Annotated in this window: 57 protein-coding genes and 2 pseudogenes (1 of these 59 cut by a window edge); 32 read left to right on the top strand and 27 right to left on the bottom strand. The window is 73.2% G+C overall.

All coding sequences use genetic code 11. The features are described 5' to 3' along the window. The 7 genes from ACWEJ6_RS08840 to ACWEJ6_RS08810 form a co-directional block, all read right to left on the bottom strand. A protein-coding gene (locus tag ACWEJ6_RS08840; protein ID WP_452422506.1) for a TrpB-like pyridoxal phosphate-dependent enzyme crosses the window boundary here: on the bottom strand, window positions 1-521 show its 5' end (the start). The gene continues 844 nt to the left of window position 1, outside the view; 521 of the gene's 1,365 nt are visible here — the first part of the coding sequence; it begins with the start codon at window positions 519-521; its stop codon lies off the left edge, out of view. Between the two features lie 34 nt (window positions 522-555). Further along, window positions 556-1,224, bottom strand: a complete 669-nt coding sequence (locus ACWEJ6_RS08835) for a transglutaminase-like domain-containing protein (RefSeq protein WP_452422504.1) — start codon at window positions 1,222-1,224, stop codon at window positions 556-558. Further along, complete coding sequence (locus ACWEJ6_RS08830) at window positions 1,221-2,387, bottom strand: acyl-CoA dehydrogenase family protein (protein ID WP_358284364.1); 1,167 nt, start codon at window positions 2,385-2,387, stop codon at window positions 1,221-1,223. The genes ACWEJ6_RS08835 and ACWEJ6_RS08830 overlap by 4 nt, the downstream gene beginning before the upstream one ends. Window positions 2,388-2,402: 15 nt before the next feature. Continuing rightward, window positions 2,403-2,777, bottom strand: coding sequence for an ectoine synthase (locus tag ACWEJ6_RS08825; RefSeq protein ID WP_352323183.1), 375 nt, complete (start codon window positions 2,775-2,777; stop codon window positions 2,403-2,405). Beyond that, window positions 2,774-3,070, bottom strand: coding sequence for an acyl carrier protein (locus ACWEJ6_RS08820; protein WP_452422501.1), 297 nt, complete (start codon window positions 3,068-3,070; stop codon window positions 2,774-2,776). Before ACWEJ6_RS08820 ends, ACWEJ6_RS08825 begins: the two co-directional genes overlap by 4 nt. Window positions 3,071-3,118: 48 nt before the next feature. Further along, window positions 3,119-4,588, bottom strand: coding sequence for an AMP-binding protein (locus ACWEJ6_RS08815; RefSeq protein WP_452422499.1), 1,470 nt, complete (start codon window positions 4,586-4,588; stop codon window positions 3,119-3,121). A gap of 139 nt (window positions 4,589-4,727) precedes the next feature. Further along, window positions 4,728-5,642, bottom strand: coding sequence for a DMT family transporter (locus ACWEJ6_RS08810; RefSeq protein WP_387663719.1), 915 nt, complete (start codon window positions 5,640-5,642; stop codon window positions 4,728-4,730). 433 nt (window positions 5,643-6,075) lie between these two features. Here ACWEJ6_RS08810 and ACWEJ6_RS08805 point away from each other — a divergent pair, with 433 nt between their 5' ends. Further along, window positions 6,076-6,486 carry a hypothetical protein gene (locus tag ACWEJ6_RS08805; protein WP_358284371.1) on the top strand — a complete coding sequence of 137 codons (411 nt, stop codon included), beginning with the start codon at window positions 6,076-6,078 and terminating at the stop codon, window positions 6,484-6,486. A 138-nt stretch (window positions 6,487-6,624) separates the two neighbouring features. After that, complete coding sequence (locus ACWEJ6_RS08800; RefSeq protein ID WP_452422497.1) at window positions 6,625-7,884, top strand: serine hydrolase domain-containing protein; 1,260 nt, start codon at window positions 6,625-6,627, stop codon at window positions 7,882-7,884. 56 nt (window positions 7,885-7,940) lie between these two features. Here ACWEJ6_RS08800 and ACWEJ6_RS08795 read toward each other — a convergent pair whose 3' ends face one another. The 3 genes from ACWEJ6_RS08795 to ACWEJ6_RS08785 all read right to left on the bottom strand — a co-directional run bounded on the left by ACWEJ6_RS08795 (window position 7,941) and on the right by ACWEJ6_RS08785 (window position 10,238). Continuing rightward, entirely contained in the window at window positions 7,941-8,498 is a 558-nt protein-coding gene (locus ACWEJ6_RS08795) for a DUF6624 domain-containing protein (RefSeq protein ID WP_452422495.1), read from the bottom strand. An 86-nt stretch (window positions 8,499-8,584) separates the two neighbouring features. Next, the gene (locus ACWEJ6_RS08790) at window positions 8,585-9,343 is read right to left on the bottom strand and encodes a MerR family transcriptional regulator (RefSeq protein ID WP_452422493.1); all 759 of its coding nucleotides are present in this window, start codon (window positions 9,341-9,343) and stop codon (window positions 8,585-8,587) included. A 10-nt stretch (window positions 9,344-9,353) separates the two neighbouring features. Beyond that, window positions 9,354-10,238: a DUF2268 domain-containing protein gene (locus ACWEJ6_RS08785; RefSeq protein WP_452422491.1), complete on the bottom strand. Its 885-nt coding sequence runs from the start codon at window positions 10,236-10,238 to the stop codon at window positions 9,354-9,356. A gap of 333 nt (window positions 10,239-10,571) precedes the next feature. Between ACWEJ6_RS08785 and ACWEJ6_RS08780 the strand changes: the two genes are divergently transcribed. The 3 genes from ACWEJ6_RS08780 (at window position 10,572) to ACWEJ6_RS08770 (ending at window position 13,243) form a co-directional block, all read left to right on the top strand. Next, window positions 10,572-11,171 carry a hypothetical protein gene (locus ACWEJ6_RS08780; RefSeq protein ID WP_452422489.1) on the top strand — a complete coding sequence of 200 codons (600 nt, stop codon included), beginning with the start codon at window positions 10,572-10,574 and terminating at the stop codon, window positions 11,169-11,171. Window positions 11,172-11,618: 447 nt separating this feature from the next. Continuing rightward, window positions 11,619-12,026, top strand: a complete 408-nt coding sequence (locus ACWEJ6_RS08775) for a YciI family protein (protein ID WP_387663729.1) — start codon at window positions 11,619-11,621, stop codon at window positions 12,024-12,026. 80 nt (window positions 12,027-12,106) lie between these two features. Further along, a complete protein-coding gene (locus ACWEJ6_RS08770; protein WP_452422487.1) occupies window positions 12,107-13,243 on the top strand; it encodes an RNA polymerase sigma factor in 1,137 nt (378 codons plus the stop codon). An 81-nt stretch (window positions 13,244-13,324) separates the two neighbouring features. Here the strand turns inward: ACWEJ6_RS08770 and ACWEJ6_RS08765 are convergent, their stop codons facing one another. Genes ACWEJ6_RS08765 through ACWEJ6_RS08755 form a run of 3 tightly spaced genes read right to left on the bottom strand, consistent with a single transcriptional unit; the run spans window position 13,325 to window position 15,163 of the window. Next, entirely contained in the window at window positions 13,325-14,053 is a 729-nt protein-coding gene (locus ACWEJ6_RS08765) for a TSUP family transporter (RefSeq protein WP_452422485.1), read from the bottom strand. 31 nt (window positions 14,054-14,084) lie between these two features. After that, window positions 14,085-14,786: a cation transporter gene (locus ACWEJ6_RS08760; RefSeq protein ID WP_452422483.1), complete on the bottom strand. Its 702-nt coding sequence runs from the start codon at window positions 14,784-14,786 to the stop codon at window positions 14,085-14,087. Further along, window positions 14,783-15,163, bottom strand: a complete 381-nt coding sequence (locus tag ACWEJ6_RS08755) for an ArsR/SmtB family transcription factor (protein WP_387663735.1) — start codon at window positions 15,161-15,163, stop codon at window positions 14,783-14,785. Before ACWEJ6_RS08755 ends, ACWEJ6_RS08760 begins: the two co-directional genes overlap by 4 nt. A 153-nt stretch (window positions 15,164-15,316) precedes the next feature. Here ACWEJ6_RS08755 and ACWEJ6_RS08750 point away from each other — a divergent pair, with 153 nt between their 5' ends. Then, entirely contained in the window at window positions 15,317-15,547 is a 231-nt protein-coding gene (locus tag ACWEJ6_RS08750) for a hypothetical protein (protein ID WP_387663737.1), read from the top strand. 81 nt (window positions 15,548-15,628) lie between these two features. Here ACWEJ6_RS08750 and ACWEJ6_RS08745 read toward each other — a convergent pair whose 3' ends face one another. Next, window positions 15,629-16,312 carry a thermonuclease family protein gene (locus ACWEJ6_RS08745; protein WP_452422480.1) on the bottom strand — a complete coding sequence of 228 codons (684 nt, stop codon included), beginning with the start codon at window positions 16,310-16,312 and terminating at the stop codon, window positions 15,629-15,631. A gap of 313 nt (window positions 16,313-16,625) precedes the next feature. On the opposite strand from ACWEJ6_RS08745, the gene ACWEJ6_RS08740 reads away from it, so the two are divergent. Then, a complete protein-coding gene (locus tag ACWEJ6_RS08740; protein ID WP_452422478.1) occupies window positions 16,626-17,582 on the top strand; it encodes an ankyrin repeat domain-containing protein in 957 nt (318 codons plus the stop codon). A gap of 31 nt (window positions 17,583-17,613) precedes the next feature. Here ACWEJ6_RS08740 and ACWEJ6_RS08735 read toward each other — a convergent pair whose 3' ends face one another. Continuing rightward, window positions 17,614-18,750, bottom strand: coding sequence for an ROK family protein (locus tag ACWEJ6_RS08735; protein WP_452422476.1), 1,137 nt, complete (start codon window positions 18,748-18,750; stop codon window positions 17,614-17,616). 371 nt (window positions 18,751-19,121) lie between these two features. Then, window positions 19,122-20,042: a hypothetical protein gene (locus ACWEJ6_RS08730; protein WP_452422474.1), complete on the bottom strand. Its 921-nt coding sequence runs from the start codon at window positions 20,040-20,042 to the stop codon at window positions 19,122-19,124. A gap of 124 nt (window positions 20,043-20,166) precedes the next feature. On the opposite strand from ACWEJ6_RS08730, the gene ACWEJ6_RS08725 reads away from it, so the two are divergent. Further along, entirely contained in the window at window positions 20,167-20,862 is a 696-nt protein-coding gene (locus ACWEJ6_RS08725) for a GntR family transcriptional regulator (protein WP_358284400.1), read from the top strand. A 268-nt stretch (window positions 20,863-21,130) separates the two neighbouring features. Then, the gene (locus ACWEJ6_RS08720) at window positions 21,131-21,349 is read left to right on the top strand and encodes a PLDc N-terminal domain-containing protein (RefSeq protein ID WP_357965447.1); all 219 of its coding nucleotides are present in this window, start codon (window positions 21,131-21,133) and stop codon (window positions 21,347-21,349) included. Window positions 21,350-21,563: 214 nt separating this feature from the next. On the opposite strand, the gene ACWEJ6_RS08715 is transcribed toward ACWEJ6_RS08720, so the two are convergent. The 3 genes from ACWEJ6_RS08715 to ACWEJ6_RS08705 all read right to left on the bottom strand — a co-directional run bounded on the left by ACWEJ6_RS08715 (window position 21,564) and on the right by ACWEJ6_RS08705 (window position 24,984). Next, on the bottom strand, window positions 21,564-21,869 hold the full coding sequence (locus ACWEJ6_RS08715; protein ID WP_452422471.1) for a hypothetical protein: 306 nt from the start codon (window positions 21,867-21,869) through the stop codon (window positions 21,564-21,566). A gap of 89 nt (window positions 21,870-21,958) precedes the next feature. Beyond that, entirely contained in the window at window positions 21,959-22,936 is a 978-nt protein-coding gene (locus ACWEJ6_RS08710; protein WP_452422469.1) for an aldo/keto reductase, read from the bottom strand. A 125-nt stretch (window positions 22,937-23,061) separates the two neighbouring features. Then, window positions 23,062-24,984: a hypothetical protein gene (locus ACWEJ6_RS08705; protein ID WP_452422467.1), complete on the bottom strand. Its 1,923-nt coding sequence runs from the start codon at window positions 24,982-24,984 to the stop codon at window positions 23,062-23,064. A gap of 123 nt (window positions 24,985-25,107) precedes the next feature. Between ACWEJ6_RS08705 and ACWEJ6_RS08700 the strand changes: the two genes are divergently transcribed. Beyond that, window positions 25,108-25,575 (top strand): N-acetyltransferase family protein, encoded by a 468-nt coding sequence (locus ACWEJ6_RS08700; RefSeq protein ID WP_452422465.1) that lies wholly within the window; start codon window positions 25,108-25,110, stop codon window positions 25,573-25,575. A 100-nt stretch (window positions 25,576-25,675) separates the two neighbouring features. Here ACWEJ6_RS08700 and ACWEJ6_RS08695 read toward each other — a convergent pair whose 3' ends face one another. Beyond that, entirely contained in the window at window positions 25,676-25,966 is a 291-nt protein-coding gene (locus tag ACWEJ6_RS08695; RefSeq protein WP_352358938.1) for a hypothetical protein, read from the bottom strand. 213 nt (window positions 25,967-26,179) lie between these two features. Between ACWEJ6_RS08695 and ACWEJ6_RS08690 the strand changes: the two genes are divergently transcribed. The 8 genes from ACWEJ6_RS08690 to ACWEJ6_RS08655 are packed head-to-tail and all read left to right on the top strand — an operon-like array spanning window position 26,180 to window position 36,492. Then, on the top strand, window positions 26,180-27,490 hold the full coding sequence (locus ACWEJ6_RS08690) for an MFS transporter (protein WP_452422463.1): 1,311 nt from the start codon (window positions 26,180-26,182) through the stop codon (window positions 27,488-27,490). A 1-nt stretch (window position 27,491) separates the two neighbouring features. Continuing rightward, window positions 27,492-29,504, top strand: coding sequence for a molybdopterin oxidoreductase family protein (locus tag ACWEJ6_RS08685; RefSeq protein ID WP_452422461.1), 2,013 nt, complete (start codon window positions 27,492-27,494; stop codon window positions 29,502-29,504). After that, entirely contained in the window at window positions 29,501-30,895 is a 1,395-nt protein-coding gene (locus ACWEJ6_RS08680; RefSeq protein ID WP_387663758.1) for an FAD-dependent oxidoreductase, read from the top strand. The genes ACWEJ6_RS08685 and ACWEJ6_RS08680 overlap by 4 nt, the downstream gene beginning before the upstream one ends. After that, window positions 30,892-33,321 (top strand): nitrite reductase large subunit NirB, encoded by a 2,430-nt coding sequence (gene nirB / locus ACWEJ6_RS08675; protein ID WP_452422459.1) that lies wholly within the window; start codon window positions 30,892-30,894, stop codon window positions 33,319-33,321. The genes ACWEJ6_RS08680 and nirB overlap by 4 nt, the downstream gene beginning before the upstream one ends. Beyond that, window positions 33,318-33,638, top strand: a complete 321-nt coding sequence (gene nirD, locus ACWEJ6_RS08670) for a nitrite reductase small subunit NirD (protein ID WP_358284421.1) — start codon at window positions 33,318-33,320, stop codon at window positions 33,636-33,638. Before nirB ends, nirD begins: the two co-directional genes overlap by 4 nt. A gap of 54 nt (window positions 33,639-33,692) precedes the next feature. Continuing rightward, window positions 33,693-34,424 carry a class I SAM-dependent DNA methyltransferase gene (locus tag ACWEJ6_RS08665; RefSeq protein WP_452422456.1) on the top strand — a complete coding sequence of 244 codons (732 nt, stop codon included), beginning with the start codon at window positions 33,693-33,695 and terminating at the stop codon, window positions 34,422-34,424. Continuing rightward, window positions 34,424-35,407 carry an iron-containing redox enzyme family protein gene (locus tag ACWEJ6_RS08660; protein ID WP_452422454.1) on the top strand — a complete coding sequence of 328 codons (984 nt, stop codon included), beginning with the start codon at window positions 34,424-34,426 and terminating at the stop codon, window positions 35,405-35,407. The genes ACWEJ6_RS08665 and ACWEJ6_RS08660 overlap by 1 nt, the downstream gene beginning before the upstream one ends. Then, window positions 35,404-36,492: a glycosyltransferase gene (locus tag ACWEJ6_RS08655; RefSeq protein WP_452422452.1), complete on the top strand. Its 1,089-nt coding sequence runs from the start codon at window positions 35,404-35,406 to the stop codon at window positions 36,490-36,492. The genes ACWEJ6_RS08660 and ACWEJ6_RS08655 overlap by 4 nt, the downstream gene beginning before the upstream one ends. Here the strand turns inward: ACWEJ6_RS08655 and ACWEJ6_RS08650 are convergent. After that, window positions 36,456-36,569: pseudogene (locus ACWEJ6_RS08650) on the bottom strand (hypothetical protein); the annotation flags it as partial. The gene ACWEJ6_RS08655 and the pseudogene ACWEJ6_RS08650 overlap by 37 nt on opposite strands. A gap of 375 nt (window positions 36,570-36,944) precedes the next feature. On the opposite strand from ACWEJ6_RS08650, the gene ACWEJ6_RS08645 reads away from it, so the two are divergent. The 3 genes from ACWEJ6_RS08645 (at window position 36,945) to ACWEJ6_RS08635 (ending at window position 38,558) form a co-directional block, all read left to right on the top strand. Further along, window positions 36,945-37,520, top strand: a complete 576-nt coding sequence (locus ACWEJ6_RS08645; protein WP_452422450.1) for a YybH family protein — start codon at window positions 36,945-36,947, stop codon at window positions 37,518-37,520. A 71-nt stretch (window positions 37,521-37,591) separates the two neighbouring features. After that, entirely contained in the window at window positions 37,592-37,873 is a 282-nt protein-coding gene (locus ACWEJ6_RS08640; RefSeq protein ID WP_364328945.1) for a metal-sensitive transcriptional regulator, read from the top strand. A 43-nt stretch (window positions 37,874-37,916) separates the two neighbouring features. After that, window positions 37,917-38,558 carry a class I SAM-dependent methyltransferase gene (locus ACWEJ6_RS08635; protein WP_452422448.1) on the top strand — a complete coding sequence of 214 codons (642 nt, stop codon included), beginning with the start codon at window positions 37,917-37,919 and terminating at the stop codon, window positions 38,556-38,558. Between the two features lie 74 nt (window positions 38,559-38,632). On the opposite strand, the gene ACWEJ6_RS08630 is transcribed toward ACWEJ6_RS08635, so the two are convergent. After that, window positions 38,633-38,875 (bottom strand): VOC family protein, encoded by a 243-nt coding sequence (locus ACWEJ6_RS08630; RefSeq protein ID WP_358284431.1) that lies wholly within the window; start codon window positions 38,873-38,875, stop codon window positions 38,633-38,635. Window positions 38,876-39,045: 170 nt separating this feature from the next. Between ACWEJ6_RS08630 and ACWEJ6_RS08625 the strand changes: the two genes are divergently transcribed. Further along, window positions 39,046-39,927: a hypothetical protein gene (locus ACWEJ6_RS08625; protein WP_452422446.1), complete on the top strand. Its 882-nt coding sequence runs from the start codon at window positions 39,046-39,048 to the stop codon at window positions 39,925-39,927. Between the two features lie 15 nt (window positions 39,928-39,942). Here ACWEJ6_RS08625 and ACWEJ6_RS08620 read toward each other — a convergent pair whose 3' ends face one another. Together ACWEJ6_RS08620 and ACWEJ6_RS08615 are read right to left on the bottom strand one after the other, a co-directional pair. Further along, entirely contained in the window at window positions 39,943-40,836 is an 894-nt protein-coding gene (locus ACWEJ6_RS08620; protein WP_452422444.1) for an NAD(P)-dependent oxidoreductase, read from the bottom strand. A gap of 71 nt (window positions 40,837-40,907) precedes the next feature. Then, window positions 40,908-41,240 (bottom strand): nuclear transport factor 2 family protein, encoded by a 333-nt coding sequence (locus tag ACWEJ6_RS08615; protein WP_452422442.1) that lies wholly within the window; start codon window positions 41,238-41,240, stop codon window positions 40,908-40,910. 73 nt (window positions 41,241-41,313) lie between these two features. On the opposite strand from ACWEJ6_RS08615, the gene ACWEJ6_RS08610 reads away from it, so the two are divergent. From ACWEJ6_RS08610 to ACWEJ6_RS08570, 9 genes are all read left to right on the top strand, one after another. Next, the gene (locus tag ACWEJ6_RS08610) at window positions 41,314-42,024 is read left to right on the top strand and encodes a TetR/AcrR family transcriptional regulator (protein WP_452422440.1); all 711 of its coding nucleotides are present in this window, start codon (window positions 41,314-41,316) and stop codon (window positions 42,022-42,024) included. A 129-nt stretch (window positions 42,025-42,153) separates the two neighbouring features. Then, a complete protein-coding gene (locus ACWEJ6_RS08605; RefSeq protein ID WP_452422438.1) occupies window positions 42,154-42,492 on the top strand; it encodes an NADH-quinone oxidoreductase subunit A in 339 nt (112 codons plus the stop codon). Further along, window positions 42,483-43,604, top strand: coding sequence for a hypothetical protein (locus ACWEJ6_RS08600; protein WP_452422436.1), 1,122 nt, complete (start codon window positions 42,483-42,485; stop codon window positions 43,602-43,604). The genes ACWEJ6_RS08605 and ACWEJ6_RS08600 overlap by 10 nt, the downstream gene beginning before the upstream one ends. A 4-nt stretch (window positions 43,605-43,608) precedes the next feature. Next, the gene (locus tag ACWEJ6_RS08595; RefSeq protein ID WP_452422434.1) at window positions 43,609-44,526 is read left to right on the top strand and encodes an NADH-quinone oxidoreductase subunit H; all 918 of its coding nucleotides are present in this window, start codon (window positions 43,609-43,611) and stop codon (window positions 44,524-44,526) included. Then, complete coding sequence (locus tag ACWEJ6_RS08590) at window positions 44,523-45,020, top strand: NADH-quinone oxidoreductase subunit J (RefSeq protein WP_387663785.1); 498 nt, start codon at window positions 44,523-44,525, stop codon at window positions 45,018-45,020. The genes ACWEJ6_RS08595 and ACWEJ6_RS08590 overlap by 4 nt, the downstream gene beginning before the upstream one ends. Continuing rightward, window positions 45,017-45,322 carry an NADH-quinone oxidoreductase subunit NuoK gene (nuoK, locus tag ACWEJ6_RS08585; protein WP_352358980.1) on the top strand — a complete coding sequence of 102 codons (306 nt, stop codon included), beginning with the start codon at window positions 45,017-45,019 and terminating at the stop codon, window positions 45,320-45,322. The genes ACWEJ6_RS08590 and nuoK overlap by 4 nt, the downstream gene beginning before the upstream one ends. Next, window positions 45,319-47,223 (top strand): proton-conducting transporter transmembrane domain-containing protein, encoded by a 1,905-nt coding sequence (locus ACWEJ6_RS08580; RefSeq protein ID WP_452422431.1) that lies wholly within the window; start codon window positions 45,319-45,321, stop codon window positions 47,221-47,223. Before nuoK ends, ACWEJ6_RS08580 begins: the two co-directional genes overlap by 4 nt. A gap of 3 nt (window positions 47,224-47,226) precedes the next feature. Then, window positions 47,227-48,690 (top strand): complex I subunit 4 family protein, encoded by a 1,464-nt coding sequence (locus ACWEJ6_RS08575; protein ID WP_452422429.1) that lies wholly within the window; start codon window positions 47,227-47,229, stop codon window positions 48,688-48,690. Further along, complete coding sequence (locus tag ACWEJ6_RS08570; RefSeq protein WP_452422427.1) at window positions 48,687-50,036, top strand: NADH-quinone oxidoreductase subunit N; 1,350 nt, start codon at window positions 48,687-48,689, stop codon at window positions 50,034-50,036. The genes ACWEJ6_RS08575 and ACWEJ6_RS08570 overlap by 4 nt, the downstream gene beginning before the upstream one ends. A gap of 13 nt (window positions 50,037-50,049) precedes the next feature. Here ACWEJ6_RS08570 and ACWEJ6_RS08565 read toward each other — a convergent pair whose 3' ends face one another. Both ACWEJ6_RS08565 and ACWEJ6_RS08560 read right to left on the bottom strand, forming a co-directional pair. Further along, window positions 50,050-50,709, bottom strand: a complete 660-nt coding sequence (locus ACWEJ6_RS08565) for a FadR/GntR family transcriptional regulator (RefSeq protein WP_452422425.1) — start codon at window positions 50,707-50,709, stop codon at window positions 50,050-50,052. Between the two features lie 31 nt (window positions 50,710-50,740). Then, window positions 50,741-51,730 (bottom strand): ADP-ribosylglycohydrolase family protein, encoded by a 990-nt coding sequence (locus tag ACWEJ6_RS08560; RefSeq protein ID WP_452422423.1) that lies wholly within the window; start codon window positions 51,728-51,730, stop codon window positions 50,741-50,743. 76 nt (window positions 51,731-51,806) lie between these two features. On the opposite strand from ACWEJ6_RS08560, the gene ACWEJ6_RS08555 reads away from it, so the two are divergent. Further along, on the top strand, window positions 51,807-53,729 hold the full coding sequence (locus tag ACWEJ6_RS08555) for a Xaa-Pro dipeptidyl-peptidase (RefSeq protein WP_452422421.1): 1,923 nt from the start codon (window positions 51,807-51,809) through the stop codon (window positions 53,727-53,729). Window positions 53,730-53,760: 31 nt separating this feature from the next. On the opposite strand, the pseudogene ACWEJ6_RS08550 reads toward ACWEJ6_RS08555, so the two are convergent. Beyond that, a pseudogene (locus ACWEJ6_RS08550) lies at window positions 53,761-54,817 on the bottom strand (hypothetical protein); the annotation flags it as partial.

Genomic DNA, 54,817 nt, shown 5'->3' with positions numbered 1-54,817 from the left:
ATGAGGGCCCGGCGGTACGGCTTCTGCCGGTAGCTGACGCCCACCATGAACACCTGGGCGCTCAGCCCGAACATGGCCGCGGCCGAGGCGATCGAGCTGCCCCACTGGCCCGCGCCGGTCTCGGTGACCAGCCCCGTCTTGCCGATCTGCTTGTTGTAGTACGCCTGCGGCACCGCCGAGTTGGGCTTGAGGCTGCCGACCGGCGAGACGCCCTCGTACTTGTAGTAGATGCGGGCGGGGGTGTCCAGGGCGCGTTCGAGGCGGCGCGCCCGGTAGAGCGGGGTGGGCCGCCACTGGCGGTAGATGTCGCGGACCGGGCCGGGGATCTCGAACTCCGGCTCGGTGCTGAGCTCCTGGTCCACCAGGGGCTCGGCGATCGTCCTGCACAGCTCGGCCCGGGTGATCGCCGCGCCGGTGGCCGGGTCGAGGATGGGGGCCGGCTCGCCGAAGTCCGCGGCGATGTTCAGCCACGTGTACGGGATGTCGTCCTCGTTCAGGGTGTATTTGACGGTCTCGTTCAACGGATACCTCTCATAAGGACTTCGTCGAGGGATGTCAGACGGCCGCTTCCGCGGTCAGCGAGCCCTTCACGGTCTGGTCCCCGCCGCCCAGCAGCGCGGGGTGGGACGTCCTGAACCCCTCCAGGACCAGCTCGTAGGGGAAGTCGTCGAACTCGCCGTGCCAGTGCAGGAACTCCATGTGCCGCCGGCCTGCCTCGTCGTGCGGGTGGTAGACGCTGTCGGCGGTGCCGTCGAACTCCAGGGGCTTCAGGCGGTACAGCCGGCACAACATCTTGTTGAACACGGGGGTGGCCTTCACCCAGCGGCCTTCGAGCTGGACGGAGACCAGGCCGTGGAAGCGGAACACGTCGCCGCCGACGAGCTCCTTGAGCCGTCCGGAGGCCAGGTGGTTGCGCACGTCGGCGAACACCAGCCGGGACGGGATGCCGAGCGCACGGGCGGCGGCGGCGTACACCACCGACTTGTGCAGGCAGAAGCCGCTGCCCCGGGCGATGATCGTGCTGGCCCGCAGGCCGTCGCGGGACATGTCGATGTCGTAGACGTCGTACAGGATGGTGTCGCGCACCTGGTAGTAGAGGCGTACGGCCTGCTCGGTGGGGGTGGCGGCGCCCTCGACGGCCCGTTCGGCGAACTCGCGCACCACGGGGTGGCCGGCGTCCAGGAACTTCGTGGCGGCCAGGTCGGCGGCCAGGTCAGCGGTCATGTGTGTGACTCCTTGAGGCCGAGCATCCGGGCGATGCGGATCCGTTGCATCTCCGAGGTGCCGGAGTAGATGGTGCCGCCGACCGCGTCCCGGAGCTCCTTCTCCAGCCCGGTCCCGGTCAGGTAGCCGCTGCCGCCGAAGATCTGGATCGCGGCCAGCGCCGACCTGACGTTCGCCTCGCTGGTGACCACCTTGGCGATCGCGATGTCGGTGGCGACGTCCCGGCCGGCGGCGAAGCCGCGCGCGGCGTCGTACAACCAGCGCCGGGCGGTCTCCACGCCGATCTTCATGTCCACGATCTGGCCGGCGACCATCTGGAACGAGCCGATCGGCCGGCCGAACTGGCGGCGCCGGGAGGCGTGCTCGACGCAGCGGTCCAGCCGGTGCCGCATCGCGCCGGCCTGGACGATGAAGGAGCACAGGATCTCCCACCGCATCACGTGCTCCAGCACGGTGAAGCCCATGCCGGGCCGGCCCACCACGTTGGCGGCCGGGACCCGGCAGTCGCGCAGCGTCAGCTCGCCGAGCGGGGACGTGCGCAACCCCATCTTGGGCACGTCCGGGCCGGTCAGCAGGCCCGGGGTGTCCCGTTCGACCAGGAAGGCGGTCAGGCCGAACGGGCCCAGGTCGCGGTCGGTCACCGCGTAGACCACGATCAGGTCGGCGACCGGGCCGTTGGTCACGAACACCTTGTCGCCGTCGAGGATCCAGTCGTCGCCGTCCGGTTTGGCGGTCATGCCCATGCCCAGCACGTCGGAGCCGCCCCCGGGGTCGGTGATCGCGTGCGCGGTGATCGTCGTGCCGTCGCAGATGCCCGGCAGGTGGCGGGCCTTCAGCTCGGGGCTGCCGAAGCGTTGCAGAGGGATCCCGGCGCTCACGATCTGCGTGCAGAGCGAGAAGCACAGCCCGCCGTCCCGGCAGCCCTCGCCGAGGCCCTCCAGGACGTACATGGTGCTGAGCAGGTCCAGGCCGCGGCCGCCCCATTCCGGCGAGAACGGCAGGCGCAGCAGCCCGGAGGCGCGCACCTGCTCCCACTTGTGCGCCGGCAGGCCGGCGGTCCGGTCGGCGTCGCGGTCGGCGTCCAGGTGGCCTTCGCCCAGCACCTCGTACCAGTCCGCGAACTCGGCCCTGAGCTCGCGGTGTGTGTCGCTCCACTCGTCCATGGGTGACCAGATCCGTCAGTAGTGGGAGAACTCAGCCTCAGCGAGCTGGTGGCGCTCGTCGCCCTGCAGCGCGGGGGAGAAGACGCAGATCAGCCGCAGGTCCTCGCCGGGGTCGGCGATCAGGTGGTGCGGGTCGTTCTGGTCGAGCGCGTACATGGTGCCCGGCTCCAGGACGTGCTGGCGGCCGTCGGCGTCGATCACGGCGCCCCGGCCGCTGATGCAGTAGCACGCCTCCAGGTGCTTGCGGTACTGGAGGGGGGAGCTGGTGCCGGCCCAGACGATCGTGTCGGTGAGCGAGTAGCCCATGCCGTCGCGCTCGACCAGGAAGCGGTGGCTCAGGCCGTTCCCCCACTCGACCGGCGTCACGTCAGAGATCTTGCGGATGATCATTGCAGTGTCCGTTCTGCTGGTGCTGATAATGCTTTTCCGACGAACTCGTCAATGGCGGCCACGGTCCGGAAGTTCTCCGGGGCGATGTCCAGCTCGTCGACCGGGACGCCGAACTCGTCCTTGATCCAGCCGATGAGCTTCAACAGGCCCAGGCTGCTGATGACCCCGTTGCGGAAAAGGTCGTAGTCGGCCTCGAGTTCGTCGGGCGGAGTATCGGGGAGATACTCGGTCACCACGAATTCTTTAATCCGGTGTGCGATGTCCACGAAAGGCAGCATCACACGCGCGCGCACGCGGTCGCATCTCCGAGAATGCGCGTGCCCGCAATAGGCTTTTGCGTGTCAGCCGATGCGCTTTCGGTCCACCTTTCCGGTCGAGGTGCGCGGGAACGGCTGCTCGACCAGCCTGATGGCGGACGGGATCGCGGCCCGCGGCAGCCGCATCGCGCAGTGCGTCCGCAGGCGCAGCCCCGACAGCCGCCCCGGCCCCGTCCCGCGGACGAACGCGGTGAGCCGGGTCTCGGCGCCGTCCACGGCCGGGACGACGGCGGCCTCCAGGACGTCGTCGTGCTCCAGCAGCACCCGCTCGATCTGCTCCAGGTTCACCCGGATGCCGCGCACCTTGAGCTGGAAGTCGTCCCGGCCGACGAGGAACAGCCGGCCGGCGGCGTCCCGGCGGACCAGGTCGCCGGTGCGGAAGAAGCGGCGGCCGTCCGGCCCGGTCACGAACCTGCCGGTCGCCGCGGCCGGGTCCGGGGTCACGTACCCCTCGGTCTGGAAGGGCGTCCAGACCAGGAGCTCGGTGCCGCCGTCGTCCGGCGGGACGGGGGCCAGATCGGGGCCGAAGGCCACGACGACGCCGGGCAGCGGGCGGCCGATCGGCAGGGGGGCGGGCCCGGCCGCCTCGGCGGCGTCGAACTCGTGCCAGAAGCTGTCGTTGGTCTCGGTGCAGCCGTAGACGTTGTGCAGCCGGGCGCGCGGGAACCGGCGCGGCAGGCCGGCGCGCAGCGGGACCGGCGCGTGGTCGCCGGTGACGATGACGTGCCGCACGCCGGGGAAGACGCCCTCCTCCAGCAGCTGGTACAGCATGGGCACGCCCTGGACGACGGTGACCCCGCAGGCGGCGAAGAAGTCGCAGACGTAGCGCGGGTTGGCGGCCAGCGCGGGGTCGACCAGGGCGACGCAGCCGCCGTGCCGCAGCGTGGCCCACACGTCCAGCAGGCACAGGTCGAAGTTGAGCGGCGCGTAGTTGAACACCACCTCGCCGGGGCCGAGGCCGAACGCGTCGCCGGCCCAGCCGGTGAACCGCGCCACCGCCCCCGCCGACAGCGGGACGATCTTCGGGGTGCCGGTCGAGCCGGACGTGGTCAGCATGAACGCGGTGTCCTGCTCGGCGACCGCCACCGGCACGGGGACCGCGGGCCCGCCGCTGGGCTCGTCGCCGGGCCCGCTGATCACGGCGGTGACCACGTCGGGGTGTTCGGCGGCGTCCTCGGGGGTGGCGGCCAGCACCTCGACGCAGCCCGCCCGCGCGCACAGCTCGCCGAGCGCGACCGCGCCGAGGTCGATCGGCGGCAGCAGCAGCGGACGCCCGGCCGCCAGGCAGCCGAGCACCAGCGCGACCGCCTGCGGCGACTTACGGGCGAGCACCGCGACCGGGCCCGGCGCAAAAGCGTCGAGTTCTTTCTGGGCCCGTCCGGCCATGGCGGCCAGTTCGGCGTAGCTGACTTTCTCCGTCCTGGTTCGCAAGGCTGGTGCGGACGGTTCTCTCTCGGCGTGCGCGATGAAATCGCGGAGCAGTTCTGTGGTCATCGGAAGGTCACCCATCGATTTCTTGGTTGCCGGATACCAATGATTTTGTTCGATGTGCGACCGCGAAATCGGAAATGCGGGCTTCAGCTAATTGCCCGCGTCCGGCAGCTTCCTGCAACGCCTCGACCACGAGAACGGGTCAGGACCGTACTTCCAGTTCTTCGGCCCGCTCCGGCGGGCCGGCCGCCGGGGCGGGCGGCTCCTCCTCGGCGCGGGTGGCCAGCACGCAGCCGCCCAGGATCAGCGCGAACGAGACGACGATCAGGGCGGTCAGCGGCTCGTCCAGGATCAGCACCCCGGCGACGATGGCCACCGCCGGGTTCATGTACGTCGACACCAGCGCCCGCGACGGCCCGGCCTCCTTGATGAGCTCCACGAACACCACGAACGCCAGCCCGGTGCAGACCACGCCGAGGCCGCCCAGCGCCGCCAGCACCTGCCAGCTCGGCATGGCGGACGGCCAGGTCCAGATCGCGGCGGGCGTGTAGACCAGCGCGGCCAGGGTGAGGCAGGCGGCCGTCAGCGGGATGGTGGGCAGGTCCCGCAGGTGCCGGTCGGCGACGAGCGGTGCGATCGAATAGCAGAGCGCGGTCAGCAGCACCTCGCCCATCGCCCAGGCGTCCCCGCCGCCCAGGTGCGGCCCGGCCAGCACGGCGACGCCGGCCAGGCCGATCACCAGCCCGATCCAGCGGGTTCGGCCGAGCCGTTCACTGCCGCCGCTCAGGCGGGCCAGCGCCACGCCGAGGATGGGCGCCGCGGCGATCAGCAGGCCGCTGGTCGAGCTGGTCAGCCGCCGTTCGGCGTCCGACAGCAGCCACCAGGGCGCCAGGATCTCCAGGCAGGCGAACGCGAGGACCGGCCGCCAGTACCGCCGGACCATCGCCAGCTGCCCGCCGCGGATCGCCAGCGGCAGCAGCAGCGCGGCGCCGATCGCGGTGCGCGCGAAGACCAGCACGGGCACCGGCACGCCGCCGACCGCGACCTTGATGAGGAGGTAGGGGATGCCCCAGATCACGGACATCAGGGCGAACAGCACCCAGCCACGGCGGCTCACATGCGTCTCCTTGGGGTCGAGATGGACGGCCTGCTCATGAAATGTCTGCTCATGGACGGTCTGCTCAGGCGGAGGGCGGGGAGGCGGCAGGAGGGGCGGGAGCGGCGCCGGGGATGCGGGCCGGCGGCCTGCGGAAGACCGACGGCGAATCCATGAAAATCCTCCAGCCTATTCGCTGCCGCGCGACAATTCCCGCACGAAAGCAATTCTTCCCGAGAATCGCACGGCGCCCGTGTCGCGGCTTCTTTCAACGTGCTCTTTCAGTGGACAATCAGCTCGACGCCAAGGGATGCTGGACGCGCGACCGGAGTGCCGCCGATCGGTGTCCTCGCAGGTCAGCCGCGAAATCACCGGCCCTCGCCGGACGGCATCGGGCCGTTGGTCCCGCCGCGCCAAGCCGTGCACTGTCACCCTGAAACGGAGGGAAACCACCATGACCGATAAATCCCCCAACCCCGCGCTCCGGCAGCTCGACGTCCTCATCGGCACCTGGCGGGTCAGCAACGTCGAGGACGGCAAGGCGACCGACGCCGGCACCGTGCGCTTCGAATGGCTGGAGGGCGGCAACTTCCTGGTCCAGCACGTCGACCTGGCCGACACCAAGGCCGTGGAGTACATCGGCTACGACGAGGAGAGCAAGACCCTCAAGTCCCACCTGTTCGGCCAGTCCGCCGAGATCCTCAAGTACACCTGGGAGGTCAGCGGCGACACGCTGACCATCTGGTACGGCGACCAGGGCTCGCCCGCCCGCTTCGTCGGCAAGTTCAGCGAGGACGGCGACACCAACTCCGGCGCCTGGGAGTGGCCCGGCGGCGGCTACCAGTCCACGATGACCCGGGTATAGCCCCGTTCGGCGCTCCGGCCCGGCGGCGAGGTCGCCGGGCTGCGGCCGGGTGCGATCTGGCAGATCCTTGTCAAGGATGGCCGAAAAGTCCGTAAGATACGGGCCCTAATGGTACGGATGTGACTTGGGGGCCCTGACGTGACGCTGCTGTCCCGGCGAAATCTTCTCAAAACCGGCGCGATCGCGGTACCGGCCGCGATCCTGGCACCCGGCACGGCGGCCCAGGCGGCTCGGGCGGCGCGGCCCATGCCCGGGGTCGAGATGTCGGGCGTCGCGCCCGCCTCGCTGGCCGGTTTCGACAACCTGTTGAAGAAGTTCGTGCTGGACCGGAAGATCACCGCCGCGCAGCTCGCCATCATGAAGAGCGGCAAGATCGTGCTGGCCCGGGGCTACCGCTACAACGACTTCTCCAGGGCGCTGCCCGCGGTCTCGCCGACGTCGTTGTTCCGCATCGCCAGCCTGAGCAAGAACATCACCTCCGCCGCGATCATGCGGCTGGTGCAGGACGGCAAGCTCAGCCTGTCGGCCAAGGTCACCCAGCTCCTCGGGCTCACGCCCCTCGACGAGCGCATGGGCCAGGTCACCGTGCTGCGCCTCATGCAGCACCTCGGCGGCTGGGACCGCGGCGTCTCCAAGGACCAGCTCTGGCTGGACCACACCATCTCGGCCGCGCTCGACGTGCCGCTGCCGATCAGCCACGCCGACATCGTCAAGTACGCCACCGCCCGGCGGCTCGACTTCGACCCCGGCAGCAAGATGGTCTACAGCAACTACGGCTACCTGCTGCTGGGCCGGGTGATCGAGAAGGTCTCCGGCATGTCGTACGAGTCGTACGTCAAGACCAAGCTGCTCCAGCCGCTCGGCATCACCCGCATGCGGCTCGGCCGCAGCCTGCGGAGCGAGGCCGCGCCCGGCGAGGTCGCCTACGAGTCGCAGTACACCAACAAGTCGGTGGTGGACGCCTCCGGCACCGTCGTCCCCTACCAGTACGGCGGCTTCAACATGCCGAACCAGGACGCCAACGGCGGCTGGCTCGCCTCCGCCGTCGACCTGGTCCGCTGGACGCTCGCCTTCGACAAGCCCGGCACGGTGCTGAGCTCGGCCTCCATCGCCAAGCTGGTCGCCAAGCCGGAGATCGGCGTCAACCAGTACGGATCCTGGTACGGCGGCGGCTGGTGGGTGCGCCAGGTCACCGGCCACCTCAACACCTGGCACGACGGCTCGATGCCCGGCACGTACTCCTACCTGGCCCGGCTGCAGAACGGCTTCAGCTACGCGGTCGTGTTCAACCGCAGGGAGGAGACCGGGTCGCTCGACTTCGACACGCTCGACGACGACATGAACAAGGTCACCGTCTCCTCCTGGCCCACGACGGACCTGACGTCCCGCTACTTCTGACGGCGCCGCGAGGGCCGGAAATCACTACTTCTGAGCACATCGCGAGCTTCAGGTGCTCATTTCAGTGACTGGAGCTCCTTGAGGTAGTCCTTCAGCGGCTTGAGACCCACCTCCGCGCGTCGTTCGTCGACCCGCGCCTCGTCCTCGATCGGGGTGCGGGGCCGCCATTCGCCCTCGGGGGTGGTCTCCCACTGCGTCCCGTACACCTGGGGCTTCTTCTCCGCCACGCGCACCCGGTCCACCAGGTAGGCCAGGTCGGACGGGTCGGCGTCGCCGTCGTCCACCGCCCGCCGCATCATCTCCAGGCCCCGGCGCTGGAAGGCCAGGTCGCGGTCGGCGTGCTGGACGAGGGCCCAGGCCGCCTGCGCGCCGTCCTTGCCGACCAGTTCGTACCCCGGCCAGCCGTAGGTGTCGAGGATCTGCCGCATGCGCTCGGTGTTGGCCTTCTCGGTCCGGTCCCAGTCCTCCTGGCTGGCCTCCAGGGTGCGCTGCTCCTGGTCCGTCTTGAGCATCTTCAACAGTTCGGCCCGCAGCGCGGGGTTCCTGGGGGCGTCGTCACCGCACGCCGTGACCATGAGGAACGCCGCGAACAGCCACAGGGACAAGACCCGCATGCCCTCGATCATCCCTCCGTCCGTCCCGGGACGCGAGGGATGACCGCTACATCCGGGTACGCGCATTCACATCCGGGTACGCGCGCTCACATCCGGGTACGCGCGTACGCCTGAAGCGCGTCGCGGACGAACCTCGCCCCGGCGGCGTCGCCGTACATGGCGGTGAAGCGGGGGTCGTCGACGTACATGTCGCCGAGGCAGCTCACCATCTCGATCGAGCGGTCGCGGTCGCCCTCGGCCGTGGGCGTGCCCGGGATCTGGCTCAGCCACCGCACGTGCCGGGCGGCCAGCGACTGGGCGCGGTCGGACGTCGGCGACACCCCGGCCTGCACCGCGGCGACCCACGCGGCGACCAGGTCCTCGGCCGCCCGCTTCCAGGCCCGCTGCTGGTCGAGCGTCTTGCCGTGCCACCAGTCGTTGCTCACCTGGAACGCGCGCTCGCCCCAGCGTGCGATCACGTCGTCCTTGTAGTGGTCGTTGAAGCCGGCCAGCATGACGTCCATCCGCGGTTCCGCCCCCGCCAGCAGGGCGTCCAGCGTGTGACGCACGGAGCTGATCTGCCGGTCGATGCGGTCGCGCTCGTCCTCCAGCGCGGCGATGTGGGCCCGCAGCCCGTCGCACGCGTCCACCTCGTCGGCCAGGACCTCGGCGATGGCCGGCAGGCCCATGCCGAGCCGGCGCAGCAGCAGGATCCGCTGCAGCCGCAGGACCGCGGCGGAGTCGTAATGGCGGTGGCCGTTCGCGCCCACCCGGGACGGGATCAGGAGCCCGACGCTGTCGTAGTGCCGCAGGGTGCGGCTGCTGACGCCGGCCCTGGCCGCCAGCTCCTGGATCGTCCACTCCATCGGTCCAGTGTCACCCGCGGCGGAGCGTGGTCGCGATGATCTCCGCGCTGTCGGCGTGCAGGGCCTGCGCCGCCGTCCGGCCGGTCGCGGCCAGGTAGGCGTCGACCAGCCGGTTGCCCGCGGCGTACCCGGCGCCCATCGGCAGGCCCACCGGGGTGACGCCGAGGTGCTCGGCGCCGGGGTCGCCGTGCACCCAGGCGGTGAAGTTCTCCATGCCCGTCACGTCGAGGCCGGTGAGCACCTTGTCGAAGATCGCGTCGTCGTGCAGGTGCGGCACGCCGATGCGGGCGTAGCCGAGCTCGTCGCCGTAGAGCTGGCGGGCGAAGGCGTCGGCCAGGCCCTCGCCGACGATGTGCTCGCCGACCGTGACGGTCATCGGGTCCCACACCACTCCGCCCGGGCTCCATCGCAGGTTGTGGTGGAGCTCGTGCACGGCGGTGGCCTCCAGCCGCTCCACGTTCTCGGGGAAGGGCCACAACGTGATGGCGATGTTGCCCGAGATGCCGCCGAACCCGGTCAGCCCCTTGCAGGGCCCCATGAAATGCTCGTCAGCCGGGTCGCCGAGCACGAACAGCACGGTGATGTCCGGAACCGCCAGCCCCGGCGTCGCCTCCGTCAGCACGGCGAGAGCGTCGTCGAGCGCGCGCCGCATCCGCTCCCAGGCTCCGGCCGCCTCCAGGGTGTCCAGCGCGTCGAGGCAACGCTCCTCGTCCCGGTCGATGGGGAACCCGGACGTCTGGAGATGCACGGACACCAGATCGACCTCGCCCGGGTAGTAGCGGTACATCCCGGCGTTGGGCTCCAGCATCGAACGCAGCAGGCCGGCGCGGTCCGCCACCGGGGCCAGCAGGATCCGCCGCATGGCGGAGCAGGTGTCAAGAACGGTGATCGACATGGCCCCGATGCTAGAAGTTGACGCAACGTCAACGTCAAACCAGCGCGATCCGGCTTTCGCGACTCATCAGAAGGGGAGTCGGGCGTTACTGCTGATCCTTGGGAGCCAAACGGGGAGCCACTGGCTCTACCTGGCCTGCGGCTTGAAGATCTTGTCCATCACGACCGCGACGAAATCGCCGCCGCACGCGCGGGGATGGTCGCGAGGCGCGGGGGCAGGCAAGGGAACGTTCTGAGGCGCTTGCATCATGGCCAGAATCGCCAAGTGACGCCGGTCGGGGGCCGCGGAGGCGACGTCGTCGCGCCCCCGGCCTCCACCTCGAAGGAGGAACGCATGGATCACGACACCGATCTGTGGAATCGGCTCGCCGCGCACGGCATCGACTTCGAGACCCCCTTCCGCGGCGTCTGGTGCGAGGGGCTCACCGTCGAGCAGGCGGCGCACCGGCTGGGCGCCGACCCGGACGCCGCCCGGCCCGGCGTCATCCGGGAGATCGTCACGGGCGAGTATCGCGGGCAAGAGGGCGGAGTCGTCTGGATCGGCGATTACGCCCCCGGCTGGATCCTGGCGATCCAGCTCGACGGGAACCGGCTCTGGGAGTGGGACGCCTGGGTACGGCTCTCCGGCGAGAAGGGCAGACTGCTCAGCCTCGGCTGGCCACTGCACGACCTCGATGGTGTGGAAGACCTCCAGTATCTTGTCGGCGGGGAACTAGTCACCTCCCTGGTCGTCGGCGATCCCGAGGAGCGGGACGGTAGCGATCCCGACGCGCTCGACGACTACCTCGACGGCCTGTCCTTCTTCGGCGACACCGCGTACGCGGAGGTCACCTCGGCTCTGCGCCTCATCGGCCGGATCACCGGCAGGGAGATCGACGACGCGTGGCTCGGCGGCACGCACACCCGCTATGCCATCAGGGAGAGCTCCGGCTGAGTGCACCCCTCGGCGGGGGGCGAGCGCCCCCGCCGATTTCCCTCGCCTCACTGACACAGGATGTCAGGGTACGGCGATGGCCTGCCGCCATGATCGTGGAGATTCCCACCTATCGCCTCAAGCCAGGCACCCGCGCCGACTTCCTCGACATGATGCGCACGACATCCGTCCCCCGCTGGAGGCGTACCTGATGCGCGCCTTCCCCTCGCTCCAGACCCACCAGGAGCAGGAGGAGGGCCCGGGAGCCAGAGAAGGGAGCCAACGCCCGCCGACCAAGACCGACATCACGAGACCGGCAGTGGCGATGAGGTAGGGAGAAGGCTCCCCCGTTCGACTCCTTCAGACCATGTCGGCCCCTTTTCCCTGCCGCAACGTCAACGTCAAACCGAGTTTTGCCGCGTGGCAGAATCCGGCCAGACTGGGCCGGACAGTTCGAAGGAGAACCTGATGGCCAAATACCTGCTGCTCAAGCACTACCGGGGCGCGCCGGCGGCGGTCAACGACGTGCCGATGGGCCAGTGGACGCCGGAGGAGGTCGCGGCCCACGTCCAGTACATGCGGGACTTCGCCGCCCGGTTGCAGGAGAGCGGTGAGTTCGTCGACAGTCAGGGGCTCTCGCCCGAGGGCACGTTCGTCCGCTATGACGGCGAGGGGCGGCCGCCGGTCACCGACGGCCCGTTCGCCGAGACCAAGGACCTGATCGCCGGCTGGATGGTGATCGACGTCGCGAGCTACGAACGGGCGCTGCAGCTGGCCGGCGAGCTGTCCGCGGCCCCCGGCGCGGGCGGCGAGCCGATCCACGAGTGGCTGGAGGTGCGGCCCTTCCTGACCGGGACGCACCTGGTGGCGGAGTGAACGAGTCGTTCTCTGACCGGGACGCACCTGGTGGACAAGTGAACGAGTCGTTTTCTGACCAGGCCGCACCCGGTGGCCGGGTGAACGAGTCGCTGCTGCGGGAGCTGGTGCCCGCCGTGATCGGCGTCGTCGTCCGCCGCGGCGCGGACTTCGCGGCGGCCGAGGACGCCGTCCAGGACGCCCTGACCGAGGCCGTGCGCGTATGGCCGGACGACCCGCCCCGCGACCCCAAGGGCTGGCTGGTCACCGTGGCCTGGCGCAAGTTCCTCGACGCCGCCCGCGCCGACGCCTCCCGGCGGCACCGCGAGACCCGCGTCGACAGCGAGCCCCCGCCGGCCCCCGGGGAGGCGGTGGACGACACGCTCCAGCTGTACTTCCTGTGCGCGCACCCGTCGCTGACGCCGGCCTCGGCCGTCGCGCTCACGCTGCGCGCGGTCGGCGGGCTGACCACGCGCCAGATCGCGCAGGCGTACCTGGTGCCGGAGGCGACCATGGCCCAGCGGATCAGCCGGGCCAAGCGCACCGTCTCCGGCGTGCGGTTCAACCAGCCCGGCGACGTCGCCACCGTGCTGCGCGTGCTCTACCTGGTCTTCAACGAGGGCTACTCCGGCGACGTCGACCTCGCCGCCGAGGCGATCCGGCTCACCCGGCTGCTCGCGGCGAAGATCAAGCACGAGGAGGTCGCCGGCCTGCTCGCGCTCATGCTGCTGCACCACGCCCGGCGACCGGCACGCACCGCTCCCGACGGGAGCCTCGTGCCCCTTGCCGAGCAGGACCGCGGCCTGTGGGACACCCGCCTGATCGCCGAGGGCGTCGACGTGCTCCAGGCGGCCCTCGCCCGCGACCGGCTGGGCGAGTTCCAGGCCCAGGCCGCCATCGCCGCGCTGCACGCCGACGCCCCGACGGCCGGGGAGACCGACTGGCCGCAGATCGTCGAGTGGTACGACGAGCTGGTGCGCCTCACCGGCAGCCCGGTGGCCCGCCTCAACCGGGCCGTCGCCGTCGGCGAGGCCGACGGCCCGCGGGCCGGTCTGGTCGCCCTGGCCGAGCTCGACCCGGCCCTGCCCCGCCACGCCGCCGTCGCGGCCTACCTGCACGAACGCGCCGGCGACCCGGCCACCGCGGCCCGCCTCTACGCCGAGGCCGCCCGGTCAGCCCCCACCCTCCCCGAACGCGACCACCTCACCCGCCAGGCGGCCCGGCTGGGCGGGGCGTGAGGGGCTAGGGCTGACGTCGTCCGGCTGGGCGGGGCGTGAAGGTCCGGGCCTGACGTCGTCCGGCTTCGGGCGGCCGGATCATCAGCCTCCGGTGACGACGAGTACCAGCCCGGACGCCACCAGCCCCACCTCGACCACCACCACGAACGCGCCGGCGGGCAGCCGGTCGACGATCTTCTTGCCCGCCCAGGCCCCGGCCGCGCTCGCCGGCGCCAGGGCCAGCCCGGTGGCGACGCCGGACGTGGTGAGCACGGCGGCCGCGCCGAAGACGACCAGCTTGGTCAGGTGCATCACCACCGCCGCCGCGGCCTCCGTGCCGATGTAGGCGCCGCGCAGCAGGCCGCGGGCCAGGAAGAACGGCGCGACCATCGGCCCCATGGAGCCCACCAGCGCCGAGCCGAACCCGGACACGGCTCCGACGGCCGCGAACGCCGCGTCGTCCAGCCGGACGCCATGCGGCCGCCTGCGTCGCCAGACCACCATGACCAGCAGGAACACCCCGATGACCCGGGTCAGCGCGGCCATCGGGGCGGCGGCGAACACCAGCGCGCCGGCCGCGGCGGCGGGAACCGCCCCGGCCGCGAAGACGCCCACCAGACGGCGGTCGACCTCGTCCCGGTTGAACCACACCCGGCTGCCGTTGCCGGCGAGCTGCGCGACGGTCAGCACCGCGACGGCGTCCCGGGCGCCCAGGACCGTGACGAACACCGGCAGCAGCAGCACCCCGCCGCCGAACCCGGCCACCGCCGACAGCGTCGCGGTGGCGAACGTCGCCACCACCATGACGACCACGACCAGGACGGTGTTCACGCTTCTCACCTCCCCTGGAGGGCGCGGCCTGTCATTCTCCGGACGCGGAGCAGCAGGAGCAGCCGGGGGCGCAGGTGGCGCATCCGTCCGCCCGCTCCTCAAGACCGGCCGGGACGGCGCAGCAGGCGTCACCGCGCCAGGCTTCGCGGCCTTCCTTGACCGCGACCGCCGCGATCACCAGCGCGGCGACCGGGTCCGCCCAGGACCAGCCGAACAGGCTGTTGAGCGCCAGTCCCACCAGCAGCACGCCGGACAGGTAGGTGCACAGCAGGGTCTGCTTGGAGTCGGCAACCGCGGAGGCGGAGCCGAGCTCGCGTCCGGCGCGGCGCTGCGCGTGGGACAGGAACGGCATGACCACCAGCGACAACGCGGCCAGGATCAGGCCGGGCGTCGAATGCTCGGCCTCGCCCACCCCCAGCAGCGTACGGACGGCGTCGAAAGTGACGTAGGCCGCCAGCGTGAAGAAGGAGATCGCGATGACGCGCAGTGCCGTCCTCTCCCGCCTTTCATGGTCGGCCGCGGAGAACTGCCAGGCCACCGCGGCGGCCGAGGCGACCTCCACCACCGAGTCCAGCCCGAATCCGACCAGCGCGGCGGAGGAGGCCAGGGTGCCGGCGGTGATGGCCGCCACCGCCTCGATCACGTTGTAGGTGATGGTGGCCGCGACCAGCAGGCGGATGCGGCGCCGCAGGGCCGTCCGGCGCGCCGGGGTGGTGAGGTGCGCGGCGGTCACGACACCGGCTCCTGCGTGACCTCGACGGGGCCGGGACGCAGCGTCACGGCGTGGCCGGTGGCGGCCAGCAGCTGTTCGGCGGAGGCGAGCAGGTCCATCAGCTCGGGCCGGGTCAGGGAGTAGAACGACTGGCGGCCCTCGGCGCGGTAGTCGATCAGGCCGCAGTCGCGCAGGCAGGCCAGATGCTTGGACACCGTGGACTGGGCCAGGCCGAGCTGGGTGGTCAGGTCGACCACGCGGGCCTCGCCGCGGGCCAGGCGCTGGACGATGCGCAGCCGGGTCTCGTCGGCCAGGGAGTGGAACAGCGCGGCCGCGGGGGAGATGCCGGCGGCGATGTCCGCACTGACACAACGGCCACCTTCGGAATCAATCGCCATGTGGCGATGTTAGCCCGGATTCGGCATCTATGGCGAGGGTGGTGGTATCCGCCTGGAGGTCGGTCTCTCGCCCTCCGGTGTCTGTCCGGAAGTGTTCGTCGGACCTCTGCCGGGTCTTTCGGGACGGGGTAGGGATCTAGGAGGCTCGCCTTCGTGAGTGCACCCGGGCCGCGGGGCCGCCCCGCCGCCGATGAGCGCGAGACCGTCGTGATCCTTCGGGTGCTCGGGACGACCGGCATCGCGGCGGGGCTGGCCTCGGCTGCGTTCATGCTGCTGCAGTGGTCGAGCCCGCCGCTGCCCTGGCTGGCGTTCCTGCTCGTCGTCGCGCTGGTCGGGGTCGGCCTGCGCGTCGAGGCGGCGATCCTGGCGCGTTCCGCTCGCTGACCCGGCGCCCCGACCAACCGGCTTGTGTCCCGGCCGGTCGGCCGGGACGTTCAGACGGGACGGTCGGCGGGCTCGTGCGGGTCAGCGTTCGCAGACGACGCCGTCGCCGTCGCGGTCCTGGTACCAGGCGTACTCGGGGTCGATGCCGCGGCGGTACGGGCCGTAGCCGGCGGCGTTCGCCTCGGCGCAGGTGCGGAAGCGCGGGTCGGTGCCGGCGGGCGGGGGCGGCGTGGGGGACGGGGTCGGAGTCGGGGACGGGGTCGGCGTGGAGGTGGACGTGTCGCACCTGCCGGACCAGATCCGCAACTTCTCCGCCTTGGCCTTCGCCTGCTCCGTGCGGAAGAGGCTCTTGTACCCGTCGTCCGGCTTGAACGGGACGGCCTTGCCGTAGCCGTAGCGGATCAGGTTGCGGTTGACGTGCACGCCCTTGGCGTTCCACACGTGCGAGGGCGGGACGCCCGGCGTCCTGGCGGTGAGCAGGTGGGCCGTCGTCCCGGGTGGCAGGAGCGCCGCCGTACGGGCGGTGGCGGCCCTGGACCAGCACCGCCCGCGCTCGGGGGTGTCCACGCCGAGCAGCTGCACGCGGATCTTCGTGGTGCCGCGCACGACGTCGATGGTGTCGCCGTCCACGATCTTGACGACCCGTGCCGCGACCGTGCCCTTGGGGACGGCGGCCGCGTCGGCCGGCGTGCTCAGGGCGAGGGTGAGGGGCAGCAGGGCGGCCGTGGCGGTGACGATCCTGGCCGTGCTCGCGTTCGTTGGCATGGCGTGACTCCAGGGACGGATGGTCCGGACGTGAGGAGACGCGCCGACGGAGACAGGGGTGTACCGCCGGAAGGGCACGGTTATGTCACTCCTGGTCGAGGTGCGGCGACGCTGCGCTTAGGGTTTGACTGATCGCCGGCCCCCTCGGGGTGGCCGACATCCAAGGTCAGAGGCTTGTGCGGCCCCCCTCGGCCTGCCTCGTGCGGACGGTTGCGCGTGCGGGGCCGGGCGGGTCGTCAGGGACGGTCCGGCGCCGGAGCCGCGATATGCTCGTACTGGTGTTCGATAAGCTGCCTGCCTCTGAGGGAGTGTCGTGGTTGTCACCAAGGAAGCCGGATGGGTGGGCTTGAGCTGGGATGACTGGTCCGATCTGAGCGAGATCCGCGCCCGCCTCGACTCCGGCGCCGATCCGCATGCCGACCTGTGGCACGAGGGGCCGCCCCTCCACCTCGCGGCCGAGTACGGCTCGCCCGAGGTGGTCGCCGAGCTGGCCCGCCGGGTCGGCGACGTCGACGCCGCGTACGAGGGGCACAGCGCGCTCTGGCGGGCCGTGTTCGCCCACCAGAGGGACAACGCGCTCGCCCTGGTCGCCGCCGGGGCCGATCCGTGGCGGCCGATGACGGGCGGCTGGTCGCCCGGGCGGCTCAGCCTGGCCGGTCCCAACCCGGGCCTGTTCTTCCCCTTCCCACGCGACAAACCCACGCTCTCGGAGGCGGAGAACGCCGCCGTCGTGGAGGCCGAGCGGCTGATCGAGGCCCTGGGCGACTTCGAGTACGACGGGCTGGGGCTGGTGTGCGTCGCGGGCGTCACCGCGGCGGAGGCCGCGCGGCGGCTCGGGGCGACGGTGGCCGAGGGAGCCGGGATCGACGGGGTCCTCGACGAGCCGTACCCGGGCGAGCGGAACGGCCTGGTGGGAGCCACCGACGTGCCGGGCGGATGCGTGATCAGCCGGCGCCGGGGTTCCGAGGTGACCAGCGCCGACGTCATCAACCGCCTGTCGGCCGGGACCGTCTGTTACGCGATGTACGCCGATCCGAAGGGCGGCAACCAGGGCTACAGCTCGCGGGACGGTGTCGTCGAGGAGTGGGACGCGTGTCCGGGCGGCGGCTGGGTGTCGCCGGACAGCTCGGCGGACGAGGTGCTGAACGCCTTCCTCTACCAGGGGGAGGGGGTGGCGTACTGCTGCGCGTACACGGGGTTGCGGCTCACCGACGCCCGGCCCGTCCTGGGGCCGCCCGACATCTGGCTGCACCTTCCGCCTCGCGGCTGACGCCGGTCGGCCGGTACGTGCTGCTTCGGACTCAGGGCATGGCGGCCGAGGCCGCGCCCAGCACGGCCCCGTGTGCGCCGAGGGTCGAGAGCCGGACGGGGACGGAGTCGAGGCCGCGGGGCGCGTACCGGCGGATCGTCTCGAACAGGGGGACGGTCAGGAGCTCGCCGAGGCCGGTGACGCCGCCGCCCAGGACGATCACGTCCGGATCCAGGAGGGTGGCAGCGGAGGCGATCGAACGGCCGAGGATGACGGCGGCCTCGTGGATCACCTCGTGGGCCAGGAGGTCGGCGGTTTCCGGCCCAGCCTGCTGTCCGGTGGCCCCTAGGGGGTTCCGCGGGCCGGGGGTTTCGGCCGGGTGTCGCAGGGCGGGGGGCTCGGTGTTGTGCCGGGCTGGGGAGAGTGATCCGAGGTCGGGGGAGCCGGTGTTGTGTGGGGTTGTGGGGAGGAGTCCGAGGTCGGGGGAGCCGGTGTTGTGTCGGGCCGTGGAGAGGGACTTGAGGTCGGGAGCGGTGCCGCCGCGGGCGTGGTAGGCCGACAGGATCGCCGGGCCTGACGCGTACGCCTCCAGGTGGCCCGTCGCGCCGCAGGGGCACGGGCGGTCGGCGTCGGCGTTCGGGGGCAGGACGGCCGGGGTGTGGCCGAGGGAGCCCGCCATGCCGTTGCGGCCACGCAGGAGTTCGCCGTCCCGTACGAGTGCGCCGCCGACGCCGGTGCCGATCGTGAGGACCAGGGCCAGGCGGCTGCCCCGGGCCGCGCCGTGCCGGGCCTCGCCGAGCGCCCAGGCGTGGACGTCGTTGAGCACGGTGACGGGCAGGCCGAGCCGCTGGGTGAAGGCGGTGGCCAGGTCGGTGCCTCGCCAGCCGGGCAGGGCGTCGGTGGCGTGCGTGACCACGCCGTTGTCGCCGATCGTCCCGGCGCTGCCGACTCCGCAGGCGATGACGTCCATTCCGGCGGCACGTGCCTGGGTGAGCCGGTCTTCGGCCAGTTCCAGCGCGGCGGCCAGCACTGCTGCGGCGCCACCTTCGGCGGGGGTGGGGACGCGGGCGGGGAGGTGGATCTCCGTCTCGCCCCCGGTGGCCGAGGCTGGGATCAGGGCGGCGGCGGTCTTGGTCCCGCCGATGTCGATGCCGAGCACGACGGGGATGCCGTTCGTGCGGTGTCGCACGGTGGGGTTGCTGGTGGCGGGGCGCCGCACGGTGGGGGCGCTGTTCAGCTGGGTGTGTACCGCCGGGGTGCTGTCTGGGAGGGGTCTCACGGCGCTGTTCGGGCGGGGGTGTTCGGCTGGGGTGCTGTCTGTGGGGAGCTGCGCGGTGCTGTTCGGGTGCGGGTGTACGTCTGTGGGGAACTGCGCGGTGTTGTTCTGGGGCGGGCGTTCAGCTGAGGGGAGTGGTGCGGTGCTGTTCGGGTGGGGGTGTTCGGTTGGACGGACTTGCGTGGTGCTGTTCGGCGAGGCGGTGCGGGTGGCGGCTGGGCGGCGTTGTGAGGGGGGCATGGGGGCGTCGGTGTGATGAGGGTGGACGCGGGATGGGGTGGGGGTCACCGGCTTGCCCTGGGGGTGGCTGCGTTGAGGTGGCGGGTGAGGGCGAGGGGGTCGGTGATGGCGGCGCCGATCACGACCGACCAGGCGCCTCGGGCGAACGCCTCCGCCACGTGGGCGTCGGTGCGGAGCCGGCCCTCGGCGACCGTACGGACCCCGAGGGCGGCGAGTTCTCCGACCAGATCGAGGTCGGGCTCATGGGGGAGCCCCGGCCGTGGAGCGGCCCCGGTCCCAGGACGGGAGGTGGAGTCAGCGGCGGCGGCCCTCAGAGGCGCGGCGGGATCAGTGGTGGTGGAACTCCGGGTGACGGAGGGGTTAGTGGGGGAGCTCCGGGTGACGGCGGGGTCGGTGGTGGTGGAACTCGGAGCCGGGACGGTATCTCGGGCGGTGGGGGTTGGGGTGGCGGCGGGGTTGCCCACAAAGGCGGGGGTGCTGTCGAGGGTGGGGGCGGGGGCGGTGTAGGGGGTGTAGCCGGAGAGGGTGGTGGAGATCAGGGCTGCGCCTCGGTTCCAGGCCAGCAGTCCTTCCTCAGCTGTCGAGACGTCGGCCATGACGGGCACGCCCAGCTCCTTCCATACCCGCTCGACCAGGGACGGCAGATCGCCCGCTTCCGGTTCGGCCTCAGCCGTCACCTCCAGGGCCACCATGTCGGCGCCGGCTCGCACCAGGGCTTCGCACAGCGCGAAGGTGGGGGTGATCAGGGGGCGGGCGTGGGGGCGGGGGACCTTGGCCAGGCCGATCAGGGGCAGGCCGGTGGCGGCCTTGACCGCGCGGACGTCCTCGGGGCCGTTCACGCGCAGTCCGGCCGCGCCACCGAGTTCGGCGCAGCGGGCGAGGAGCGCGATGGTGCGCGGGTCGCGGAGGGGGTGGCCCTCGGGGGCCTGGCAGCTCACGACCAGGCCGCCTTCGATCGCGGTCACCACATCCATTTGGTACAGCCCAATCTTCCGGCATAGAGACAGAAATCAGCCTCACTTGCCCGATTGGTATAGCCCAATTACGATCGGAGCGTCAAGAGCACCCCCTGACCGAGGACGACCACCCGTGACGAAGATCGGCCGGCTCACAGACCATCTGCTCACGCTCATCGAGACCGAGCTGAAGCCGGGCGAACGGCTGCCCGCCGAGCGCGATCTCGCCGAGGAGTTCGGGGTGAGCAGGCTGACCGTGCGGCGGGCGGTCGACCGACTGGAGACGGACCAGAGGGTCTACCGCGTCCAGGGGGCGGGGACGTTCGTCGCGCACCGGAGCATCGCCAAGACGATCGAGCTGACGTCGTTCAGCGAGGACATGCGGGGGCGGGGGCTGGAGCCGGGGTCGCGGCTGCTGGAGGCGGCCGAGGTGCCCGCCGGGGCGCGGGTGGGGCAGGCGCTCGGCATCAGCCCGGCGGACGCGGTCGTGCGGCTGTGCCGGGTGCGTACGGCCAACGGTTCGCCGATGTGCCTGGAGCGTGCCCACGTGCCGGCCGCGTTCGTGCCCGGTCTGCTCGACCGGCCGCTCGGCGGGTCGCTGTACGAGGTGCTGGCGGGGGCGTACCGGATCAGGCTGGAGCGGGCCGAGCAGTCGATCAGGGCGACGGTGCTGGAGCCGGAGGAGGCGGAGCTGCTGGAGGCGGCGCCCCTGGCGCCGGCGCTGCTGGTCGAACGGGTGGCCTACGACCAGCGGGGAAGGGCGGTCGAGGCGGCCAAGTCGATCTACCGTGGCGACCGCTACTCCTACGAGATCGCGATCCGGCGGTGACGGCCGGCCGGGGGCGAAGGGGGCTTGCCGGGAGGCGACGGGTGGGGTAGACGACGGAAGGACGGGATTGTCCTCAGAGAGGTCGCTCGGAGCGCTCAGCGTCATGCGACAGAGAGGTCGATCCGAGTGTTCGGCCATGCGATGGAGAGGTCGATCGGGGTGCTCGACCATGCGTCAGAGAGGTCGATCCGAGTGTTCGGCCATGCGACAGAGAGGTCGATCGGGGTGCTCGACCATGCGTCAGAGAGGTCGATCGGGGTGTTCGGCCGTGCGATGGAGTGACATGTCGGGCCGGCGGCGGGCGGTGCTGCTCGGGCTCGGTTCGGCGGAGCTGGTGCTCACCGGGGCCGCCGCCGTGGATCTGTGGCGCCGGCCGCAGCGGGAGATCCACGGCTGGAAGGGCGTCTGGTGGCTGGGCATCTTCGTGCAGCCGTTCGGGCCGATCGCCTACCTGGCGTACGGCAGGCGAAGGGGCCGCGGGCGCTGACGCGAGCCATCCCTGGCGCGAGCCACCCCTGATGCGAGCCACCCCTGACGCGGGCGTCGAAGCTCCCGTGCCGCCGGGCGGTGAAGCCGCGCGTAAGCGGGGGAAGCCACACGTCAGCAAGGGAGGGAGGCCGCGCGTCAGCGGGCGGTGAAGCCGCCGTAGCCGTTGGGGGTCATGGTCGCGTGCGGACAGAAGCCGCCGTAGCCGTTGGTGTTCATCCGCGGGTGTCCACCCAGACGCTCACCGTGGTGTGCGGCGTGATCCCGGTGTAGGAGATCTGCCCGGCCGGCACCCACGGGCCCTCGATCGGGATCAGGCCGACCTCGGGCAGGAAGTGGCGCTGGATCACGTGGATGCGGTGCTCGCTGGTGCCGCTCGGGCAGTAGCTGGTGGCCCAGCGTTCGGCCTGGTTGAGCTGGTACGTGCAGCCGGTGGGCGCGGCGGAGGCGGCCGGGGCGCCCAGCAGGACCAGGGCCGTGGCGAGGGCGGCGCAGCCGGCGGTCCGTCTTCTCGCGTTCATGCGGGGCTCCTCGAAGGTGTGCGCGCGGCGAGAATTGCTTAGGAAAGTTTCCTAAACATTAGAGCCCGGGAAGCCGCACCGTCAACGGGTCACCACCTGTCGTGAACCTGCGGCCGGATCAGCTCGTCGTAGACGGCCCGCACGGCCTCCAGCGTCTTCTCCGGAAGCGGCTCCAGGTCGGCCGCGGTCGCGTTGGACCGCGCCTGGCCGGGGTTGCGCGCGCCGGGGATGACGACCGAGACGCCGGGCTGGTCGAGGATCCAGCGCAGCGCGAACTGGGCCATGGACGCCCCCTCGGGCACCAGCCCGGCCAGCCGCCGCACCGCCTCCAGGCCGGTGGCGAAGTCCACGCCGGAGAAGGTCTCGCCGACGTCGAACGACTCGCCGTGCCGGTTGTAGGTGCGATGGTCGTCGGGGGCGAACACGGTGTGCTCGTCGTAGCGGCCCGACAGCAGGCCGCTGGCCAGCGGGACGCGGGCGATGACGCCCACCCCGGCCGCGCGGGCGGCGGGCAGGACCCGCTCCAGCGGCTTGAGCCGGAACGCGTTGAGGATGATCTGCACGGTCGCCACGCCGGGCCGGGCGATGGCGGTCAGCGCCTCCTCACAGGTCTCGACGCTGACGCCGTACGCCGCGATCTTCTGCTCGGCGACCAGCGTGTCCAGGGCGTCGAAGACCGCGTCGGAGGAGTACACCGGGGTGGGCGGGCAGTGGAGCTGGACCAGGTCGAGGGTGTCCATGCCGAGGTTGCGCCGGGAGCGCTCGTTCCAGGCGCGGAAGTTGTCCATCACGTAGTTGGCCGGCACCTGCGCCATCCGGCGGCCCATCTTGGTGGCCACGGTGAGCCCGGGATGCGCCTTGGCGAAGCGGCCGACGATCTGCTCGCTGCGGCCGTCGCCGTAGACGTCGGCGGTGTCGACGAACGTGACGCCCGCCGCCACGGCCGCCTCCAGGGTGGCGAACGCCTCGTCCTCGCTCACCTCGCCCCAGTCGGCGCCGAGCTGCCAGGCGCCGAGGCCCACGACGCCGACCTGGCGTCCCGTACGTCCGAGTGTGCGGTGTTCCATGCTGTTTGTCCGTTCGTCTGGTTCCTGCGACCAGTGTCCCGGACGAAAGGTACGGGCGCGCCGCGGGGGCACGCCCGTGCTGCCATCATCGGGGCCGGGAGCTGCACCGCACGCCCGTACGGCCGTCAACGGGGCCGGTAGCTGCACCGCACGCCCGTGTGCACGGTGGCCCGCAGCTCGTCCCCCAGTGCCTGGTCGGCCGACGAGACGCGGGAGATCGCCCGCCGGATCGCCTTGCCCACCGCGATCCGCGCGCGTTCCTCCGTGCCAGTGAACGGCCGCGCCCGCCCGCCGATCCCGGTCGCCGCCGACAGCTCGGCCACCAGCCACTCGCGCTCCAGCCGCAGCGCGGCGGCCCGTTCGAGGTCGTTCATCGCCTCCAGTTCGTCGATGTCGGCCTGCAACTGGGTCAGCCGCTGCCGGTAGGTCTCCCTGGCCAGGTCGTCCAGCACCGGCTGCGCCGAGGCCGGCTCGCTGTCCTGCGCCGGCGCGCCCGCGGCCAGGTCGGCGGCCAGGATCTCGCGCCCCGGGTTGGCGATCAGGGTCGCCAGGTGCTGCATGCCGACGCTGTGCTCGACGACCACCAGCCGCCCGCCGTGCTCGACCTGCCAGTGCCGTCCGTGCCTGCGCAGCCGGAACGCCCCGTGCGCCGCGCCCGCCCTGCCGACCACGGCGGGCAGCACCATGCCGAGCTCCCTGGCCTCCTGCGCGGCGGCGTTCTGGGCGGCCCGCGCCGCCTTGTCGTGCGGCCCGTCGCGCAGCGCGAGCGTCTGGCCGAGCCGCCAGCGCGACAGCGTCGCGGCGGGCCAGTGGCCGAGCGCGAGGCTGGCCCGGACGGCCTCCGCCAGGTGCCCGGCGGCGCGGTCCACGTCGCCGGTCGTGAGCGCGGCCATGCCCAGGCTGTGCTGCACCGAGCCCAGGCAGAGCACGCCCAGGCTGGCCACCACCGGCAGAGCCGCGAACGGCAGCAGCAGCGCGTACGCCTCGGCGGCGGCGCCGGCGTCCTGGAGCAGGTGGGCGGTCTCGACGACGCAGTACATCGAGAACAGCCACGTGCTCGACCTCGGCAGGTCGGCCAGGTCCCGGCCGCGCAGCCGGGCCAGGTGGCCGGCCGCCGCCCTGCGGTCGCCCGAGGTGGCCGCGGACAGCGCGAGGCCCGCCAGGTAGGAGTTGTCGACCGGGCTGAGCGTGGGCGAGCTGACCAGGTCGGCCAGCACCGGCAGCAGCTCGGCCGTGCGGCCCTGGTACCAGCGGATGGCGGCGATCTGGCCGCCGTACCAGCCGGTGGCGTCCATGTCGCCGGCCTGGACGCCGCGCTCGAAGCAGTCGCCGGCCATCTTCTCCGCCTGCTCGAACCGGCCCGCCCGGATGGCCAGCATCACCCTGATCACGTCGGTCACGAACCCGACGGCCAGGTGGTCGTGCTCGGCCAGCAGGCCCCGCAGCTCCTCCAGGCAGCGTCCGGCGTGCGGGTCGGCCGCCAGGTAGAGGTCGACCGTCCGCCACAGCAGGCCCATCAGCAGGTCGCCCCTGCGCCGGGTGACCGCCGCCTGGCCGATCAGCTCCCTGGCCAGCTCCAGGCGGGCCGGCCCGTGCTCCGGCCCGAGCAGGCAGTGGTGGGCCAGGCTCAGCGCCTCGGCCAGCGCCGCCGGATCGCCCGCGCTCCTGGCCCGCGCGACGAGCCGGAGGATCTCCTCGTGGCCGCCCGCACTGTAGTCCTCCTCCCCGGTCATCCTGATCCGCAGTCGCAGCGCCAGCGACGAGTGCGGATCGATCAGCGACAACGCGTGCCGCTGACGCGCGCGCACCATCTCCGACTCCGCGCACGTGCGGTGCTCCTGCACCCACACCCCGCCCAGGCCGAGCGCCGCCCTGGCCAGGGCGGGCACGTCGCCGCACGCCTCGGCCTGCCGGTAGGCCGAGTCGAACCAGCGTCTGGCGGTCTGCAGATCCCCGTTCACGTACAAAGCGCGCTCACCGAGCACGAGCGCGAGCCTGATGTCCGGATACGGGGGCAGGCGAACCCCCAGCTCCTCTAAAACGCCCACGGTTTCCGTCCCCATTCGGTCATCCGGGCTGAGCTTCCAGACGGTCCCCCGAATACCGTTCTGCCGTAACGACGTACGGGGGCGGTGGACGGTTCAACCAAATGCGCTGGCTACCCTGTGCGCATGATTCGCCCCGCCACCCCAGCAGACGTCCCCGCCATCGTGCGCATGATCCTTGAGCTGGCCACGTACGAGAACGCCGCGCACGAGGTGCGCGTGACCGAGGAGATGCTGCGCACCTCGCTCTTCGGCGAGCGGCCCGCCGTGTTCGCGCACGTCGCCGAGCAGGACGGCGAGCCCGTCGGCTTCACGATCTGGTTCCTGACCTACTCCACCTGGCGCGGCGTGCACGGCATCTACATGGAGGACCTGTACGTGCGCCCCGAGCACCGGGGCGGCGGCCACGGCCGCGCGCTGATGGCGGAACTGGCGAGGATCTGCGCCGAACGCGGCTACCAGCGCCTGGAGTGGTCGGTGCTGGACTGGAACGAGCCGTCCATCGCCTTCTACGACAAGCTCGGCGCCGTGCGGCAGGACGAGTGGCTGAAGTACCGGCTGACCGACGAGCCGCTGGAGCGGCTGTCCCGCTGAGGACGCCGGCGAAGCTGAGGACGCCGGCGAAGCTGAGGACGCCGGCGAAGTGGTGTGCCGCGCAGGCCGGCCCCCCGGCGTGGCCTGCGCGGCCTCCTGGTCACACTCCGACGTGCGAGCGGGACCGCTGGCCCTGCGTGCTGTCGAACATCTCGGTGCCGCGCTCTTCGAGGTCCTTATGGGTCTCCTCGATCCGCAGCGCGACGCCGATCGCGAAGAACGTGGGCGCCCACTCGCCGATGAAGATCCCCCACCGGTCGGCCCGGTCGAGGCCCGCGCCCTCCTTGTTCTTGGAGATCATCCAGGAACAGAAGGACAGGCCGATGGACGCCAGCCCCGCGGCGTACATGTGGCCTGACTTGATGCCCATCTGGTGCAGCTTTTTGATCATTATTCCCCCCTTGCCATGAGTGCTGTTACCCCGGGGGAGACCACGTAACCAGCCAGAACTCCGATCATTACCGGCGTGTTTCGCCGGTGACGGTTGTGCGCGCCTTGTTACCGCGGTGAATCACCCGTAACCGCCGTACCCCCGCCGGCTGCCGGAACGCGTAACGCGGCCCTCCTACCGTGGTGCTCCCGACGCCGAGCGGAGGAGAGATCGATGGCGCGCTGGATCACCGAGTGGCACCCCGACGACCCGGCCTTCTGGCAGCGGACCGGCAGGCACGTCGCCCGGCGCAACCTGGTCTTCTCCATCGTGGCCGAGCATCTGGGGTTCACCGTCTGGACCCTGTGGAGCGTCGTGGCCACCAGGATGGGGGCCTACGACTTCTCCACCGACCAGCTCTTCTGGCTCGTCGCGCTGCCGAACCTGGTCGGGGCCGTGCTGCGGGTGCCCTACACGTTCGGGCCGGGCCGGTTCGGCGGGCGCGACTTCACCGTGGCCAGCGCGGCGCTGCTGCTGGTCCCGGCCGTGCTGCTCGGGGTGGCGGTGAACGATCCCGGCACGCCGTACTGGCTGTTCCTGGTGATCGCGGCGCTGGCCGGGGTGGGCGGCGGGAACTTCGCCTCCAGCATGGCCAACATCACCTACTTCTACCCGCGCGGCAGGCAGGGGCTGGCGCTCGGGCTGAACGCGGCGGGCGGCAACGTCGGGGTCAGCTCGGTGCAGCTCGTCGTGCCGCTGGTGATCGGCTCGCTCGGGACGGCCGCCGCCGGCTGGTTCTGGATCCCGTTCATCGTGGCGGCCGCGGCCTGCGCGTGGTTCTTCATGGACAACCTGGCCGGCGCCAGGGCCGAGCCGCGCGAGCAGCTCGCGGTGGCCGGACGGGCGCAGACGTGGATCATGTCGGTCCTGTACGTCGGCACGTTCGGGTCGTTCATCGGCTATTCGACGGCGTTCCCGCTGCTGAGCAAGAGCCTGTTCCCCGAGGCGCCGTACGCGGCGGTCGCCTTCGCCGGGCCGCTGCTCGGCTCGCTGGTCAGGCCGGTGGGCGGCTGGCTGGCCGACCGGCTGGGCGGCGCGCGGGTGACGCAGTGGAACTTCGCGGCCATGGGCGCCGGGGTGCTGCTGGCCTGGGCGGCCGGCGTCGCGGGCGGCTTCTGGCTGTTCTTCCTGGCCTTCCAGCTGCTGTTCCTCACCGCGGGCATCGGCAACGGCTCGACGTACCGGATGATCCCGGCGATCTTCCACGCCAAGGCGGTCGCCGAGCGCGGCGCGGGCGCGGAGGCCCTGCTGCACGGCCGGCGCCAGGCCGCGGCGGCGATCGGCGTCATCTCGGCGGTCGGCGCGCTCGGCGGGTTCCTCGTCAACCGGGCCTTCGGCATGGCGTTCGCCGCGGCCGGCACCCCGGCGCCTGCGTTCCTGGCCTTCGCCGTCTTCTACGCCGGCTGCCTGGCGCTGACCTGGTGGTGCTACACGCGCACCGTCGGCGTCACGGTCGTCGCCAGCCTCGCCCACGCGCGGGTCTGACATGACGAAGACACACTGCCCCTACTGCGCCCTCCAGTGCGGCATGGAGATCGGCCCGGCACTGGAGATCACCCCCAGGACCGACGTCCCCGCCAACGCCCCCGGCGCGCTGTGCCAGAAGGGCTGGACGGCGGCCGAGCTGCTCACCAACGGCGAACGCCTGACCACGCCGCTCCTGCACGGCGAGCCGGTGGAGTGGGAGACCGCCCTCGACCACGTCGCCGCCCGGCTGCGCGCGATCCGCGCCGAGCACGGCCCCGACGCCGTGGCCGTGTTCGGCGGCGGCGGGCTGACCAACGAGAAGGCCTACCAGCTCGGCAAGTTCGCCAGGGTCGCGCTCGGCACCAGCCAGATCGACTACAACGGCCGCTTCTGCATGTCCTCGGCCGCCGCCGCCTCCCTCCGGGCCTTCGGCATGGACCGGGGCCTGCCGTTCCCGGTCACCGACCTGGCCGGCGCCGACGTCGTGCTGCTGGCCGGCGCGAACGTGGCCGAGACCATGCCGCCGTTCGTCCGGCACCTGTCGGGGCCGCGGCTGATCGTCGTCGATCCGCGCCGCACCCCGACGGCCCGGCTCGCCTGGCTGCACCTGCAGCCCACGCCCGGCACCGACTTGGCGCTCGCCCTCGGGCTGCTGCACCTGGCGATCGCCGACGACCTCGTGGACGCGGATTACGTGGCCGCCAGGACCACCGGCTTCGACGACGTGCGCACCTCGCTGGCCGCCTGGTGGCCCGAACGCGTCGAGCGCGTCACCGGGGTGCCGGTGCACCGGATGCGGCAGGCCGTCCGCGCGCTGGCCGCCGCAGGGAACGCGTACGTGCTGACCGGGCGTGGCGCCGAGCAGCACGCCAAGGGCACCGACACCGTCACCGCGTTCATCAACCTGGCCCTGGCGCTCGGCCTGCCCGGCCGGTACGGCTCCGGCTACGGCTGCCTGACCGGCCAGGGCAACGGCCAGGGCGGCAGGGAGCACGGCCAGAAGGCCGACCAGCTCCCCGGCTACCGCAGGATCGACGACCCGGCGGCCCGCGCGCACGTGGCAGGGGTGTGGGGCGTGCGGGCCGAGGACCTGCCGGGGCCGGGGCGGACGGCGTACGAGCTGCTGGACGCGCTCGGCACCCCGCGGGGGCCGCGGGCGCTGCTGCTGTTCGGGTCCAACCCGGTGGTGTCCGCGCCCGCGTCCGGGCACGTCGGCGGCCGGATCGCCGGGCTGGACCTGCTGGTCGTGGCCGACGTGGTGCGCTCGGAGACCGCGGCCATGGCCGACGTGGTGCTCCCGGTCACCCAGTGGGCCGAGGAGAGCGGCACGATGACCAACCTGGAGGGCCGCGTCCTGCTCCGCCGCCGGGCCGTCGCGCCGCCGGAGGGCGTCCGGAGCGACCTGGACGTCATAGCCGGGCTGGCCGCCCGGCTCGGCCACCGCTTCGACACCGAGCCGGCCGCCGTCTTCGACGAGCTGCGCCGGGCCGCGGCGGGCGGCGTCGCGGACTACTCCGGCATCAGCTACGAGCGCATCGCCGCCGAGACCGGCGTCTTCTGGCCCTGCCCGTCGCAGGACCACCCCGGCACGCCCCGGCCGTTCCTGGACCGCTTCGCCCACCCGGACGGCCGCGCCCGGTTCGTCCCGGTCGAGCACCGGCCCGCGGCCGAGGAGCCCGACGCGGACTACCCGGTGTACCTGAGCACCGGCCGCGTCCTGGCCCACTACCAGAGCGGCGCCCAGACCCGCCGGATCGCGTCGCTGGTGCGGGCCGCCCCCGAGCCGTTCGTGGAGCTGCATCCCGACCTGGCCGCGCAGCTCGGCGTCGCCGCGGGCGACCTGGTGCGGGTCAGCAGCCGCAGGGGCCGGAGCAGGGCGGTGGCCAGGATCAGCGACGCCATCAGGCGCGACACCGTGTTCATGCCCTTCCACTGGGAGGGCGCCAACCGGCTCACCAACCCGGCGCTCGACCCGGTCTCCGGCATGCCGGAGTTCAAGGTCTGCGCGGTCAGGGTGGAGAGGGACTCATGAGGCTCGTCGTCGTGGGGAACGGGATGGCCGGGTCACGCCTGGTCAGCGAGGTGCGGGCGCGCGACCCGCGGATGCGGGTGACCGTGTTCGGGGCCGAGGCGGGCCCGCCGTACAACCGGGTGCTGCTGTCGGACGTGCTGGCCGGGAGCGCGCGTCCCGACCAGGTGCGCCTGGTGGACCCCTCCTGGTACGCCGCGCACGGCGTGGAGGCCGTGCCCGGCGCCGAGGTCGCCCGCATCGACCGGGACGCCAGGCACGTGGTGACCGCGGACGGGCGGCGCGAGCCGTACGACCTGCTGGTCCTGGCCACCGGCAGCCAGGCGGTCGTGCCGCCGCTGCCCGGCGTCGGGCGGGCCGTGCCGTTCCGCACGCTGGCGGACTGCGAGCGGATCATGCGGGCCGCCGGACGGGCGCGCCGCGCGGCCGTCGTCGGCGGCGGGCTGCTCGGCATCGAGGCCGCCCGCGGCCTGGCCGGGCGCGGCCTGCCGGTCACGCTGCTGCACCTGGCCGGGCACCTGATGGAACGCCAGCTCGACGCCGAGGCGGGCCAGGTGCTCGGCGAGACCCTGGCCGGGCTCGGCGTGGCGGCCCGCACCGGCGTCAGCGCGGCCGCGGTCGAGCCGGACGGCGTCCGCCTGGCCGGCGGCGAGCTGGTCGAGGCCGACCTGGTCGTCCTGGCCTGCGGGGTGCGCCCGGTCACCGGGCTCGCCGCCGCGGCGGGGCTGGAGGTGCGGCGCGGCGTCGTCGTGGACGACGAGCTGCGCACCGGCGACCCGTCGATCTTCGCCGTCGGCGAGTGCGCCGAGCACGACGGCACGGTGTACGGCCTGGTCGCCCCCGCCTGGGAGCAGGCCGCCGTGGCGGCCGAGGTGATCACCGGCGGCAAGGCCCGCTACCGCGGCTCCCGGCTCGTCACCAGGCTCAAGGCCAGGAGCGTCGAGCTGGCCGCCATGGGCGAGACGCAGCTCGGCGAGGAGCACGCCGAGGTGGTGCGCTTCAGCCACCGCGCCCGTGGCACCTACCGCAAGCTCGTCATCCGCGACGGGCGGCTGGTGGGCGCGATCCTGCTGGGCGAGAGCGACGCCGTCGGCACCCTCACCCAGCTCTTCGACCGCGGCGGCCCGGTGCCGGGCGACCGCGCCGGCCTGCTGTTCCCGGGCCTGTCGCCGGCGCCGGTCGCGGGCAGCCCGGTGCTGATGCCGGACGCGGCCGAGGTCTGCCGGTGCAACAACGTGACCAAGGGACAGATCCGGGCGTGCTGGGAGGCCGGCGCCCGCGACGTGGCCGGGGTGGCCGCCGCCACCAGGGCCACCACCGGCTGCGGCACCTGCCGCGACGCCGTGGAGGGCATCGTCGGCTGGTTGTGCGATCAGGAAGGAGTGCCGGTATGAGGAGGATCGTCGTCGTCGGGTACGGCCCGGCCGCGCACCGCTTCGTGGAGACCCTGGCGAGCCGGGGCTTCGACGGGCGGATCACCGTCATCGGGGAGGAGCCGCGCCCGGCCTACGACCGGGTGGCGCTGACCTCGTACCTGTCGGGGGCCACCCTGGCCGACCTCACCTACCCGGTGCCCGCCGGGACCGTGACACGGCTGGGCAGCCGGGCCGTCGCCGTCGACCGGGCGGCGCGGACGGTGACCGTCGAGGGCGGGGCCGCCGAGCCGTACGACGTGCTCGTGCTGGCCACCGGGTCGGCGCCGTTCGTGCCGCCGGTGCCAGGACGCGAGCACGCCCACGTCTACCGCACGATCGACGACCTGGACGCCATCCGGGCGGCCGCCCGGGACGCGGCCGAGGGCGTCGTGGTCGGCGGCGGCCTGCTCGGCCTGGAGGCGGCCGACGCGCTGCGGGCGCTCGGCCTGAGGGCGCACATCGTCGAGATGAGCCCCTGGCTGATGCCCCGCCAGGTGGACGAGGGCGGCGGCGCGGTGCTCAAGGGCCACATCGAGGCCCTCGGGCTCGGCGTGCACGCCGGGTCGGGCGTCCAGGAGGTCGTCACCGGGCCGGACGGCCGGGTCGCCGGGGTGCGCACGCCGTCCGGCACGCTGATCGAGGGCCAGGTCGTGGTGTTCTCGGCGGGCGTCAGGCCGCGCGACGAGCTGGCCAGGGCGTGCGGGCTGGAGGTGGGGGAGCGGGGCGGCGTCGTGGTCGACGACGGCATGCGCACCGCCGACCCGTCGGTCTACGCGATCGGCGAGTGCGCGCTGGCCGGCGGCACGGTTCACGGCCTGGTCGGGCCGTGCAACACGATGGCCGAGGTGGCCGCCGACCGGATCATGGGCGGGACGTCGTCGTTCGCGGGCGGGGACACCTCCACGAAGCTGAAGCTGCTCGGCGTCGAGGTCGCCCAGTTCGGCGCGATGGACGGCGCCCTCGACGTCACCTACATGGACCCGGTCGCCGGGGTCTACAAGAAGCTGTTCATCAGCGACGACGCCCGCACGCTGCTCGGCGGCATCTGCGTGGGGGACGCCGGGCCGTACGCGGCGCTGCGGCCGTTCGTCGGCAAGCCGTTGCCCGCGCCGCCCTCCGACCTGCTGTTCAGCGGCTCCGGGGCGCCGCTCGACCTGCCCGGCGACGCGCAGGTCTGCTCCTGCAACAACGTGTGCGCGGGGGACGTCCGGCACGCCGTCGCCGAGCTGGGCGTGACCGACGTGCCCGGCCTCAAGGCGTGCACGCGGGCCGGCACCACGTGCGGGAGCTGCGTGCCGATGCTCCGGCAGCTCCTAGAGGAGTCGGGGGTCGAGGTCGGCAGGTCGCTGTGCGAGCACTTCGCGTACTCGCGGGCCGAGCTGTTCGACATCGTCCGGGTGCGGAAGATCACGACGTTCTCCCGGCTCATCGCCGAGCACGGGCAGGGGCGCGGCTGCGACGTCTGCAAGCCCGCGGTGGCCTCGATCCTGGCCTCGCTGCACAACGGGCACGTGCTCGACGGCGAGCGGGCCGCGTTGCAGGACACCAACGACGCCTTCCTCGCCAACATCCAGAAGAACGGCACGTACTCGGTCGTCCCGCGCATCCCGGGCGGCGAGATCACGCCGGACAAGCTCATCGTGATCGGCGAGGTCGCCCGCGACTTCGGGCTCTACACCAAGATCACCGGCGGCCAGCGCATCGACCTGTTCGGCGCCCGGGTCGAGCAACTCCCGGAGATCTGGCGACGGCTGGTGGACGCCGGCTTCGAGTCCGGCCACGCCTACGGCAAGGCGCTGCGCACGGTGAAGTCGTGCGTGGGCTCCACCTGGTGCCGCTACGGAGTCCAGGACTCCGTCGGCCTGGCCATCGCCCTGGAGCTGCGCTACCGCGGCCTGCGCTCGCCGCACAAGCTCAAGTCGGCCGTGTCCGGCTGCGCCCGCGAGTGCGCCGAGGCCAGGTCGAAGGACTTCGGCGTCATCGCCACCGAGCAGGGCTGGAACCTGTACGTCGGCGGCAACGGCGGCTTCCGGCCCCGCCACGCCGACCTGCTGGCCACCGACCTGAGCACCGGCGACCTGATCAGGACCGTCGACCGGTTCCTGATGTTCTACGTCCGCACCGCCGACCGGCTGCAGCGCACCGCCGCCTGGCTGGAGTCGCTGGACGGCGGCCTCGACCATCTCCGGAAGGTGATCATGGAAGACTCGCTCGGCATCTGCGCCGACCTCGACGCCCAGATGGAACAGCACGTCGCCACCTACGCCGACGAGTGGGCGGCGACCCTGGACGACCCGGAGAAGCTGGGCAGGTTCGTCAGCTTCGTCAACGCCCCCGGCGTGCCCGACCCGTCGATCGTGTTCGCCTCCGAGCGCGGCCAGATCAGGCCGGTGATGGCCCGATGAGCTGGACCCCGGTCTGCGAGTACGCGGCCCTGCCGCCGGAGCGCGGCGTCTGCGCGCTGGTCGGCGACCGGCAGGTGGCGCTGTTCCGCACCTACGAGGGGCACGTGCACGCCCTGGACAACCTCGACCCGTTCAGCGGCGCGTACGTGCTCTCCCGCGGCATCGTCGGCACCAGGCGGGGCGAGCCCACCGTGGCCTCGCCGCTGCACAAGCAGGTCTTCTCGCTGGTGTCGGGGGCGTGCCTGGACGAGGAGGCCGTCCAGGTGCCCGTCTACGCCGTGCGGGTGGCGGCCGGGCGGGTGGAGGTGAGCGTTTAGCCGATCAGAGCAGGGGCATTGACCTGCTGAAACACGGGGGACAGGAGGTGCGCCGTGGCCTACGACGCCTCCGCCTACGGGCGCGGGATCGCCGACATCTACGACGCCACGGTGACGGAGCTGCCGACCGGCGCGGCCGTCGAGCGGCTGGCGACGCTGGCCGAGGGCGGCCCCGTGCTGGAGTTCGGCATCGGCACCGGGCGGCTGGCGCTCCCGCTCGCCGCCCGCGGCCTGTCCGTCGCCGGGATCGACGCCTCGCCGGAGATGACCCGCGAGCTGCGCGCCAAACCCGGCGGCGCGGCCGTCCCCGTGACGGTGGGCGACTTCTCCACCATGCGGGTCGAGGGCTCGTACGCGCTGGTGGTGCTCGCGATCAACACGATCTTCGCCCTGCCCACCCAGGAGGCTCAGGTCAACTGCTTCGCCAACGCGGCCCGGCACCTGCGCGGCGGCGGGCGGTTCGTGGTCGAGGCGTGGGTGCCCGACCCGGCCGCCTTCCGCGACGGCTCGGCGCTGCGGCTGCTGTCGTTGGCCGAGGACGCCGTCGTCATCGAGGCGGCCAGGCTCGCCCCGGCCACCCAGCACATGCGCACCACCCGCGTACGGCTGACCGGCGAGGGCGTGCGGCTGCTGCCCGCCAACCACCGCTACGCCTGGCCCGCCGAGCTCGACCTGATGGCCAGGCTGGCCGGGATGGCCCTGGAACACCGCTGGGCCGACTGGATCGGCACCCCGTTCACCGACGAGAGCCGCGCGCACGTCTCCGTCTACCGCAAGGCCGCCTGATGCGCCTGCCGCCCGCGCGTGGCCCGCTCACCGACCTGCTCTTCGACCGGCTCGCCCGGCCGCCCGCGACGCTGCCCGACGCCCCCGGCCCCGACGGCGAGGAGGATCTCCAGCTCGCCCTGTTCGCCTGCTACGAGCTGCACTACCAGGGCTTCGACGAGGTGGACGACCGCTGGGAGTGGGAGCCGTCGCTGCTGCGCCTGCGCGGCCTGCTGGAGGACCGGTTCGAGCGGGAGCTGGCCGGGGCCGTGCCGCGTCCCGCGCCGGTGCCGCCCGGCGAGGTGCGGCGCGCGCTCACCGCGCTGACCGCCGAGGACGACGACGGCCCGTCGGTCTCGCTGCACCTCCAGCGCGAGGCCGGCATCGACACCTTCCGCGAGTTCGTCATCCACCGCTCGATCTACCACCTGAAGGAGGCCGACCCGCACACCTGGGCGATCCCGCGCCTGCGCGGCCGGCCCAAGGCGGCCCTGGTGGAGATCCAGGCCGACGAGTACGGCGGCGGTCGGCCCGAGCGCATGCACTGCGAGCTGTTCGGCCACACCATGCGCGGCCTCGGCCTCGACGACTCCTACGGCGCGTACCTGCCGCGGGTCCCCGCGGTCACCCTGGCCGTCACCAACGCCATGTCGCTGTTCGGGCTGCACCGGCGGCTGCGCGGCGCGCTGGTCGGCCACCTGGCCGCGATCGAGATGACCTCGTCGCTGCCCAACCGCCGCTACGCCGCGGGCCTGCGCCGGCTCGGCGGCGACGCGGCGGCGGCCCGGTTCTACGAGGAGCACGTGCAGGCCGACGCCGTGCACGAGCAGATCGCCGCGGCCGACCTGTGCGGCGGGTTCGCGGCCGCCTTCCCCGCCCTGACCGGCGACGTCCTGTACGGCGCCGCCTGCGCCCTGGCCCTCGAACGCCGCTGGGCCGAGCACGTCATGGGCCGCTGGGAGCGCGGCGCGTCCTCGCTGCTCGGCCAGGAGGTGTCCGCGTGATCGACCTGGACTACGTGATCCCGCTGCGCTGGCAGGACGACTCCGGCCTCGACGAGCTGACCGAGTACCTGCGGGCCCTCGCGCCGCACGTACGCGTGACCGTGGTCGACGGCAGCCGGCCCGAGCTGTACGCCCGCCACGCCCGCCGCTGGCGCTGCCTGGTCCGGCACGTCAGCCCGGCGGCCGGCCTGTCCTTCGCCAACGGCAAGGTCAACGGCGTGACGACCGGGCTGCGGCTGGCCGAGGGCGACCGGGTCGTGATCGCCGACGACGACGTGCGCTACGACCTGCCCGCGCTGGCCGAGATGCACGCCCTGCTCGCCCGCGCCGAGCTGGTCAGGCCGCAGAACTACTTCGACCCCGCCCCCTGGCACGCCCGCTGGGACACCGCCCGCACCCTGCTCAACCGCGCGTTCGGCGCCGACTACCCGGGCACGTTCGGCGTCCGGCGGTCGTTCTTCCTGGCCATGGGCGGCTACGACGGCGACGTGCTGTTCGAGAACCTGGAGCTCGTCCGCACCGTGCGCGCCCACGGCGGGCGCGAGCTGCGCCCGCCCGGCCTGTACGTCCGGAGGCTGCCGTGCGACGCGCGGCGTTTCTGGTCGCAGCGGGTCCGGCAGGCCTACGACGACCTCGCCCAGCCGGTGCGGCTGGCGTCCTTCCTGGCGGTGCTGCCCGCGCTCGCGCTGGTGCGCCGTCCGCTGCCGCTGCTGGCCGCCGCCGGGGCGGCCGTGGCGCTGGCCGAGGCCGGGCGGCGGCGGGCCGGCGGGCGGCGGGTCTTCCCGGCCGGCGCCTCGCTGTTCGCGCCGGTGTGGGTGCTGGAGCGGGCGGTGTGCTCCTGGCTGGCGGTGGGGGCGGCCTGCGCGGGCGGCGTGCCGTACGCGGGGGGACGGCTCGCGCGGGCCGCCCACTCGGCGCGGTGGCTGCGCGCGCGGGCTCAGGAGTCGGCCGGCGGGTCGGGCTCGCTCGACGCCCGGAAGCCGACGGACTTGTGGGAGCCGTCGCAGAACGGCTTGGTCGACGATCGGCCGCACCGGCACAGCGCGACCGTGGCCCGTCCCGGGTCGATCGGCTCGCCGTCCTGAGTGAGCAGCTCGAAGGGGCCTCTGATCAGCAGCGGGCCGTCCTCGCAGGGCGTGACGGTGGTCGTCGGCTCGTCCATCGTCGTCACCTGCCCCGCCGGCCGGCCCTCTCACCTGCGAGGACGTCGCTAGAGAGTCTCCACGGGCGGGTAGACGTGCGGGGTGGGGTGGGCCGCGGGAAGGACGCACCGCCGCCCGGACCGGACGCTGGCACAGCGCTCGGCGTCCTCACGCTGGGGCAGTGGTTCCGGATTCGCCTGTTTTGGCCGCACTGGAGGGACGCTATAGGCGGCCCCTACCCGCCCGGTCTCGGGGCGGCAACGATCACAGCTCTGACCGGTCTCACCAATGACAGTGAAGCGTTACCGTGAGTAATGCCGACATGAGGTAAAGGGGTCGTGCGGAGTGCCTAAACCGGGCATTCGGGGACGACCGGCGAGGGCATCAACCCGGCCATGAGCAAGATTTCTGAGCGCAGGGCACTCCTGCTGGCCGCGATCGTTCCCGTCGTCCTGGTCGCGGGCTGCTCCGCGGGGAGCAACACGCAGGCGATGAAGGGGGAGGCCAGCCCGGCCACGCCGACCGAGACCATGATGACGCCCACCGAGACCGGCATGGAGTCGCCGACCACGACCGAGACCATGACCGAGACCGCCACGCCGACCGGCACCATGACGGCGGCCACCCAGCCGCGCGCCGCCGTCCAGAACTACTTCGACGCCCTGAAGTCCGGCAACGTGGACGCGGTCGTGAAGACGTTCACCAGCGATGCCGTGGTGGCCTTCGACGGGCAGGCCACGGCCACGGGCTCGCAGGCCGTCCGCAGCCTCTACGAGAAGCTGCTCAAGGACGGCGCCGACCTGAAGGCGGCCACGCACACCATCGACGAGACGCGGAACGCGGGCACCCAGGACGCCTTCGCGCGCTCGACCAGCAAGCAGGGCGACACCACCTACCGCGAGCTCTTCATGCTCTCGCACCAGGGCGGCCAGTGGCTGATCTCGCGCTTCATGAACAACCAGGGCGGCTGACCGGCCCCGCTCCGGAATACGGTAGGGGGGTACCGTGTTGCGGTCGGTGTAGCGAGCGAGAGGACCGGGAGATGGCCGGGTACACCGACGGCAAGCAGGACCACCTCCGGCGGCTGCGCCGGATCGAGGGCCAGGCGCGGGGCATCCAGCGCATGGTCGAGGACGACAAGTACTGCATCGACATCCTGACGCAGGTCTCGGCGACGACGAGCGCGTTGCAGTCGTTCGCGTTGTCGCTGCTGGAGGAGCACATGGCGCACTGTGTGGTCGAGGCGGCGCACAAGGGCGGGGCCGAGGCGGAGGCCAAGGTCAAGGAGGCGGCCGACGCCATCGCCCGCCTCGTCCGGTCGTGACGGATCCACGCGGGGCGCGCGCGGGCGGGTTAGCGTGGAGGACGTGCAGGACCTGACGCGGTTCCAGAACCCCCGCTTCGCCCAGGCGTACGAGCGGATGAGCGCCGAGTCGGAGCGGCGGGGCGCGGCCGAACACCGGCGGCGCCTGCTGGCCGGGCTGGCCGGGCGGGTGCTGGAGGTCGGCGCGGGCAACGGGCTGAACTTCGCGCACTACCCGGCGGGGGTGCGCGAGGTGGTCGCCGTCGAGCCGGAGGACCGGCTGCGGCGGCTGGCCGGCCGGGCCGCGGCCGGCGCGCCGGTGCCCGTGAGCGTGGTCGCCGGGCACGCCGCGGACCTGCGGTTCGCCGACGCCTCCTTCGACGCCGTGGTGCTCTCGCTGGTGTTGTGCTCGGTGCCCGACCTGCGCGCGGTGCTCGGCGAGGTGTCCCGGGTGCTCAGGCCCGGCGGCGAGGTGCGGTTCTACGAGCACGTGCGCTCCTCGCGCGCCGCCGGCGCGCTGGTGCAGGACCTCGTGACGCCGCTGTGGCGGCGGATGGCCGGCGGGTGCCGCCTCAACCGCGACACCGAGCGCGCCCTGATCGACAGCGGGCTGGTGGTCGAGGAGCGCGAACGGTTCGCGTTCCGGCCGCTGCCGTTGTCGCCGAGGTTGCCGCACATTCTCGGACGCGCCAGGAAACCGGTTTGACCTGCTGCCCGGACGGTTCTTCTCGGCCGCTGTGGCGACAAATCTGGAAAAATGGGTTTTTGTTCTGATGCGTGTTATTGCGCTGTGGTGTCACCCGGAATACGCGGAGTGATACGGCGCTGATCCACCAACGCCAGATAAACCGCGAACGCCCCCTGCGCCCACATCCCTGCCTGCTGCGCGGTCAGCCGGATCTCCTCGCCCTCGTGCGTGACGATCAGATAACCACCCGGCGCGCGGCGCCAGGCGACCAATACGTTCTCGTAAACCAGAACGTCGAGCATCGCGGTCAGATATTCGCCTCCGGTGGCGGACACGGCGTAAGCCTCCTCGCCGAATTCTCGCCCTGATTTCTTCGTGCTGACTCCATTGTGCGCGCCGCACCGGGAATTGTCGCACCCGTTCGGCGGAAAACGGCCGGCTGCCCCGCCGGGTCGCGGGCGGAACCCGGCGGGGCCGGGCGGTGTAGGGAGGTCGGAGGTGCGTGATGAAGAGAAACGTGGCCGTACCGGCTGCTCTGGCGGCCGCCGTGCTGGTCGTCCTGGTGGCGTCCGGATGGTGGGCAGGGGCGGCGTCCGCGTCCTCGCGCGGGGGGTGGGCGGTGACCTACCTCGATCCGCCGCCGGCGGCGTTCGCGGGCGGGAGGACGTACACGGTGGGGTTCTGGGTGCTGCAGCACGGCACGCATCCCTACGCGGGCGAGCTGGACCCCGTCGGCCTGCGCCTCACCCGGGGCGACGGCAGGACCGTCACCTTCGCCGGCACCCCGCTGCCGGAGGCCGGACACTACGCCACGTCGGTGGCCGTGCCGGACGGGGTGTGGCGGGTGGAGGGCCTCCAGGGCTGGTTCGAGCCGTACGCCGTGGGGACGCTCACGGTTCCCGGGCGGCTGCTGGCAGACCCGGTGCCGCCGGACAAGGTGGCGACGTTCGGCGGCGACGGGAAGGACCCTTGGGGCGCGATCCGGCCGCCGGGCTTCTCCCCGGGCAAGAGCACACCGGTGCCGACCGGTGAGCCGAGCGGTGAGCCGACCGGGACGCAGGCGGGGACGGAGGCCGGGGCACCGACCGGGACGCAGGCCGGGACGCAGGTCGGAGGCGGGGGCGGGGCCGCTGGGAGTGCGGCTGCGCGGGTTCCGGCCGGGGAGGCGCCGGGCGGCGGGGTTCCGGCGTACCTGCTGGTGCCCGCGGCGGCGGCCGGCGCGCTGGTGGCGCTCGTGGCGTCCCGCCTGCCGCGCCTTCGCGGGACGCCGCGACAAGCGGGGCGAGCGGGACGACCGGGACGATCGTCCGGCGCGCGCCGGAACGCCGCCGCCGACGACCCTCCCGACGAGGACGGCTCCACGGAGACCCTCGTCATCGGCGGTTAGCGCCGCCAGGAAAGGTCAGACGGAGGGCTCGCGGAACTGTTCGATCATCGCCGCGTACCCGTCGCCGGCACGGCCGCCGGCCGCCGCGCGCCGCGCCAGGTCCAGGAAGAGGTCCGGCAGCTCGGTGTTGACGCCGAGCGCCCGGCTCTCCTGCGCCAGGTGCTCCATCCCGCCCAGGTGGACGGCGAGGGTGGCGTCGGCGGCCGGGTACCGGCCCTCGTCGATCTGCCGGGCGTAGGCGGAGACGTAGCCGGTCGTCACGCCGATGGCGGTGGTGGCCAGGGACGCGAAGGTCGTCGCCTTGACGTTCGCGGCGCCCAGCAGGGCGGCGCCCTGGAGGAAGCCGTTCAGCACGCCCCACATGACGCTCAGGACCGACATGTCGTACAGGGCGGACAGGGCGTGGTCCTCGCCGAGATGGACGGTCCCGTCTCCGGAGAGCGCCCGCAAGGTGGGCAGGTGCTCCTCGAAGGCGGCCTCCGGGCCGGAGTACAGCACCGTGGCGTCGGCGGTGCCGATCGCCTGGGGGAGGGCGAGGATCGCCCCGTCGAGATAAGCGCTCCCGATCGCCGCCGCCCACCTCGCGGTGTCGCGGGCCTGAGCGGAGGTCGCCGTGGTCAGGTTGACGAGGGTGCGGCCGGCCAGCGAGGAGGCGACCGGGTCCAGCACCCCGTGCACGGCGTCGTGGTCCGAGACGCAGACGACGACGAGCGGGCTCGCCTCGACCGCGCTTGCGACGGAGCCGGCCAGGGTGGCTCCCTTGGCGACGAGGTCGCCGGCCTTGGCCGCCGAGCGGTTCCAGACGGTGGTCGGGTGACCGTTCGCCAGGAAGGCCGTGGCCAGCGCCTGGCCCATCAGCCCGAGGCCGACGACGGTGACCGGCGCGCGGGAGGCGGACGAGAGGGACATGTGGGCTCCTGTGTGGTTCGCGCGGCTTGTGCCGCGATGGATGGCGGGGCTGCGGTCCGGCGGGGGGCGGTTCAGGCGAAGAACCCGACGATGCTGCGGATGCGGCCCCCGTCGAACTCCACGACGTCGTAGCCGGTGACGGCCGGGCCGAGCCGCCAGCGGAACAACGCGCGGTCATGGTGGACGCCGACCACGGCGTCGAGGCTGAACCGGAGGTCGCCGAGCCCGCTCCGGACGCGGCCGATCACCTCGGACAGCTCGGCGTGCCCGCGCAGGCCCGCGTTCTCGGGATCGACGTAGAGCGAGTCCTCGGTGAGGACGGACCTCATCAGGGCCGACCGGGCGGCGGCGTCCGGCTCGTTCCAGACGTCGAGGTAGGCGTGGATCACATCGGTGGTGCTCACCTGCTGACTCCCAACACAGCGTTCGATTACTACACGCCGTTCAGTAAACAGCATGCCGTGTAAGCTGTCGACCGTGAGCGACCCCAGGACGAGCCGCCGGGACCGGCTACGCGCCCAGACCAGCGCCGAGATCAAGACGATCGCCCTGCAGCTCATGGCCGACGGCGGCCCCGACGCCATCTCGCTGCGCGCGATCGCCCGCGAGATGGGCATGACGGCCGGTGCGATCTACAGCTACTTCCCCACCCGCGACGACCTGGTCACGACCCTCATCGGCGACGTCTACACCTCGGCCGTCGACGCGGCCGAGGCCGCCCGCGACGCGGTGCCGGAGAACGATCCGGGCGGGCGGATCCTGGCCTGGGCCCGGGCCATGCGCGCGTGGGCGCTGGCCAACCCCGAGGGCTTCCGGCTGGTCTACGGTGACCCCGTGCCGGGCTACCGTCCGCCCGGAGAAGGTCCGGGCAAGGAGGCCGAAGCGCGTGCCTGCGCCGGCATCGTCGGGCTGGTCGCCGCGGCCTGGCCGGCGGCCCGGGAGTGCGCGTCCGGGGGCGGCGCCTACACCTGGGACGACTTCGACCCCGCCCTGGTCGCCCACGTCCGGGAGGACTTCCCGGACCTGCCGCCGGCGGCCATCGCGGTGACGCTGCGGGTGTGGGGCCGCATGCACGGGCTCGTCGCCCTGGAGATCTACGGTCACCTGCGCGCCCTCGTCCACGATCCGGCCGCCGTCTACGACGACGAGATGCGCGACCTGGTCACCTCCCTCGGCCTCAAGCACTGATCCTCCGGTCGCCGACCCGGCCGCGTTCGTGCTGGTAAGGGGGGATGTCGGTCGCGGGGAAGTCGGATTCCGGTTGCTACCGTGAGGGGCAGGTGATCTGATCTTCGGGCTCTGCGGCAGGTGAGAGCGGTGGGCGCTGTGCTGGGGCTCGTGGCGCTGCTCGCCGCCGGGGTCGCCGCGGTGTACCTGGCCTCCCTGGCCCTGTCGCCCGGCGGAGTCGCGCGGGTGGGGCCGTTCCTGTCCGGGGCGCGGCCGCGGGAGCACGCGGTGTCCCGCTTCCACGTCCGGTGGTACGCCGTGACGCTGGTCTTCCTCGCCTTCGACATGGAGATGGTCTTCATGTACCCGTGGGCCCTCGTGGTGGCCGAGGTGGGGCTGCCGGCGGTCGTGGAGATGTTCGCCTTCCTGGGGCTGCTGCTGGTCGGCGTCCTGTACGCGTGGCGGGAAGGGGCGTTCCGGTGGGCCTGAGGGGGTGGCTGCTGCGGCAGGCGGCGCTGCGGCCCCGGGTGCTCCTCGTCGCCTGCCCGTACGGGACGGGCGCGCGGCTGCTGGCCGAGGCGGAGGCGGACCGCCGTGGCTGGCCGGTGGCGGCGTCGGCGGCGGAGGCGAGCGTGATGGTGGTGTGCGGGCGTCCCGGGGCGGAGCTGGCGGCGGCCGTACGGGAGGTCTGGAGGGCGGTCCCGGTGCCGAGGGCGCTGGTGGAACTGCCGCCGGACGTCCCGGCCGACCGGGTCGTGGCCGCGCTGGACGACGCCGTCCGCACGCTGGGGGACGAACCCGGTCAGTGGCGGCAGGCCGGCGTCCTGGCCACGGGGACGTCCGCGGACGACCCCCCCATGGCCGACCGAGGGGCCGACCGGGACGGGCTGAAGCTGGACCGGCTGCACGTGCCGCTGGGACCCGTGCTCGCGGACTGGCCCGCGGGGCTGGTGGTGGAGACCGTCCTGCAAGGGGACGTCATCCAGGAGGCGCGGGTGCGAACCCTGCCGCCCGACGGCACGGGGGACGCGTTCTGGACGCCGCAGCCGGGCGCGAGCCCGGCGGAGGCGCGGCGGCGGACGGCGGCGGCCCGGCTGGACGGCCTCGGCAGGCTGCTCGGCGTGGCCGGATGGCCCGCCGCCGCGGCGGACGCCCGGCGCCTGCGCGACCGCCTGCTCGCGGACGCCATGGACGAGCGGGGAAGACGCCGATGCGTCCGGTTCACGCGGCGGGTGCGCCGGTCATGGGTTCTGCGGTGGATGTTGCGCGGCGCGGGTGAGCTCGGCCCCGACGCTCCACAGCGGCTGCGTGGGGACACCCTGGATCGTGCGCGCCGGTGGCTCGACGAGGTGGAGGCCCTGACCGAAGAGGACGTGGACGCCCTGACCGAAGAGGACGTGGACGCCCTGACCGAAGAGGACGTGGAGGCCCTGACCGAAGAGCGCTCCGGACCCGGGGACGGCGATGACGTCCCGGTGGACCGGGTGCTGGCGTTGTTGCCGGGCCTGCTGGCCGGGGCCGAGCTCGCCGTGGCACGGCTGATCGTGGCCGGTCTCGATCCGGACCTCGACCGGCTGCCGTCGGCAGCCAGGGACGGGTGAACCGGTGGCTGCGGGGACGGCATTGGGGACGGCCCTGGGGATGGCCCTGGGGATGGCGGGGCTGACGTGGGGGGCGGCGGCCTTCGACGCGGCGCTCGGCGCGGGCCGGAGCTCGTGGCGGGCGGCGGCGGTGGCGCCGTTCAGGGAGGGGGCGCGGCTGGTGGTGCAGCAGCGGCGGCGGACGGACCGGGCCGACGTCCTGCTCACCCGGGCCGGGGTCGTGGCGTTGCCGGCGGCCGCGCTGCTGGCCGCCGTCGTCCTGCCGGTGGGGGGCGCGCCGGTGCTGGACCTGGGGGCGGGGGTGGTGTGGTTCAACGCCATGGAGGTGTGCGTCTGGGGGGCCCTGTGGCTGGTCGGGTGGGGGGTCAACGCCGTGTGGCCGCTGGTCGGCGGCTACCGGTTCCTGGTCCAGGGCCTGGCGTACGAGCTGCCGCACATGTTCGTGCTGATCACCGCGGGGGTGGGGGCGGGGTCGTTGCGGTTCGCGGACCTCGTGGCGGCGCAGCGCGAGCTGTGGTTCGTGGTGTGGATGCCGGTCGCGTTCGTGGTCTATCTCGTCTCGGCGGTGGCGATGGCGTTCTGGGGGCCGATGGGACAGCCGGTCGGGCGGGACGTGTGCGGCGGCGTGCCGGGCGAACTGGGCGGCCCCGACCGGCTGGTCTTCCTGGCCGGACGCCACGCGCTGCTGGTCGTGGCGGCGGCCGGGGCGGTGCCGCTGTTCCTCGGGGGCGCGGCGGGGCCCGTGCTGCCCGGCTGGGTGTGGGGGCCGGTCAAGACGGCGGCGGTGCTGGCCGTGCTGGTGCTGGCCGGGCATCGTATGCCGGTCGTGCGGATGGACCGGTTCGTGCAGTTCGCGTGGGTGGTGCTGATCCCGGCGACGCTCGTGCAACTGCTGGTCGTCGCGGTGGCGGTGCTGCCGTGAACGTGGCGTTCTGGGCGCTGGCGGTCGTCGCGGTGGCGGGCGGGGTGGCGGTGTTCGTGGTGGACTCGATGGCGCGGGCGACGTTCGCGCTGCTGGTCTCGCTGCTGGCCGTGGGCGGGACGCTGCTGCTGATCGACCTGGAGTACCTGGGGGTGCTGGTCGTCCTCATGATGGTCATGGAGATGCTGGTCATGGCCGTCTTCATGATCATGTACATGATGAACCCGGCCGGGCTGATGCCGATGAAGATGGTGCACAACCAGCGGGGCGCGGCGGCCGTCGCCGGAACGGTGTTCGTCCTGCTGGCCGCCGGGGCGCTGCTCGTCCGCCCGCCGAGCCGGCGCGGACGGCCGCCGGCGGACCCCACGCACGCGCTCGGCCTGTCCCTGATGGGACCGAAGATGCTGGTCATGATGGTCGCCGGGGTGGCGATCCTGGCGACGATGATCTCGGCCGTGCTGCTGGCCACCCACCGGGGACGGTACGACCGGTGACGCTCCAGGCCTTCCTGCTGCTGGCCGCCGCCCTGTTCGCCGTCGGCCTGTACGGCGTGCTGTCCCAGCAGTCGATCGTCATGCTGATGATGGGCCTGGAACTCATGATCAACGGCGTGCTCGCGGCCGCCGGCGCCTTCTGGTACCACGTCGCCCCGGCCGCCGCGGACGGCCAGGTCCTCGTGCTGGTCGCGGTCACCGTGATGGCGCTGGAGATGGCGATGGGCTTCGCCGTCACCACGGCCGTCTTCCGCGCCCGCGACGTGGACACGACCGACGCCGCCGGAGACCTCAAGGGATGAGCCCGCCCCTGTGGCTGCTGCCCGCGCTGCCCGCCGCCGCCGGCGCGCTGCTGATCCCCGTGCGCCGCGCCGCCCCCGCCCTGTCCGTCGCCACGGCCGCGCTCACCCTCGGGCTGGCCGGGCATGCCGCGGCGACCAGGCCCTCGGCGACCGCCCGGCTGATCCTCGGCGAAGGGCTGGCCGTGGACGGGCTCTCGGCGGTCATGGTGGTCACCGTGGCGGCGGTCGGGCTGGCCGTGCTGGTGTTCGCGGCGGCTGAGCAGCGGTCGGGGCGCTTCCACGGGCTGATGCTGATCTTCCTCGGCGCGATGCTGGCCACGGTGACCGCGACGGACCTCGTCCTGCTGCTGATGGGCTGGGAGGTCATGGGCGCGATGTCGTACGCGCTGATCGGCTACCGGTGGCGCGACCGCGAGCGCGTACGGTCCGGAGCCGTCGCCTTCGTCACCACCCGGGCCGGCGACCTGGGCCTGTACGTCGCCTGCGGCGCGGCCCTGGCCGCGGGCGGCGGCCTGGCGCTCGCCGGGCTGCCGGGGCTGCCGCCGCCGTGGCGGGACGTGGCGGCGGGCGGGATCGTGCTGGCCGCGCTGGGCAAGTCGGCACAGGGGCCGTTCGCGTTCTGGCTGTCGCGGGCGATGGCGGGCCCGAGCCCGGTGTCGGCGTTCCTGCACGCGGCGACCATGGTGGTCGCGGGGGCGTACCTGCTGCTGCGGTTGCACGCCCTGCTCGCGGCCACCGGCTGGGCGGCGGCGGTGGCGGCCTGGACGGGCGCGCTGACCGCGCTGCTGCTCGGCCTGGTCGCGCTGGCGCAGCGGGACCTCAAACAGCTCCTGGCCGCCTCGACCTGCGCGCAGGTCGGGTTCATGGTGCTGGCGGCGGGGGCGTCTGCGGTCTCCGGCGGGACGGCCCACCTGGTCGCGCACGCCGCCGTCAAGAGCCTGCTGTTCCTCGCGGCGGGGGCCTGGCTGGCGGCGCTCGGCACCAAGGACCTGGCTGGGCTGCACGGCGCGGCCCGGCGGTTCCCGCTGGTGGGGGTGGCGTTCGGGGTGGGGGCCGCGGCGCTGGCCGGGTTGCCGCCGCTGTCGTTGTGGGTGACCAAGGACGCCGTCCTGGGCGGGGTCGCGCAGCCTGGACCGCGCGTGGTGGCCTTCGCCGCCGGGTTGGTGGCCGCCCTGTACGCGGGGAAGGCGCTGGCCGCGGTCTGGCGGCCCGCCGACGCGGCGACCGGCACCGGGAGCGAGCGGCGGGCCACGGGCCGGGTGGCCTGGCCCGAGCTGCTGCCGCTGCCGGTGCTCGCCCTGGTGGCGGTCGGGTTCGGGATCGTCGGGCTGCCCGCGCTGCACGGCTGGTGGTCCCGGCTGGTGGGCGACCCGGGCGCGCCCGGCCTCACGGCGGGCGAGCTGGCCCTGTCCGGGATCCCGGCGCTCGCCCTGGTGACCGCCGCGATCGCGGTGCGACCAGGGACGGCCGCGATCGGGGTGCGGCGGGGGACCGCCGTGATCGGGGGGCGGCCCGGGACGGCCGCGAGCGCGGTGTGGCCCGGGACGGTCGGGCCTTCGCGCGTGGGCGGGGTGTTCGGGCGCTGGCTGGGGTTGGAGCGGGCGGCGCGGGCCGTGGTGTGGCGGCCGCTGCTGCGGGCGGCGCGGTGGGCGGCCTGGTTCGACGAGCGGGTCGTGCACGGCGCGGTCGAGGCGGTCGCGCGGGCGGGACTGCGGGCCGCGCGGCTGGCCGGAAGCCCGCTGGAGTCGGGGCTCGACGGGCTCGTACGACGGATCGGCGGCGCGGTACGACGCCTTGGCGGGTTGGCCAGACGCCCCCAGACCGGACAGATCCACACCTACTTCGCCCAGGCCGCCGTCGCCCTCGTCGTGCTGGCCGTCGTGTTCGCGATCGTGAGGTGAGGCGTGCTCGACGTCGTCGTGTTCCTGCCGCTGGCCGCCGCCGCCCTGTTCGTCCTGCCCGGCGTCACGGCACGCGCGGCCGGCCTGATCTGGGTGGCCGCGTCCGCCGCCGATCTCGCCCTGGTCATCGCCCTGTGGACCGGGTACGGAGGCGGCCTGGCGTACGAGACCAGGCTTCGCTGGATCCCGACGGCGGGGGCCGGCTACCACGTCGGCGTGGACGGCCTGTCGCTGCCGCTGATCGCCATGACCGCGGTGCTGTTCCTGCTCTGCGCCGTCCACTCGCTGGGCGAGCCCGCCAGGCCCAAGGCGCACGCGGCGCTGTTCCTGTTCCTGCAGACCGTCTCCACCGGCCTGTTCGCGGCGCTCGACCTGCTGCTGTTCTTCGTCTTCTTCGACCTGTCCATCGTCGGCATGTACTTCATGATCGTCGGCTGGGGGCACGGCGACCGGGCCAGGTCCGCGCTGACGTTCTTCCTCTACACCTTCCTGGGCTCGCTGGCGCTGCTGCTCGGCTTCGTCGGCCTCTACCTGGCCGCCGACCCGCACACCTTCGACCTGGCCGACCTCACCCGCCGCCCGCCGGACGCGGGCGCGGCCGTGCTGCTCGCCATCGGGATCGGCCTGGGGGTCAAGACGCCGGTCGTGCCCGTGCACACCTGGCTGCCGCCCGCGCACACCGACGCCCCGGCCGCCGGATCGGCCATCCTCGCCGGGGTGCTGCTCAAGATGGGCGCGTACGGGCTGGCCCGCATCGCCGTGCCGCTGCTGCCCGGCCCGTGGCGCGCCTACGCCTGGCTGGTCATCGTGATCGGCCTGGTCAGCGTCCTGTACGGCGCCCTGGTGGCGCTCGCCCAGGAGAACCTCAAACGGCTCGTCGCCTACACCTCGGTCAACCACATGGGCTACGTCGTGCTCGCCCTGGGGGCCGCCGGGCTGGCCGGGGGCCCGGCGCGGGCCAAGGAGCTGGCGGTCAGCGGCGCGGTCACCCAGATGGTCAGCCACGGTCTGGTCACCGGCGCGCTGTTCCTGATCACCGGCGTGCTGTGGGACCGCGCGGGCGGCTACGCCCTCGGCCGCTACGGCGGCATCGCGGGACGCGCGCCCGTGCTGGCCTGGCTCACGGCGGTGGCGGCGTTCGCCTCGCTCGGGCTGCCCGGACTGTCCGGGTTCATCGCCGAGTTCCAGATCTTCACCGGGGTGATCGGCTCGGGGGCCGTGGTCGCGGGCGCGCTCTCCGTGACCGGCATCCTGATCACCGCGGCGCTGTTCCTGCGGGCGCTGCAACGCGCGTTCCTCGGCGAGCCGGGCGAGCTGACGCCGCGGGTCACCGACCTGCGTCCGCGCGAGCTGGGCGCGATCGCCCCGCTGCTCGTCCTGTCCCTGCTCATCGGCCTGGCGCCGCGCCCGCTGCTGGACCTGATCGAGCCCGCCGCCCGTGCCGTCGTCGCCCTGGCGGGCCGGTGAGCGCACCCCACGGCGGCGCGGCGGTGACCGCGATGCTGCCCGAGGTCCTGATGGTGCTGGGCGCGGTGACGGCGCTGCTCGCGGGGCTGTTCGTGGCCCGCGGGCGGCAGCGCGTCGCCGCCTGGGTGTGCATGGCGGCGCTCGCCGGGGCCGCCGCGGCGAGCGCCGCCGCCCTGCCGCGCCCCGCCGTCCTGGCCTTCGACGCCTACGCCGTCGATCCGCCGACCGGAGCCGCCCGGCTGACCGTCTGCCTGGCCACCCTGCTGGCCGTGTGGCTGGCGACCGGCCGGGTCAGGGGGGACGGCCGGGAGGCCGAGCTGTACACGCTGATGGTGCTGGCGGCGCTGGGGTCCGTGCTCATGGCGGGGGCGGACGACCTGCTCGTGCTGGTGGCGGCGTACCTGCTGGCGAGCGTCCCGGCGTACGCGCTGGCGGGGTTCGCCAAGGACGCGTCCGGCACCGAGGCGGCGCTCAAGTACTACCTGATGGGCGCCTTCCTCGGCGTGCTCATGCTGGCCGGGGCCACCGTCGTGTACGGCTGGTCCGGCGCCACCGCCTACCCCGCCGCGCGCGCCCCGGCGGTGGGCGCGGTGCTGCTGCTGGCCGGGCCGCTGTTCAAGGCCGGGGGAGCGCCCGCGCACTTCTGGGTGCCCGACGTCACCGAGGGCACGTCGGCGCCGGTGGCCGCGTTCGTGACCACGGTGCCCAAGATCGGCGCGCTGGTGGCGCTGTACCGGCTGGCGACGACGGTGCTGGACGAGCCCGCGCTGCTCGCGGTGCTGGCCGCCGGCACGATGACGCTCGGCAACCTGGCCGCCTTCCAGCAGGAGAACGTACGGCGGTTGCTGGCGTACTCGACGATCAGCCAGGCCGGTTACCTGCTGGTCCCGGTCGCGGTGGCCGGACGCACCGCCCTGGCCGCGCCCGCCCTGCTGGTCTACCTGGCCGCCTACGCGGTCACGAACCTGGGCGCGTTCGCCGTCGTGGTCGCCACCGGGGCCGAGCGGCCGGCGGACTACGCCGGGCTCGGCCGCCGCTCGCCCTGGACGGCGTTCGCCCTGGTGGTGTGCCTGCTCGGCCTGGTCGGGACGCCGCCGACCGCGGTCTTCGCCGGGAAGCTGCTGATGTTCGCGGCCGCCTGGGACGGCGGCTACGCCTGGCTCGCGGTGGTCGCCGCCGCCAACACCGTCGCGAGCCTGTTCTACTACCTGCGCTGGATCCGCCCGGTCTTCGCCCAGGAAGGCCCGGCACGGCCCGCCGCGTCGAGCCCGGTCGCGCAGGTGTGCGCCGCCGCCTCGATCCTGCTCGGCCCGGCCGCCGGGCTCGCCGTGCTGATCGCCCGCTGACCCGGCGCGCGGGTCACAGGTCGCGTTCCTGGGCGTCGAGGATGGCGACCGAGACCTCGACCGCCCTGGCCGCGTCGCCCGCCTCGATCGCGGCCAGCAGGTCGTCGTGCGACGGGTCGGGCGCCAGCGCCGCCTGCTCCTGGTCCCTGACGCTGTCGCGCAGCGCGTCGCGCATGCTGCGGTAGAGGTCGGCCAGCAGCGGGTTGTGCGCGGCGTCGGCCACCAGCAGGTGGAAGTCGGCGTCGGCGTCGGCGAACCCGTCGAGGTCGCCCGCGCCCGCGGCCGACCCGCGGCGGGCCAGCGCCTCGCGCATCGCGGCGACGTCGTCGCCGGTGCGCTTGACCGCCGCCAGCCGGGCGGCCACCAGGTCGAGCCCGCGGCGCACGTCGATGATGTCCATCGCGGCCGCCCGGTCGAGCCGCCGGCGCAGCGCCACCTGCGACTCGTCGGTGGCGGTGACGTACGTGCCGTCGCCCTGCCTGGTCTGCAGCAGACCGGCGTGGGCCAGCACCCGCACCGCCTCGCGCACCGACAACCGGCTCATGCCGAGGCTCTCGGCGAGCCGGCTCTCGGACGGGATCTTCGTCCCGACCGGCCACGCCCCACTGGTGATCTCCCCGCGGAGCTCCTCGATGGCGGCATCGACGAGCGAGGTCCGCGCGACGTTTCGCATGCGATCTCTTCCGTCCCGGTGAGCCTCCAGCCTAGAGGAGCGCGGCGGCCAGGCGCTCGATCGTCTCGCGGCCCTCCAGCGGTGTCACCCAGGCGGCCGGCAGCGCGTCCGCGCCGCGCAGCGCGCCCACCAGGTTGCCGCAGACCGAGCCGGTCGAGTCGCTGTCGCCGGAATGGTTGACCGACAGCAGCAGCGCCCGCTCGGGCGAGGGCTCGGCCAGGGCGCAGTAGACGCCGATGGCCAGCGCCTCCTCGGCCACCCACGCCCCGCCCAGCGTCTCGACCCGCTCGGGGGAGTGCGGGCCGGACGCGGCCAGGTCGAGCGCCGCGCGCAGGGCGCCGGACGTCTCCTCGTGCCCCGGACGACCGGCGAGCAGGCCGAGGGCGTGGCCGACGGCGGCCTCCAGCGGCTCGCCGGCCATCAGGCGGGCGACGATCGCGGCGAACGCGCCCGCGGCCAGGTAGCCGGTCGGATGGCCGTGGGTGATCTGCGCGCAGACCGCCGCCAGCTCGAACGCGGCACCGGCGTCGTACGGCGCGACGAGCCCGAACGGCGCCGAGCGCATGACGGTGCCGCAGCCCTTGGAGTCCGGGTTCACCGGGCCGGGCACGCCGGACGGCGACGGGCCGGGGAAGGGTTGCCGCAGTCCGGACAGGCAGGCGTTGCCCGGGGCCCGCCGGGAGTACAGCCAGCCCTCCTCGCGCAGCGCGCCGGTCCGGTGCGGCCGGTCGGCGGGCGGCGGGGCCTGGTGCTCCTGGGTGTCGAGCCAGCGCAGGTACGCCTGCCGCACCTCGCCGGGCGTGCGGTCGCGGGTCAGCGCCTCGACGGTGAACAGGGTCATCTGGGTGTCGTCGGTGACGAGCGCGCGCCTGCCCCGCCAGGTCGTGACATAGCCGGTGACGCCGTCCTGGCCGTGCTGCCGGCGGATCTCCCGCAACGACTCGAACTCGACGGGCGCCCCGAGGGCGTCGCCGATCGCGCCGCCGAGCAGGCAGCCCCGGATCCGGTCCTGTGCCTCCATAGGTGGGATCTTGTCAGCTTTCTGGGCGGGTGAGACATTGCGGGGGAAATTACGACACTTGTCACGGAGGTCACGCGTGCCACAATTACGCCCGGCCCTCTTCGCGGTCGCCCTCACCTTGGCGATCGCGACCCCGGCACAAGCCGCTGCCGGACCCACGATCACCGTCAAGGACGGCCGGACGCAGCCGGTCTTCTCCTACGCCGACGCCGTCCGCGAGCACGTGTACGTCGAGTCCACCGTGGACAGCGACCTCGACGGCGCGCTCGACCGGGTCAGGGTGGACATCATCCGTCCCAAGGAGTCCGGTCCGGGCCTGAAGGTGCCCGTGATCATCGACGAGAGTCCGTACTACGACAACTCCGGGCGCGGGAACGAGGGGGAGCGCAAGGCGTACGACGCCTCCGGCAATGTCACGAAATTCCCCCTGTTCTACGACAACTACTTCGTCCCGCGCGGCTACGCCGTGCTCAACGTGGACATGCTCGGCACCACCAGGTCCGACGGCTGCCCCGACATGGGCGGCAAGGCCGACGTGCTGGGCGGCAAGGCGGTCATCGACTGGCTGAACGGCCGTGCCAAGGCGGTCAGGGCCGACGGCACCCCCGCGGTGGCCGACTGGACCACCGGCAACGCCGCCATGATCGGCAAGTCCTACGACGGCACGCTGGCCAACGCCGTGGCCGCCACCGGCGTCGAGGGCCTGAAGACGATCGTCCCCATCTCGGCCATCAGCTCCTGGTACAAGTACCAGCGCTCGAACGGCGTGGTCTACAACTACGACTACGCCTCCTGGCTGACCAACTACGTCGACACCGACCCCGAGGCCAAGTGCCAGGCCGTCCGCGACCGCATGGACGCCGAGGACGGCGACGACACCGGGAACTACAACGCCTTCTGGAACGAACGCGACTACCTCAAGGGCCTGCTCGGCGACGCCTCGAAGGTCAAGGCCAGCGTCTTCGTCGTGCACACGGTCAACGACCTCAACGTCCGGCCGGACAACTTCTCCGCCTGGTGGCAGGCCCTGGCCCAGCGGAACGTGCCGCGCAAGATCTGGGTCGGCCAGTACCAGCACGTGGACCCGTTCGACTTCGAGGGCCGCAGGGACCTGTGGGTGGACACCCTGCACCGCTGGTTCGACCACTGGCTGCACGGCGTCCGCAACGGGATCACCAACGAGCCCCGCGCCGACGTGCAGCTCGGCCCGGCGCAGTGGACCACCCAGCGCGACTGGCCGGCCCCGTACGCGCTCAAGGCCGTGCTGCGGCCCGCCGCCGACGGCTCGCTCGGCCTGCTCAAGGCCCGCGGCGACAGCACCGCCACCTTCACCGACCTCGCGCTGAGCGAGACCGAGATGGTGGCCGACGTCGGCACGGCCAAGCCGGGCCGCGCCGCCTTCACCACCGGCGCGCTCCCGCTGGACCTGCGCCTGTCCGGCACGCCCACCGCCGACCTGCGGGTCAAGCTCGACAAGCCCACCGCCAACCTGACCGCCCTGCTCGTCGACTTCGGCGAGGACACCCGCGTCGACTGGCGGCGCGGCCAGGGCGTCACCACGCTCACCGAGGAGGACTGCCACGGCGAGAGCACCGCGGCCGACGACGCCTGCTACAAGAAGGTCACCACGAACGTGGCCACCCGGCCGCTGGAGATCGTCGCCCGCGGCTGGATCGACGTCCAGAACCGCGACTCGCTCAGCCAGGCCCAGCCGCTGCCCGTCGGCACGTACGGGACGGTCAGGTGGCAGACGCTGCCGCAGGACTACACCTTCAGGAAGGGCCACCGGATCGGCCTGGTGCTCGCCGGGACCGACACCACCTACACCAGTGAGGAGGGCACCGGCGCGACCGTCACCGTCGACCTGACCCGCAGCAGCGTGGCCGTGCCGCTCGTGCTCGGGACGCCGCTGGCCGACGTGCCCAAGGACAGCGCGACGTTCAGGGGGCCGCGACAGCTGGACCTGCCCGAGCCCGAGCCCGGGTTCCGGTTCTTCTAGCCGCGCGTGGGGCCCCGGCCGGTCCGGGGCCTCATCGGCAGTTGCTCCAGCGGACGCCGCCGGCGTCGAGCCGCCGCACGCCCTTGTCCCTGGCGACGGTCCAGCCCACCTTCAGGGTGAGCGTGCCGCCGGCGGTCGCCGTGCCGCCGGTGCGCAGGCCGTCGCCGGTGGCGCGGCCCGTCCAGACGATGGTGATCCGGCCGCGCCGCACGTCGGGCCCGCCCGGGCAGCCGGGCCGCGAACGCGGGTCCAGGACGCGGAACGTCGTGCCGTCGACGACGATGCCGCGCGTGCCGGTGGCCGAGACGACCCGGCACGTCCCGGTGCACGCCAGCGAGAACGCCCCGGCCCGCCCGGACCCCAGCCACGCCGACCGGGGCGACACCCGGGCCGTGGGCGCCGCCGGTCTCGGCAGGTCGGCCTGCCGGTCCAGGGACGACAGGGCGGACCCGGCGGCCGGGCCGATCGCGGCCGTCCAGCGTGTGGGCGTCTCGGCCGGGACGGCCGCCTGCACCGCCGCCCTGGTGACCACCGCGGGATGCGCGCGCGCGTTGAGCACGGCCCACACCAGGCCCACCACCAGCAGCCCGACGCCCAGCAGCAGGCCCAGCCTGGCCACCGTGCGGATCGGGGCCTCGGTCTCCTCCTCGGGCTCCGCCGGCTGCTCCCGCCAGAACTCCTGCCAGGGGGCCTCGCCGTCGAACCGGTCGAGACCGCCGGGCTCGCCGTTCCAGCCGATGCCGCCGTACCGGATGATCATCGCGCCGGGCGGGGCGGCGGCGCCGTCACCACCACCGGCCTCACCGCCGCCGACCGGCGCGCTCAACGGACCGGTCACGGGGCTGTTCACCGGGCTGCCGCCCGGCCCGTTGATCACGGTGCCGCTGAGGCCGCCTTCGGCCCGGTTGTCGTAGACGAGCTTGTCGCCCGGGGAGCCGCCGCGGAAGGGCCGGGCGCGGCTCGTCGGCGTGAACGGGTGCCGCCCGCGCGCCGCCCGCCCCGGGGGCTCCTGGTCGGCGGCGGCCGCGCCTGACGCGCCATTTCTGGTTGTCGCCGCCCCAGCAGGAGTAGATCTGGATCTTGGCGCC

It is taken from the genome of Nonomuraea sp. NPDC004702 (assembly GCF_053601695.1).
The sequence above is the reverse complement of the archived record's forward strand: the minus strand, read 5'-3'. Positions and strand labels throughout refer to the sequence as shown.

Bases quoted from the DNA above. Each gene is read 5' to 3' on its own strand.
- ACWEJ6_RS08835 (WP_452422504.1), bottom strand. From the start codon at position 1,224: ATGACCGCTGACCTGGCCGCCGACCTGGCCGCCACGAAGTTCCTGGAC.
- ACWEJ6_RS08830 (WP_358284364.1), bottom strand. From the start codon at position 2,387: ATGGACGAGTGGAGCGACACACACCGCGAGCTCAGGGCCGAGTTCGCG.
- ACWEJ6_RS08825 (WP_352323183.1), bottom strand. From the start codon at position 2,777: ATGATCATCCGCAAGATCTCTGACGTGACGCCGGTCGAGTGGGGGAAC.
- ACWEJ6_RS08815 (WP_452422499.1), bottom strand. From the start codon at position 4,588: ATGACCACAGAACTGCTCCGCGATTTCATCGCGCACGCCGAGAGAGAA.
- ACWEJ6_RS08805 (WP_358284371.1), top strand. From the start codon at position 6,076: ATGACCGATAAATCCCCCAACCCCGCGCTCCGGCAGCTCGACGTCCTC.
- ACWEJ6_RS08795 (WP_452422495.1), bottom strand. From the start codon at position 8,498: ATGCGGGTCTTGTCCCTGTGGCTGTTCGCGGCGTTCCTCATGGTCACG.
- ACWEJ6_RS08790 (WP_452422493.1), bottom strand. From the start codon at position 9,343: ATGGAGTGGACGATCCAGGAGCTGGCGGCCAGGGCCGGCGTCAGCAGC.
- ACWEJ6_RS08785 (WP_452422491.1), bottom strand. From the start codon at position 10,238: ATGTCGATCACCGTTCTTGACACCTGCTCCGCCATGCGGCGGATCCTG.
- ACWEJ6_RS08780 (WP_452422489.1), top strand. From the start codon at position 10,572: ATGGATCACGACACCGATCTGTGGAATCGGCTCGCCGCGCACGGCATC.
- ACWEJ6_RS08775 (WP_387663729.1), top strand. From the start codon at position 11,619: ATGGCCAAATACCTGCTGCTCAAGCACTACCGGGGCGCGCCGGCGGCG.
- ACWEJ6_RS08755 (WP_387663735.1), bottom strand. From the start codon at position 15,163: ATGGCGATTGATTCCGAAGGTGGCCGTTGTGTCAGTGCGGACATCGCC.
- ACWEJ6_RS08745 (WP_452422480.1), bottom strand. From the start codon at position 16,312: ATGCCAACGAACGCGAGCACGGCCAGGATCGTCACCGCCACGGCCGCC.
- ACWEJ6_RS08715 (WP_452422471.1), bottom strand. From the start codon at position 21,869: ATGAACGCGAGAAGACGGACCGCCGGCTGCGCCGCCCTCGCCACGGCC.
- ACWEJ6_RS08710 (WP_452422469.1), bottom strand. From the start codon at position 22,936: ATGGAACACCGCACACTCGGACGTACGGGACGCCAGGTCGGCGTCGTG.
- ACWEJ6_RS08700 (WP_452422465.1), top strand. From the start codon at position 25,108: ATGATTCGCCCCGCCACCCCAGCAGACGTCCCCGCCATCGTGCGCATG.
- ACWEJ6_RS08695 (WP_352358938.1), bottom strand. From the start codon at position 25,966: ATGATCAAAAAGCTGCACCAGATGGGCATCAAGTCAGGCCACATGTAC.
- ACWEJ6_RS08690 (WP_452422463.1), top strand. From the start codon at position 26,180: ATGGCGCGCTGGATCACCGAGTGGCACCCCGACGACCCGGCCTTCTGG.
- ACWEJ6_RS08685 (WP_452422461.1), top strand. From the start codon at position 27,492: ATGACGAAGACACACTGCCCCTACTGCGCCCTCCAGTGCGGCATGGAG.
- ACWEJ6_RS08680 (WP_387663758.1), top strand. From the start codon at position 29,501: ATGAGGCTCGTCGTCGTGGGGAACGGGATGGCCGGGTCACGCCTGGTC.
- nirB (WP_452422459.1), top strand. From the start codon at position 30,892: ATGAGGAGGATCGTCGTCGTCGGGTACGGCCCGGCCGCGCACCGCTTC.
- nirD (WP_358284421.1), top strand. From the start codon at position 33,318: ATGAGCTGGACCCCGGTCTGCGAGTACGCGGCCCTGCCGCCGGAGCGC.
- ACWEJ6_RS08660 (WP_452422454.1), top strand. From the start codon at position 34,424: ATGCGCCTGCCGCCCGCGCGTGGCCCGCTCACCGACCTGCTCTTCGAC.
- ACWEJ6_RS08645 (WP_452422450.1), top strand. From the start codon at position 36,945: ATGAGCAAGATTTCTGAGCGCAGGGCACTCCTGCTGGCCGCGATCGTT.
- ACWEJ6_RS08640 (WP_364328945.1), top strand. From the start codon at position 37,592: ATGGCCGGGTACACCGACGGCAAGCAGGACCACCTCCGGCGGCTGCGC.
- ACWEJ6_RS08625 (WP_452422446.1), top strand. From the start codon at position 39,046: ATGAAGAGAAACGTGGCCGTACCGGCTGCTCTGGCGGCCGCCGTGCTG.
- ACWEJ6_RS08620 (WP_452422444.1), bottom strand. From the start codon at position 40,836: ATGTCCCTCTCGTCCGCCTCCCGCGCGCCGGTCACCGTCGTCGGCCTC.
- ACWEJ6_RS08580 (WP_452422431.1), top strand. From the start codon at position 45,319: ATGAGCCCGCCCCTGTGGCTGCTGCCCGCGCTGCCCGCCGCCGCCGGC.
- ACWEJ6_RS08565 (WP_452422425.1), bottom strand. From the start codon at position 50,709: ATGCGAAACGTCGCGCGGACCTCGCTCGTCGATGCCGCCATCGAGGAG.
- ACWEJ6_RS08560 (WP_452422423.1), bottom strand. From the start codon at position 51,730: ATGGAGGCACAGGACCGGATCCGGGGCTGCCTGCTCGGCGGCGCGATC.